Below are 55,696 nucleotides of genomic sequence, written 5' to 3'. Positions count from 1 at the left end.
CGACGGCAGCGATGTGCGAGGCTGCCCGTCGGGCGAAGGCATACCCGCACCACTCGCCGGTTATTCGCCGGCGCTGCGGCGCGGCGACTGGATATTCCTCGCCGGCGAAGTCCCTACTGACTGGCAGGGTGACTACGGCGAGCACCTCTCGATGGGCGAACCCAGCGCGCTCGCCCGCGAAGCGCGCACCAACCCGCATGTCTGGTACGGGTCCGACATCGAGGCGCAAACCGATTACACGCTGTCGAAGCTCGAACGCCATGCCGAGGCCGCCGGTGGCTCGCTGCGCAACGTCGTGAAGGCCGATGTCTATATCGGCGACCCTTCCGATTATGCCGGTATGGACCGCGCCTGGAAGCGCTGGTTCCCCGACAATCCCCCTGCCCGCTGCGTCATCCCCTATATGGGCCTGGGCACGCGCGGCAGCCGGGTCGAGATCGCGCTGACGCTGCTCGCCGACGATGCTTCGCTCAAGATCGAGCGGATCGAGACATCGGATGCGCCCGAACCCTTCAGCCACGAGCCGCAGGCGATCAAGGTCGGCAACTTCCTGTTCCTCAGCCAGCAGATGGCGTGTGATTCCCGCGGCGTTCTGGCTGACGGCATGCTGCGCAACGCAAACTTCCCCTGGTACGGCCTGCCCGGCAAGAACCAGATGCGCTTCATGCTGACCAATGTCGCCGCGATCTGCGAGGCGGCTGGCACCAGCGTCGAGAACATCGTGCGCCGCGCCTGCTTCCATGACGAAGGCACGCATTTCGCCGATTCCATCGAGGAATGGTCGTCGTGGTTCACCGGCGTGAAGCCCGCTTCGACCACGATGAAAATCGGCGGACCACTCGTCGTGCCGGGTGCCAACGCGCTGCTCGATCTCATCGCATTCGTTCCAGACAAATAACAAATCCATTCGGGAGGATGGCTGGAACACAGTTCACCATAACCAAGCCTAAGGGGGTCACATATGACTGACATTTACCGCACACTCAAATCGGCTACGGCGCTCTCGCTTCTTTCCGGGGTCGCGCTGTGTGCCTTCGCGATGCCCGCCGCTGCGCAGGACGCCAACACCGCCGCAGTGGACCAGGCCAGCACCGCCGAGCAGCTCGACATGTCGAGGGTCATCGTCGTGACATCGCGTCGCCGCGAAGAGCGGCTGCAGGACGTGCCGCTGGCGATCACCGCGCTTTCGAACGAGGAACTCGAAGCCCGGGGCATTGAATCGCTCGCCGATCTGGCAGCGTTCACCCCTGGCCTCGCATTTCAGGACGTCAACGGCGCCTATGCCGCACCGGTGCTGCGCGGCATCGCGCAGATCGACCAGACCGGGCCGCAGGGCAATGTCGGCGTGTTCATCGACGGCGTCTATCTCAACAACCGTTCGGCGCTGGCGTTCGACCAATATGACCTCCAGCGCATCGAGGTCGTCAAGGGCCCGCAAAGCGCGCTCTACGGCCGCAACACCTTCGCCGGCGTCATCAACTATGTGACGGCGCCCGCCGACACCGATGGCTTTGGCGGCAACCTGCAGGTGACCGTCGGCAACTACGGCCGCTACGAAGGCAAGGGCGCGATCAACGTGCCGCTCGGCGACAGCGTGGCCGTGCGCGTGTTCGGCGGCTATTCGAAGTTCGACGGCACGATCCGCAACGACCGCTCGGGCAAGCTGCTCGACGGCTGGGACGATCGCTGGAGCGCGGGGGCAAAGCTCACCGCGAAAATCACCGACCGGTTGACGCTCGACCTGTTCGGCGTGCATTCCGAAACCAAGAACGACCAGCCCGCGCTGTTTTCGGTTCCCACCGCGCTCAACAACTGCGGTGCGACCACCATCGGCGGCGGACGTCCGCTCAACACCTTCCTGTGCGGCAAGCTCGACTATCCGACCAACTACAGCCTGGACGACGTCACCGGCTATGGCCTGACCGGCGACAGCAACCTGTATTATGGCCGCGCCAGCTTTGAAGGCGATGTCGTCGATGTGACGGCGCTGGTCAGCTACTCCGAAGCCCAGTACGATCTGCTGATCGATACCGCAGGCGATCCCACAGCCATCACCACTCCGCTGTTCGGCGGGCTGTCGCGCCAGCTGTTCACCAACGCACAGACCGATGAAAGCACCGACTGGAACTACGACCTGCGCTTCTCGTCGAAGCAGGACGGCCCGTTCACCTGGATGGCAGGCGTCAATCATTACAGCTCGCTGGTCTCCGACGTGCTGGCGCTGAATTTCCAGACGCTCGGCGCCACCCCCGGCACGCGTCCGCCGGTGTTTTCGAGCCGTGGCGGCATCTTGCGGACCAAGGGCCACGCGATCTACGGCATGGTCGGGTATGAATTCACCCCGACGCTGAGCGCGCAGGGCGAAATGCGCTACACGATCGACGACCAGTCGTTCGATGGCACCGGCAGTTCTCTGGGAGTGATCGGCAAGCAGACCTTCAAATATGCGACCCCGCGGGTGTCGCTCAACTGGAAGGCCGATCCCAACCTGCTGGTCTATGCCACCGCGGCGCGCGGCGTGAAGACCGGCGGCTTCAACGCCAATGCCGCCAATTCCCAATTCTTCGCCTTTGGCGAGGAAACCAACTGGACCTATGAATTCGGCTTCAAATCCACGCTGCTGGATGGTGCGCTGACCGCCAATGCCAACGTGTTCTATGTCGACTGGCAGAACATCCAGGCGCAGACCCAGATCCCCGGCGGCACGCTTTCGGTGGTCGACAACAACGGCGACGCCGAGGTCAAGGGCATCGAGGCGCAGCTCGTCTATAACCTGACCCCGACGCTCCAGTTCTCGGCGAGCGGCGCATTGCTCGACCCCAAGTACAAGGGCGGCGTGCTCGATGGCGAGGTCGCCTATATCTGCGGCGAGATTGCCGGGAGCACGGTGCTGACCAGCAGCTGCACGGCCTCGGTCGACGGCAACCAGATCGCGCGCACCACCAACAAGCAGTTCGCGCTCGCCGGCAGCTGGACCATTCCCGACATCGCCAACGGCGTAGATGGCTATATCCGCGCGGACTACAGCTGGCAGGCGGGCAAATACTCAACCAGCCTCAACCTGCAGGACCAAGGCGAGATTTCGCTGCTCAACGCCCGTGCCGGCCTGAAGTTCGGCCAGCTCGAGGCCGCAATCTGGGCGAAGAACCTGCTGCAGGACGAATATATCGCGCGCGCCACGGTGGTCGCATCGACCGCCGATGCCGGCCCTGCCTCGGGGGTCAGCTATACGCGCATCTATCCCGGCCAGCGCCGGACCTTCGGGGTCGACCTGACCGCACGGTTCTGACCTGACCGACCAATTGGAGTAAGCCAACGTGACCTTCCTGACCCGTCTCGACGATACCGGCCTGGCTGCAGGCTCTGTCCCTTCGTTTTCGCTCTCGCAGCGTGGACGAGCGGGACTAGAACTGCTCGGTTCGATCCAGATCTTTTCGTCCGGAACGCTCCGCCCGATCGCGGCGGAGCGTTTCGAGAAGGACAGCGAAGGTCACGCGCTTGCCCAGGACCATGCCGCGCAGTCCCCCGCTCTCACCACCCGCGAGCGGATCCAGCGGGCAAAGACCTTGTGCGAACGTGACAACGTCTATCGGCTTGAGCGCTTCTTCCAGCGCTATGTCGCCGAAGAGAATTTCAACCGCGGCATCCCCGCAATCGAGGAGCGCCGCGCCCAGTTCGAAGCGTTCGACGCAAAGCAGGGCGACGCCGAGGCGCTCGGATCGCTCGAGCTTGCCGACGCCATCGATATCCCCAAATATTACGATCGCATCGAATGGCATCTCGAGCCCGGTGGCTGGGATGGCTATGATCTGTACGGCGCGCTGTTCGCCTTTGGCGTCGGGCCGATGGTGTTCCGCCATGGCGGTTATGCCGCGGTCGGCATCGGCGACGATATCACCCAGCAGCGGCTCAAGACCGTCGCGCAGTTTCCCAAGAGCGAATATGCGCGGATCTACGAACCCGGCTGCGGCGGCGTCTCCACGCTCAAGGCACTGCACACCGTGTTCCCCGATGCCGAACTGCATGGCTCCGATCTGTCGCCATTGCTGCTCAAGAATGGCCGCAAGATGGCCTCGCGTCAGGGTTTTGCGGTCCACCTGCGCCAAGCCGACGCGGCGAGCGACACCCGCGAAGCCGACGCAAGCTACGACGGCGTCATCACCTATGCACTCCACCACGAACTCCCGCCCAAGGCCAATCGCAAGCTGCTCGCCGAGATGTTCCGCATCATGAAGCCGGGCGCCGACATCGTGATCTCCGATCCGCCACCGTTCCGCGCGGTCGATCTGTTCCACGCGGTCATCCTCGACTGGGATACCGACCACCGCGAAGAGCCGTTCTTCTCGGCCGTGCTGCACGACAGCATCGACGACATGCTCGCCGAAGCCGGCTTCGAGGCCATCGAATCCTACGGCCTGGGTCAGGGCCAGTATCCCTGGATCACCCGCGCCCGCAAACCCCTGGAGGCAGCACAATGAACAGCACCGGACACGATTACCTCGGCCCGCAAAGCGTGACCGACGTGGCGCGGATGCTGATGGCGCTGACCTCCGAAGTCTGGATCATGCGCGATCGCCAGATCGTCACCGAATATCTGCTGGCGACCAAGGGATCGATCACGCGCGAGGATATCGACAATTTCACGCCACCCGCCGAACTGGCGACGGCCATCGCCGCCGAGCGTGACCGCTTCGCCAGCCTGGTGGCAGGAGCCCCGATCGCAGGCGTCCACCGCAGCGTCGCGGACATCCTCACGCGCGCCGGGCTCCCGGTCCCTGAACCTGTGAGGGCAAAAACTTGACGAGCGCAATGACCGGCGCTTCGTCGGCCGCAACGGCGAAGCTGCCGCTTCGCACATGCCTTGCCTGGGGTGCGGGCACCATTGCCGTTGCGGCACTGTTCAACTCGGTGAACGTGCTGCTGCTGCGCTATGTCGTCGATTATGGCGGCATCAGCGCGGCGCTTGCCGGCACGCTGATCGCCGGATCGAAGGTCTATGACGCGATCATCGATCCCGTCATCGGCGGGGCCAGCGACAAATTGCGCTCCAAACATGGCCGGCGGCGGCCCTTCCTGCTGGCGGGCGGCGTGCTGCTCGCGCTGGCGGCGCTGATGCTGTTCAACCTGCCGGTGTTCGACAACCCGTTGCTGACGGTGACCTTCTTCACCGCATCCTTGCTGCTCTACGCCACCGGCTATGCGACCTTTTCGGTGCCCTATATGGCGATGCCGGCCGAGATGACCTCGTCCTACCACGAGCGCTCACGGCTGATCTCGTTCCGCGTCGCCGCCGTCGCCATCGCCTCGATGCTGGCGGTGTTCGTCGGCCCGGTGCTGATGGAGGCCGCAGGGGGCGGACAGGCGGGGCACACCGCGCTCTCGATGTTCCTCGCGGTGGTTGTCATCCTGGCGACCCTGTACAGCTTCTACGGCACGCGCGATGCACCTTTCCATTCGGCCGACGGCACGCCGCAGCTGAGCTGGGCGGTCAAGCTCCGCTCGATGGCGAGCAACCGGCCCTTCGTCATCCTGATCATCGTCAAGCTGCTCCAGTTGCTGGCGCTCGCTGTCACCCAGGCGTCGATGCCGTTCCTGTTCCGCCGCGTATTGCAGCTCGACGATAGTGCCATGGGCCTGTATTTCCTCGTCTTCTATGGTGTGATGATCGCGGTGCAGCCTTTGTGGGTCCGCGTGGCGCGGTCACGCGGCAAGCGCGACAGCTTCATCGCCGCGACGCTGATCTATGGCCTGATCTACATGAGCTGGTTCTTCGTCACCGAGGCCGAGCCGCTGGCGCTCGTCTATCTGCGCGCAGCCGCGCTGGGTGCCTTTGGCGGCGCGGTGCTGCTGCTCGGCCAATCGCTGCTGCCCGACACGATGGAATGGGACTATCGTTGCACCGGCCTGCGCCGCGAAGGCATGCTGTCGGCGGTCTATACCATCGTCGAAAAGGTCGCCTTCGCGCTCGGCGCGGCGCTGACCGGGGTGCTGCTCGGCTGGTCGGGCTATATCCAGGGCGCAGGCGGCGCGGCGATCGAGCAGCCTGCCTCGGCGATCACGGCGATCTACTGGCTGGCCTCGTTCATTCCGCTGGGGCTTTTGGCCGTCAGCGTGGTCGCGCTGTTCTTCTATGACCTGACCCCCGACAAACTGGGAGAAGGCGACGCATGACCGCGTCGCCGCCCATCGTCGATACATTGGTCTGCAACGCCTATGTCGTGACGATGGACGCGGCGCGCACGGTGTTCACCAACGGCTATGTGGCGATCGACAAGGGTTGCATCGCCGCCGTTGGCCCGATGGAGGAACTGGCGGTCGCCGCGCGCAAGACAATCGATGCGCGCGGGGCGGTCGTGATGCCGGGAATGGCCAATGGCCACAACCACCTCATCCAGAACATCTTTCGCGGCTACAACGATCAGCGCTGGCCGGTGCTCGATATTCCGGTCGCGGTGCGCAGCCTGATCACCGAACTGTTCGCGATCAGCGCGGTGATGGATGACGAGCGCAGCTATGCGATCGTCCGGCTGCACGCGCTCGACATGCTCAAGTCGGGCTATACCGCCACGCACGACGAGCATTTCACCAACGTCCGCACCGACAGCGTCGACGGCAGCTGGCGCGCGATCGCCGACAGCGGGATGCGCGGCTTTGTGTGCCGCTGCATCGTCAATTCGGACAAGGTGCCGCAGGCCGGGCACGAGACCGTCGATGCGGGGCTGGCCGAGGTCGAGCGGCTGATGGCGTTCGACAGCGATCGCATCCGGGTCGCTGCGGGCTTCGTCAACTACAGCTTCGTCGAGGACCCCGAGGACATGCGCCGAATTTGCGAGGGCGCACGGACGATGGGTGCAGCGTTCGGCGTCGACATGACCGACAACAGCCGGGGAGCAGGCCTAGCCGCGCGGGGCTTCCACGATGGCCAGGTTGCCTATTATGCCGAGCATGGCCTGCTCGATGCGCCGATCTACGCGGGCAAGGGCGTGCACCTGCAGCTGCACGAGATCGATCTGCTCGCGCAGGCCGACGCGCGGCTGGCGCTGGTCCCGATGCTGCGGTTCTTCGATGGCGCAGGGTTGCCGCTGCACGACTATTTCGCGCGCGGAATCATCCCCGGGCTCGGCACCGATGCGCCGCTGGTCACCGACTGCCAGGACCCGTTCGAGGTCATGCGGATGACGATCCTCGCGCAGAACATCGCGGTCAAGGCGCAGGTCGCGCAGGGCGGCGATAAGCCCCCGCGCGACCATTGGGCGACCGCCGAACGCGTGCTCGAGATGGCAACGCTGGGGAGCGCAGCAGCGCTGTTCATCGACGACGTGTCGGGCTCTATCGCTCCCGGCAAGGCCGCCGACATCCTCGTGGTCGATACCGGAATGGCCGAATTCGCGCATGCTCCCGAACGCCGGATCGGCGCTTTGGTCTGGGCGGGCCGCGCCAATCAGGTGCGGCACGTGTTTGTCGGCGGTGACCATGTGATCGCCGACGGCGAATCGACGCGGTGGAACGAGGCTTTGGTCGTCCGCGAGGGCGAGGCCGCGATCGCCGCGATGATCCGCGATGCCGGGCTGGAAGGATCGCTTCCCGCCCGCCGGCCGGGCGAAACCTTCCGCGGCTGGACCTATCGCTGACCCTACTCTCACAAGCTCGACAGGATGACCATGGCTGAACACGCTCCCCGAACCGCCGTCGTGACCGGCGCAGGCCGCGGCCTGGGCGCCGCGATTGCGCGCTCGCTGGCTGCTGCGAACATCCAGGTGCTCGGCGGAACCCCCGAGGGTGCGGCAGAACCGCAGCCTTTAGCCGAAGGGGGCGACCGCACGGCTTCAGTCCATGTCATGCAGTGCGATATTCGCGATCCTGCCTCGGTCCAGCGCCTGTGGGATGCCGGTGTGGCGCTGATGGGAAGCATAGATTTGTGGATCAACAACGCAGGCCTCGCGCTGACCGGTGCCGATCTCATCGACCTGGCACCCGATGCCTTTGGTACGATGATCGACATCAACCTCATCGGGACGATGAACGCCTGCCGCGTCGCTGCGAAGGAGATGCAACGGCAGGGCTCGGGCGCGATCTGGAACATGCTGGGCGCCGGTTGGGACGGCAAGCCGGTCAAGGGAATGAACGGCTATGCCACCAGCAAGGCCGCCCTAACCTTCCTCACCACCGCGCTGGCGAGCGAGGCAGAGGGCCAGCCCTACAGCGTCGGCGCGATCAGTCCCGGGCTGGTGATGACCGAAGGCTTCTTCCGCGAACACGCCGGCGTTCCGGCCGATCAGCGCGCCGCGCGCGACGCGGTGGTCAACGTGATCGGCGACCATCCTGAAACCATCGCCGACTGGATCGCCGGCGAAGTGACGCGTGCGCCGATCAACGGCGAGACTCTGGTATGGCTCACGCCGGAAAAGATCGCCGCGCGGCAGGCCGAAGACCCCCCGCGCGACATCCTGTCGCGCTATCACTAAAGCTGAGCGACATCCTGTCACGCTATCATTTCGTCTGACGGCTCACTCGATCGCGGCGGCCTGGTCGAGGCTTTCGTACATCGCCTGGCGCAGCAGATAGGCGCGGCGCAGCGCGGGATCGGCGGCAACATTGCGCAGCGCATCGCGGCGACGCTCGTGCGCATCGCTCTGCCCGCCGCGCATCAGTTCCATGTTCTCGATCGTCTGGCTCTGGGTGAAGTCATAGGTCACCTTGCGCCGTTGGCGATCGTAGCGTGAAAGCTGTTCTTCGGCATCGGCCCCCTGGCCGCCGAGCACGCTGGTCAGTTTCTGGCACAGGTTGACCGCATCGTGGATGCCGCTGTTCATCCCGAACCCGCCCAGCGGATTGTTGAGATGCGCGGCATCGCCGACCAGCATGACCCGCCCTTCGCGGAACTTCTTGGCGACGCGCTGGTGCACGCGATAGATCGTCCGGTGCTCGGTCTTGACCTGCGCGCCGTCGCCCATGATCCGGTCGAATACGGCGTTCTTGGTGGCATCGGACAGCAAGGTCTGCGGGTCGCTCTCCTGCGCCGGCACCAGCACCCGCCACAATTTGGGGACCCGCAGCAGCACCAGCCATTCGTCGGGATCGGAGACGTAGTTGACATACGCCACGCCCTTCATCGCCTGCTCGATCGGATAATCGGTGCTGAGCGTGAGGAAGCGTTCGGGATAGGTGAAGCCATCGAACTCGATGCCCAGCCACTTGCGCGCGATCGAACTCGCGCCGTCGGCGCCGATCAGATATTCGGCACGAACCTTTTCGATGCCCATCGGGTTTTCGAGGAACACGTCGACGCCGGTCTCGTCCTGCTCGAAATAGGCGAGACGGTGGTCGAACAGCACCTTGCCGGGGCCCATTTCCGCCAGCCCGTCTGACAGCATCCGCGCGAGATGATATTGCTCGCACTGCAGCCGATAGGGAAACTGCGTCATGTCCGAAAGCTCGCTGAGATCGAACGCGATCGTCTCGCCGCTGGCGCGGTCGCGCCAGTGATAGACCGGCGCCTTGAGGCCGATCTCGACCAGACGGTCGGTGATGCCCAGTTCGCTCAGCATCTCGAGCGTCGGCGGATGGAAGGTCGAGGCGCGCAGATCCTGCGCCGCATCCGCGCCTGCCTCGGCCAGGATCACGTCGATCCCCTGCTTGGCCAGCCATGTCGCGGCGACTGCGCCGACCGGTCCGGCGCCCGCCACCACGACCTGCGTTTTGCGTGTAGTCTCAACCATCGATCTGCCCCGAAATATGTATGAACGCCGACAACGCGACGTGAATGAATGTCAAAAGTCTGAAAGCAGGCGGCCGAAGCCGGTCATGCGGTTGTCGATCCCGTTGGCGCGCAGCGCGTGCCAGTAGGTCGCGGTGTTGATCGCAATCACCGGCTTGCCGAGCCAAAGCTCTGCTGCTGCGGCAAAGCGCACCGCCGACAGATTGGTGCCGACCTGAATGATCGCATCGACATCGTCGCCATCGAGCGTGTGGAAGGCCTCGCGCAGCCGCGCCTCGGTCACCTGGGCAATCGCGGTCCAGCTTGCGCACTGCAGCGGAATGTCGCGCACCGTCTCATAACCATGATCGGCGAGATAGCGGATCACTTCGGCATTGGCGGCGGGCCAGTACGGCGACACCACTGCGACCCGGCGGACGTTGCCATAAGCCTTGAGTGCCGCGACCACCGCCTCCGCGCCGGTCGAAACCCCGACCCCTGCGAGAGCTTCGATCCCCTCGCGCCAGCGCTTGCCGCCCTCGGCGCCGCCGTAGAAGGTGACCGCCGACATGCCCATGACCAGATAGTGCGGACGGCAGGTCATCACCCCGCGCACCGCATCGGCGGTGTTGCGGCTGATTTCCATCGTGCCCGCCATGAAGCTTTCGTTTGACACCGCCTGCGCATCGTCGACGACGATACGGCTGTAATGGTTGGTGACGCCCATCGGGCGCATGTCGTCGAAGTCGGGCTGGACGATCGTGTTGGTCGATGGCCCGAGCACGCCGAACAGCCTGCGATAGCCCAGATTGTCTTTGCCTCGGGGCTGATTTGGGTTCGGGATCATCTTCAATCCTATCGGTGATCGTTGCTTGGGGATTAGCTTTGCCTGGCATCGCGAAGCGAGGTGCTTGCCCACCGGTTTTCGCCAGGCGATAAACCGGCTAGAGCTTGGCGTTGATCAGCATCGCGCGCGAATGTTCGGCGACGCCGAAATGCGCATAGTCCATGCCGATCCCCGACTGGCCGGCAAACGGCATCGGAAGTGCTGCAGAGAACGCGCCGTGCTGGTTGACCCAGGCGGTGCCGCAGCGCATCTTTTCGGCGATCGCAATGGCGCGCTCGACATCGCTGCTCCACACCGATCCGCCCAGGCCGTATTGGTTGGCGTTGGCAGCAGCCAGCACCTCGGCCTCGTCGGTGAACGCCATGATCGGCAGCGCAGGTCCGAACTGCTCCTCGGCCACGATCGCAAAATCGGCTTGGCAGCCCTCGACCAGCACCGGCGGCAGGAAGAAGCCTTCGCCGCCCCCTTCCAACGCCGGGCCGATCACGCTCGCCCCACGCCCGACGGCATCGTCAACAAAGCCCTGCACCCGGGCGCGCTGCGCGGCGCTCTGCAGCGGGGCCAGCGTGCTCGCCGGATCGAATGCCGACCCTGCCACCGCTGTCTGCGCCATCGCGCACACCCGGTCGCGGACTTCGTCATAGAGGCTCTCATGGACATACAACCGCTTGATCGCCGCGCAGAACTGGCCCGCGTTCTCGAGCGATATACGGTAGACTGCATTTGCAACCGCCTCGGGGTCGGCATCTGCCAGCACGATCGCGGCATCGTTGCCGCCCAGTTCGAGCGTCAGCCGCTTGAGTCCGGGCGCTGCGGCAGCGGCGATCTTGCGGCCCGTGTCGGTCGAACCGGTGAACGAGATCTTGGCGACATCGGGATGCTCGACCAGAGCGGCGCCGACAGCAGCATCGCCGGTGACGACGTTGAGCACCCCGGCCGGGAAGATATCGCGCCCCAGCATGCCGAGATACAGCGCCGACAGCGGCGTCTGCGGCGCGGGTCGCAGCACCAATGTGTCGCCTGCGAGCAGCGCATTGGCGAGCTTCGCCACCGCCAGGATCACCGGGCCGTTCCAAGGCGCGATCGCCACCGCGACACCCAGCGGACGATGGACCAGCCGCGCGCGGATCCCTGCCCTGCTGTAATCAACCTCGGCGAGATGCTGCGCGGCGATGGTGCGGACATAATCGACCGAAAAGAAGATCTCGCTGAACGCGCGGCGGAGCGGACGGCCTGTCTCTGCCGCGACGAGATATGTCAGCGTCTGGCGGTGCTCCCACAGCGCATCGGCGAAGCGCTCGAGCAATACGCGGCGTTCGTCCCAGCTAGTGCTCGACCAATCCGGAAATGCGCCTGCAGCCGCAGCCACCGCGTCATGCACGTGCCGAAGATCGGCATCGGGATAAGCGAGCAGCGTCTGGCCATCGGCGGGATGCACGATCATCGCAGGACCGGCATGCGCATCCGCGCCGGCTATCGTCTGCGCAAGTCCTAGCCCCGCCAGCCAAGGGGTCAGCTCCTGTGGCGCGCTGGCATAGAATGTCTCGGCTTCTTCCAACACGTGCGTGCTCCTGCAATTAGGCTGAAGCATCACGATAACAGCGCTTGCGGCGAGCGCGCTGGCTGCGGGCAAGGTTTATCGCGGTGCGATCAATCGGAATGGCTGTCCGCGTACGCGATGACCGGCGGGTTAGGGTGCATAGATGACCCAGGCATTCGTTCTCACCCTCGCCGCCATCCGCGACGCCGATGCCTTTGCGCGTTACCGCGAAGCAGTCGCCGAGGTGAATGCCGCGATCGGTGGCGAGACGATCATGCGAGGGCGGACGCTGGCGGTGCTCGAGGGCCAGGGTGCCGCGAGCGATCCGACGACCGAAACGGCCATCGTCATCGCCTTTCCCGACGCCGACGCCGCGCGCGCCTATATCGAATCGGACCGGTATCGCGCGCTTGCACCACTGCGTGCGCTGGCCGGCGAGTTCACCATCCGGATCATCGGCTGAGCCGGTCAGCCGCGTCCGGGCCAGGCCAGAGAGGCACAGTCGCCCGGCATAGGACTGTCTGCCAGCACGGCATCGGCAAAATCCGGCCCTGATCGGCCAAGCTCGGCGCGCGCATCGGCATGGCTGCCGCGCTCGACATAGCGCACGGTAATGGCGCTATCACGGGCACAGGCGGCACGCGCCATGTTGAACGACAGCTCGGGCGCGGTGAGCGCATCATGGCGGGCGATCACCAGCAGCACCGGCATCGAGAAATGTGGGGCAGGATAGCGCCGGAAGCGCGCAGCGCCGCGCTCGATGTCCGAAAGATCGCGTTTCATCAGGTCGGAGGCGGGTCGGCGGGAGGCCATGAACGCGGCCAGCGTTGGCGACGCGCACGCCTTTGAAAGCTCATCGGCGATCTTCAGGCCATCGGCGGTAAGCCAATGCTCGGCGCGGAAACCCGGGAACGCCAGCGCGTAGGACGAGACATAATTGAGATACACCGCGATCCACGGATCGAACCCCTCGGCGCGCAGGCTGCGCACCGAATCGCGCGGGGTCTGCGGATCGAGCGGTACGGCCAAGGGCGATGCCGACCGGCTGGACGCTGCATCTTCGTGGGCGAACCCCGCTTCGCCGGGAAGCCCTGCCACCAGCACCGCGCGCAGGTGAACATCGGGCGCGTAATGCGGCTGGATCAGCCCCGCGCCAAACGCGGCATGCGCGCCTTGAGAGTGGCCGGCAATCACCAGTTCGTCGGCCAACCGCTGGTCATCGGCCAGCGCGCGCGCTGCATCGAGCGTGGTTCGCGCTGCAGATCCCAGCCCCATATACGGGTGGGGGCCCGGCGTGCCCAGGCCTTCGTAATCCGGCGCAACCACCGCGTACCCGCGCTTCAGCCAGCGGTCGACAAAGCCCGATTCTGCAGTATCGAGCCCGGCAAATGAAGGCGCGCAGACATCGGCCACGCCCTTGGTGCCATGGGCCCAGACCATCACCCGCCAGCCGCCGCGCGGCGGCTTGCCCTTGGGAAAATAGACCGCCCCCGATGCGGCGATGGCGCGTTCGGTGCCGAAATCGCTGCTCGAACTGTAGAGCATGCGCTGGCCGGACCCGGCCCTGGACGGCAACTGCGCGCGCCCGATCGGTTCGGAGCGCAGCAACCTGCCGGGGGACGGAATGTCGGCCTGCCAGCGATAGAAGGGGGAAGCGCCGGAATCGTCTGGCAACGGCTGGCCATTCGATGTTGCCGGTAACGCAAGCGCGACCGCCAGCAGTGCGAGGGCACCGAACCTCACTTGATTGCCGACATCACCGCCCACGAGCGGAAAACGCCCTTGGATGCGGCGCCGAAGCCCGCGTTGCCGCGTTCGGCACGGTCGGTGGCGTCCTGATACCCGGTCATGACATCGCGGAAGCCTGCCGCGCGCAGCAGGGTGTCATAGTCCGCGCTGGTGGCTGCAACCCAGTTGGGCTCGTTGTTGTAGCGCGCCTCGATCTCGGCGCGGATCTTGGTCCACATCCCCAATTCGTCATAGCGCTGCGGCACCTCGAGATGCAGCACGACCCCGCCGGGACGCAGCAGCCGGTGGCATTCGGCCAGCATCGCCGGAATCGATCCGGGCGCCAGTTCGTGAATCACGACGCACGAGAACACCAGGTCGAAGCTTTCGTGCGGATACGAGGTCGCCACAGCGTCATCGCAGCGCAGGTCGAGCGCGACGCCCAGGCTGGCCGCGCGGGCGCGGGCATATTCGAGCACCCCGGGCCCGACATCGATGCCGTGCGCCTCGGCGTCCGGGAAATAGCCCGCCATCGGAACGAGGCTCGAGCCGATGCCGCAGCCCAGTTCGAGCAGTCTGGCAGGCGCGAAATCGGGAAACCGGTGCAGCAAATGCGCAGCGGCGGTGTGCCCGCGCCGGTCGTTGAGAAATCCGCCGTTGCGCCCGAGCATGTACACCGCGCCGCCGCGGTCCATCAGCGCGCCCTGCCGCACGCTGCCGTCGTCTTCGTCATAGCCGCCGGGCATCAGATGAACATCGGTTTCGGCCAGATGAGGCGGCGCGCGATAACCCGCGCCAGTCTCCACCGATCCGGTGCCGGACAGCTGTTCGGCCTTCTCGGACAGTTCGGGCAGCTGCCGATCAACGCAGGCGCCGACCACGTCCCACAGCAGGTTCTGCGCTTGCCGCCGCGCGGACAGCCAATGCCGGAAACCAGGCACGCGGCCAAGCCCGGCGAGCGCTTCGGCGGCCGCGTCATTGGTGCCGGGTGACGGATCGACCGACTCGGTTGCATCAGCGATCATCCGCTCGCAGTCGCCCGAAATATACCCTTTGAGATCGCGCACGAAGAGCTGTTCGGCCTGCTCGTCATGATTGGCCTGCGCCATCATGCCATGTCCCTGGATCGTCATTGCCGCGATGGCTCCTTGCCTGCAAAGCCGCTCTCGACCGACTGATGCAGCGGATTGAAAACGCGCGCGATCAGCCGCTGGCGGAGCGCATCGCGCGACCGATCGGCGTCGTCATCGGGCGTGAACGCCTCGATGGCGTCCGCACCGGGCAGGCCGTTTTGCGCCAGCACCCGCTCGAGCGTGTCGAGCCGCTCGCGCGTTGCGGCAAGCTGGGCGGTCAACGCCATGACCATGCCCAGCAGCATGTCCTCGCCCGCGCTCATCCCCTCGATCGGACGGTGCGGAAATGGCGTGCGCGCACTCATGCCAGGCGGTCCAGAAATGCCAGCATGGCAGCGGCGGTTTCGGCGGGTTTTTCCTGATGGACGAACGATCCGGCCTCGGCCAGCTCGACGATCGTCGCATCGGGCCGGGCCTCGCGGCCGATCGCGATGTACTTGGTGTAATAGCCGCGATCGGCATAGATCAGCTGCACCGGCTGTTTGGTCGCCTTGAGCGTCGATGCGGTATCGGTGAGCGCGACGCCGCGTTCGGATGGCCGCACCCAGCGGTCGGCGCGCGCGCGGCTGGCGTTCTGCTCGGTCTCGATGGCGGGGTTGACCGTCCCGAACCGGGCGACCTGCTCCATCGTCCGGGGCAAGGGCCGCCAGTCCTCGGTCCACACCTGCGGATCGCGGTCCTGCTCGACCATGTCGAGTTCGGCGCGGGTCTGGCCCTCGTAAAGGCTGACGCTGGCGAGGATCAGCGCGCGCACGCGTTCGGGCCAGCGCGCGGCCATCTGCACTCCTATCACCCCGCCCAATGAATTGCCCGCCACCACGAAACGTTCGACCTGAAGTTCGGACAGCACCGCGAGCACGATCGCGGCGGATTCCGATATCGTCTGCACATGCGGCGGCGGTCCGCACATCACCGATTCGCCATGGCCCGGCAGATCGATCGCGACCACCCGGTAGCGGGCCGCCAGCAGCGGCGCGACCTCGCGCCAGTCGGCGAGCCACGCGCCAACCTTGTGCAGCAAGACGACAGGCTCGGCGGTGTCGGGGCCGATGGTGCGATACGAAATGACGCCGCCCGCACGCACGACGGTGCCACCGCCGGTCCATGGCGGCTCGAACGCCGTCGGCGCAGCCATGGCGAGCCCTGGGCCCGAATAGGCGGCAGCCAGCGCAGAGCCGGCGAGAAACGTGCGCCGGGCGATCGTGGGAGTGTTGGTCATTTGCGGGTCCTCATCCACGCCGCAACCCGAAGCGATGCGTTGTTTGAAATGTCGCGCCAGAACATCGCGATATCCGCCATATGCAGCACGCCGCCGGGCAGCCGGTCGATCTTGAGTGATGGGTCGGCGTTCACCATCAGGACCCCGCCTTGGCATTCGGCGGCCACCTTGCCCGGCTCCAGCGCGGGCACAGGGCCCGGCTGCGGCGATCCCGGCCGCGCGCCTTGCGAAGCCTGCATCTCCGCGTCAGGGCGGCTGACGTCGAACGTCAGCGGATTGGTGCAGATCACCCGCTCGTCACGCCCGGGGGTGCCGTAATCCTGCACCGAGCGCGCAATATAGGCCGCAGCATCGGTGCCCTCGGCAAAACTGTTCCAGCTGGCCACACACCCAGTGCTGTCCGGGCGCACGCACACCTTGATGCCGGGTGGCAGGCTGCCTGCGGGAATCCCAAGGCCAGGCAGATAGGCCGCGACGAGGAGACTCTCTGCCGACGTGCCCGCGATCTCCTCGCGCAGCAGCTGCAGGCCGTGCAGCGCGCCCTGGCTGTGCCCGGCGAGAATGAACGGACGGCCGTGATTGTCGTGTTCGAGATAGTGCCTGAACGCGCGGCGGACGTCGGCATAGGCAAAAGCATAGGCTTTCGCGCCGTCACCGTTGCGCTCGGCAAAGGCGCGGCTCGACGCCTGCCGGTAATAGGGCATGAACCGGGCGCAGCACGATGCGAACGCATCGAGCTGGCGGTCGCGCACGCTCAGATCGGTCCAGGCGCGCGCTGTGTCGTCGGCCATCTGCTGGTTCCACTCATGCGACCTGAACGTGGTCGGGTGGATGTAGAACACATCGGCGGGCTTTGCCGAACCGCTGTCGCGCGCGGCCCAGGTCGCGGCTTCGGCATAATCGGGGGCCGGCGACACCGGTGCCGGGTCCACCGCTGCACAGGCCAGCGCCCAGAAGGACAGCAGCAAGGTGGCAGCCCCTGTCTTCATGCAGGCTTGCCCTGCTCGTCGATATTCGCCTTGCCGAGCGGATAGAACAGCATGATCAGAAAGCTCACGGCGAGCAGCAGTGCCGGTGCGATTGCATTGCCGAAATACAGCGCATCGATCGCCGACTGGCTCTGCTGGACCAGCGCGCCGCCGGTCGTCGCCTGATAACCGGCGAGCGAAAGATAGGTGCCGATCAACGCCGCCCCGAGCGCGAAGCCGGTCTTTTCGAACACCGCATAGACGCTCGAATAGACGCCGTCGCGGCGAACGCCGTTGACCTTCATGTCGTGCTGCATCACGTCGGGCAGCATCGCGAGGCTCATCAGGATCATCCCGCCCGCGCCAATTCCCTGCAGCACACCGCGCGACAGCAGACCGAACATGGTGATGCTGTTGTCCTCGAGCAGCCAGCTCAGCATGACGATGCCATAGAGCGCGATCGACGCGAGATAGCAGTTCTTCTTGCCGAAGCGCTTGCCCGCCATCAGCCACAAGGGCGTACACACGCCCATCGCGATATTCTGCGCGATCGACAGCTGGGCCTGGCCTTCATAGCCGATCTGCAGGACGTTGAGCTTGAACAGCAGGCCAGAGCTGATGTTCACCGCGAGCGAGATGTACTGCAGCAGCTTCGCGCTGAGCAGCATCACGGCGGGGCGATTGCGCAGCAGCTGCCGCGCGGTGGCCATGAAGCCGATCCGCTCGGACGGCGGATGCGGAACGGGCTCGGGAACGACCCGCGTTCCCGCCCAGGCCGAAAGCTGGGTGGCGAAGATCACCACCGCGAGCACGGCCCCCATCAGCCGGTAGCCTTCGAGCCCGCCATTGCCCATCTCGACCAGCCAAGCAGCGCCCGCCAGCGCGCCCATCTGGCCGATCGCGCTGAAGAAGGTGCGAAACGCCATGAGCCGGGTACGGCCGTCATAACTGCGCGCGATATCCGGCCCCATCGCGACATAGGGCACCGCGAACAGCGAATAGCCGGTCGAATAGAGCAGCAGCATTGCCGACAGGACGATGATCAACCAGGGGCCATCGATGTCCGGCGGGCTGAACAGCAGGAAGAAGCTGACCGCGCCCAGCACCGAACCTGCGAGCATCGTCCGGCGACGCGTTTTCATGCGGGCCTCGGTGCGGTCGATCCGGTTGCCGACGAACAGGTCGACCACGATGTCGTAGAGTTTGGACAGCGTCAGCAGCAGCCCGGCAAGCGCCGGAGATTGTCCCAGCACCGTGGTCATCAGCGCAGGAAAGTAAGTCGTCACCGTATGGAGCAGCACCGCGATCGCTATGGTGCCGAAACCATAGGTCAAGCACAGGCCGAAGCCCGGGGTGTGCGGATCGTATGCGGTCGTCTTGCTGTCTGCTGCGATCGCCGTGCTGCCCATGTGTTCTATGACCCTGTCAAGAATGGCTGTGCCGCCGCGACATGCGGCGACACCAAGCCTTTAGTGCAATCAGTAACGGCCCTCTAGGCTGATACCGATGATCCGTCCGTTGCCGACAAAGCCGGTCGTGAACGTCGTCGAGGGGAAGAATTCCGGCTCGTTGATCGACGAGAGGATATACTGCTTGTCGAACAGGTTGCGCGCAAAGAGCGAGACTTCGAACTTTTCGCTAAGCCATCCGATCCGCGCGTTGACCAGTGTCTGGACCGGCACCTCCTGCAACGCGATGGCGTTGGTGGGCTGTTCCGACCGGTAGGAGACATCGGCGCGCAGATAGATCGACGTGTCGTCCTGCAGCGGGATAGTATAGGTGGTCGATCCGGCGAACTGATGACGCGAGGTGCGCGGGATCTGGAACCCGCCGATATCGATGCCGCCGTTCAACCCACTCAGGTTGCAAGCTGCCGCCGTCGGGCAGATGCGCGACGCGCTGAAGTCGACGGTGCCCTCGTCCCATTTGGGATCGGTGTAGCTATAGCCGAAATCGATGTCCCAGACCGAAGACGGCTTGAGCGCCATCGACACTTCGAAGCCCTTGACCGAAGCCGACCCGATGTTGGTGACGGGGTTGGTCTGGCCCGCAACCGAGGACGGCACGGACAGCTGAAGTTCGGTCCAGTCGATGTAATAGGCGCTGGCGTTGATCGATACCCGGCCATCGAGAAACGCGTTCTTGCTGCCGATTTCGAAGGTCGTGTTCTTTTCGGGTCCGAACGCCTGCTCGGTCACAACCGAGGTGTTGTTGAACCCGCCCGACTTGGTGCCGCTGGCGATCACGCCGTACAGCAGCTTGTCGCTCGCCCATTTCCAGTTCGCGGTGACCCGGTAGGTGCCGTAGGAAAACTTCGCTTCCGGGGCGAGGACCAACCCGGTGAGATTGTTGACGAGAATCGAATCCTTGTCTTCCCAGGTATAACGCCCCTGGCCTTCGATCTCGAGTTCGGGGGTGAGCTTGACGGTCGCCAGCGCGAACACCGACTTCATCACCGTGTTTTCGTTGTTGTCGAGATCGAGCGAGCGCGCGGTCTGCGTCGGGCCGAGGCCCACAACCGTGATCTGGCTGGCGTCACGATCATAATAATAGCCGCCGAACGCCCAGTCGAACACGCTGTTGCCATAGGATTCCAGCCGCAGTTCGCCCGACCATTCGCGGACCGGACCGACGAAGGGACGCGTGAAGCGCCGCGCGGAGGTCGCGACAGCGCCGCCCAGGCTGTTGAGCACCTGATCCTGCAACACGAAGGTATCGTACTTGGCATAGGATCCCGTGGCGCGCAGCGTGACATTGCCCAGTTCGAGCGCCATCTTGCCGATCGCGATGTCAGACTGGCGCTCGGAGAACGACGCCGCATCGACGTTTACCGCGTCGGGGGATTGGAGGGTGCCGCAGGCGAACCGCCGGTTGCTGCCGCCCCGGTTGACGGGAATGATCGGTGCGATCGTGCCGCCGCAGTTGTTGGTGAACATGAAGTTCGCTCCGCCATCGAGCTTGTCTTCATAGTGATAATAGAACAGCGACGCGCTGAAGGCGCCCTCGGGGTGGAAGTCGACCATGCCCGATCCCGACCATTTGTGGTCCCAGCCGCCCAGCTTCGGTCCGCTCACGTTCTTGATCGTTCCGCCAAAGTGCGAATAGGTGCCCACCGCCATCACGCTCAGCGAGTCGCTGATCGGCAGCGAGATCTTGCCCGAAATCTCGCGCAGCCCATCGGTGCCGACGGTCGCCCGCGCGCGGCCGCTCAGATAGTTGGTCGGGGTGTCGAGAACGTAGTTCACCGCCCCTGCAAAGGCGTTGTTGCCATAGAGCGCGCTCTGCGGCCCCTTGATCACCTCGACCCGCGCCAGATTGAACAGGTCGATATCGAGGTTCGACTTGGCCGAAAGATACACGCCATCAAGGAACACGCCGACGTTGTTGTCGAAGGTGGTGATCGTGATGTTGGTCACGCCGCGCAAGGTCGGTGCGGCCAGACCGCCGCCGTTGCCAGCGTTGAACGTGAGCCCAGGCGTAAGGCGCGCGACGTCCGCCAGGTCGCTTGCGCCTGCGCGCGTCAGCGTTTCCTGCGTCACGGCGCTGACAGCCGCCGGAATCGACTGCAGCGATTCAGAGCGCCGGCGCGCGGTCACGATGATTTCGTTGCCGCCGGGCGCAGTGGCCGTCGCGTCGCTCTGGATATCATCTCCAGGCGCTGCGTCCATGGCCTGCGCCTGAGCCGGCGCTGCAAGGATGACGCCGCTCGCCAACGCCGTTGTAAACAGAAATGTCTTCATCGATCGATCCGCCCTATATCTTCGCATCGGCATTTTGCCGACATCGCTCCCTTGACCCTCGCCCTCGGTCGATCGCAAAACTGTCACAGTGGCGCGCCACACAGAACGCCAATGCAACGTCATGATCGCAGTGCGAGAAATTTCGCTGCGGAGATTTGTGCTATAGCCGATAGGGAGCATCCTTGCGGCTCGAAAGGACGATCAATTATGCAGTTCGAACTCAAGCAGCGCGGCAGGTCTCTGATGGATTTCGAGGTCGCGGCCCGCCAGACGGCAACCCGCTTGCAGCAGCGGATCGAGCTCGACCTGGCGGCGGCAGGGATCAACAGCGACACTTTGCCTGACGATATGGACGAGCGCCACCGCGTGATCGACACGGCGCTCACCGGTTCTCCCGTGTATCAGGCGCGCGCGCTGCTGGGCGAATGGTGTGCCAAGCAGCATGGTCGTGCCGCAGAGCAAGCGTTCGAGGAGGTCCGCGCCGAGCTTGCGCCGCAGCTCGAGCAATTGGCTGAGGGCGGCACGACGCTGACCCGGCACAGCTTCGATGCGCCGAAATACTGGTCTGAAATCTGGTTCCACCGCACGCGCGGCGGCTGGGACGCGAGCGACTATAACGGCTTCATCCATGGCGAGCTGGTCCACAAGAAATACGTATCGCAGATATTTCCCGGCGATATCTATGGCAACCGCAGGCTGATCCTGCGCGAACTGCCGCGCGATAATTATGCGCGCATCCTCGATATCGGCGCATCGTCGGGTCATCACACGGTCGCGATCGCCGAAGTGTTTCCCGCAGCAAAGATCACCGGCATCGATCCGTCGGTGCGCATGCTCGAACAGGCACAGCGCGTGGGCAACGAGAACGGCCATGCCTGGGACCTGCATGTCGGCATCGGCGAGGACCTGCCGATGTTCGCCGATGGCAGCTTCGATCTGGTCACCGCTTATGCCATCCATCACGAGATGCCGCCCAAGGCCATCGCGGCCATTTTCGCCGAAGCTTTCCGGGTGCTCGAGCCGGGCGGCGATATGGTGATGGCCGATATCGCGCGCACCGACAGCCTCGACAGGCTGACCGCATGGCGCTTCGACTGGACCGCCAAATGGGGTGGCGAACCGTTCTGGCGCGCCACTGCCAAGCTCGACCTCCAGCCGCTGGCGCGCGCGGCGGGCTTTGTCGATGTGCGTGGCTATCAGCCCCATCCGGGGCGCGACCCCTACATCATCTATGGCAGGAAGCCCGCATGACCGGCGGACGCGACACCACGGCCGAGCGCCGGATCCTGACCGACGACCGGATCGATGACCTCGGTGAGGCAATCCTGGCGCTGACGCGCGAGATATGGGTACTCACCGACCGGCAGGCGGTGCTTGAGGCGGTGCTGGCCGAGCAGGGCATCGATGTCGCGCGGATCGACGCTTACGCGCCCGATGACGCGATGCGCGAGCGGTTGGCAGGGCGGCGCCAGCTGCTGATCGACAACGTCCTGACCGCGCTGCGCGCCGGCTGACCGGCACTGCAACCTATTTGCACTCGAGATCGTCGCCTTGTGGCTTGAAGTCCGCTCCGCGCGCAGGCGACAATGCCGCATCGAGAAAGGCGGTCACCACGCCGAACACCCGCGTGCGGCGCTCGACAGTGGCATCGCCCTGCGGCGCGCGCAGGAAGCTGTCGATCCCGCCCAGATAATGGCCTGCCCCCGCCACCGTCATCAGGCACATCACGCGCCCGCGCGGCGCCTGTTTCCAGACATCGTCATGCCAGGCAGCGCCCTGGTCGGTCAGCGGGGTCATGTCGGCGCTTCCGTTCACCGTCAGGACAGGCCCGCGCATCGTGCTCCAGTCCATCGCCAGATACGGCGCGCGCTGCTTCCAGGCATCGGTGAGGCCATCGAAATTGCCAGGCGGCGCCAGCAGGATCGCCGCGCGATAGGCAGGCACATCGAACCGCTGGCGCTGCGCCCCGGACCCCGCCCCCATCACCAGCGCAGCGCTGTGGCCGCCAAAGCTGTGACCGATGACCGCCATGCGCGTCACATCGATCCGCCCCTCGAGCAGCGGCGTCGCATCGACGATGGCACCGATGTTCTGTGCGAGCCACGCCAGTTGGCGGACGCGGATCAGCCATGTGTCGGCAGGCTGTTCGCCGGGTGGCATCAGGCCATCGACCGACGCGTCCGGGTGATCGGGCTGGACCACGACATAGCCGTGCGCGGCCAGATGCCGCACCAGCGGCGCGTAGTCGGTCCGCGACAGCTGGTTGCCATGCGACAGCACGACCACGCTCAGATGCTCGCCCTGGATCGGCGCGGTGATGCGGATATCCATCGGCTGGCCGCTGTCCTTCCCGACGCGGACTGGATCGATACTGACCAGCGTCGCGGCTGGATCGGGCACCTGCCCGGCATCCGCCGCGGTCGTTATCGGCTGGGTGCCGACTACGGCTACGGGAACGGCCAGCGCGACGCTGGCGATCACCGCCGGAAGCCATCGATATTGTATCAACATTGAACCCATTCCCGCATGCGCTATTGTGCACCGTACAGCTTCAAGGAATCGCAAATGGCCGCAACCACCATCATACCGTTGACCGACAGGCGATTGAAAAACGGCTCCGACAGGTCTGGCGCGGCCGTAATTCCGGCCGACGACGAGGATGCTTCCAGCAGCGCCGACGCGCTCGATCGCGGCATCCCGATACGATCGATCAGCCGAGCAATCGCGGTGCTGCAGGCGATCAACCGCGGCGGATCGCTCAACATGATGGAGATCGCCCAGGCTTCCAAGGTGCCCTATCCCACCGCCTGCCGGATCGTGCAGACACTGGTATACGAACAGCTCGTCGAACGCGAACGCGGCCGCAAGCGCTACCGGCCCACCGCGATGGTGCAGAGCCTCTCGCACGGCTTTACCGGCCATAGCGTTCTGCTCCAGCTCGCGCGGCCGCATATCGCCCAGCTCACCCGCGACATCGGCTGGCCCGTCACGATCTCGACCCATGTCGGAAGCACGATGGTGCTGCGCGATTCGACCCATTCGCTGACCTCGCTGACCTTCAACGAATACCATCCCGGCTTTGCCATGCCGATCCTCGAGTGCGCCTCGGGCATCGCCTATCTCGCTTTTTGCGACGAGGGCGAGCGCAACACCATCCTGGGCCACATATCGCCGGATGCCGATGATGATACGCGCCATATGCTGCAGCTGCTGACCCATGGCGGCCTGCTGGCGACGGTCAGAAAGAACGGTTATTCTGCACGCAGCTACAACCAGTTCACCCGCAATCCTGGCAAGACCTCCTCGATCGCCGTACCGCTGATGCGCGGCGGCAAGATCGAAGCGACATTGAGCGTGGCGTTTTTCGCTGCGGCCGTGGCCGTCGCCAACGCGACCAAGGATCTGCTGCCGCCACTGCAGAAGTGCGCAAAGAGCATCGAGGCGGACCTCGACGCGCGGACCGACATGTAACCGCCTGGCGAACAAACGCCGTGTTGAGGTTTGCCCCGCGCGCTGCTTCAGGGGGACATGCCCCCAAATCCGCATCACCGGAGACGATCGATGGAATATAATTATGTGCCGCTGCCCCACCGCAAGCCGCTGCGCTGGCCCAATGGCGCGCGCGTCGCGCTGATCCTGACGTTCAACCTGGAGACCTGGGACCTCACCAAGGACACCGACAAGCCCTATTATGCCGGTGGCCCAGCGATCCTGCCCGATATCCTGCCGGGCAACACGCCCGATTTTCCCAACTACAGCTGGCGCGAGTATGGCCAGCGGGTCGGCATTTGGCGGCTGATGGAGCTGTTCGACCAACTCGGCGTCCCCGCCAGCTGCACCACCAACGCGGTTACCTTCGAGCGGCGCAAGGCGATGACCGATGCGGTGCTCGAGCGCGGCTGGGAGCTGCTGGCGCACAACTGGGAACAGGGCGAGCTGCTCAGCAACTTCGCGCACGAGCCCGCCAGGGAGCGCGACGTGATCCTGCGCTCGCTAGAGCAGTTCGAAAAGTTCACCGGGCGCAAGGCCAAGGGATGGCTCAGCTCCTCGCTGCGCGGCACGCTGCAGACCGCCGACATCCTCGCCGAATATGGCTGCACCTTCTACTGCGACATCATGAACGACGATCAGCCATATCTGCTCAAGACCCCGCACGGCCCGATCGTATCGACCCCTTACTCGAACGAAATCAACGACTTCACCTTCATCACCCGCAAGAATTTCACCACTGACCAGTTCCGCGACGCGCTGATCGAAGAGCTCGACGTGCTGTACGAGGAAGGCGCGGTGACCGGACGGATCATGAATGTCGGGCTGCATCCGCACGTCTCGGGCCGCGCGCACCGGGTGCGGGCGCTGCGCGAGTTCATCACCCACGCCAAGTCGCTCCCGGGCGTCTGGTGGGCGACGCGCGAGGAGATCGCCGACTGGTACCTCGCCAACCACGAATCGCATATCCCCGGCCAGTTGGGATGACCGCAGGCCATGTCAGCGCTCTGTCGGCGTTGCTCTCGCCGGGGGCGGACGGCACGAGGACGCTGGTCAGCGTTCCGGGCTGCTGGGACGGGCTGAGCGCGCTGCTGATCGAGCAGGCGGGCTTCGATGCCGCCTTCCTGACCGGCGGCGGGCTGTCGATGGCCAGGCTGGGGCGCCCCGACATGGGGCTGATCACCGCCAGCGAGACGACCGATACGGTGATGCAGATCCGCGACCGCATCGCACTGCCGCTGATCGTCGATGGCGACACGGGCTATGGCAACGCCATCAACCTGCAGCGCACGGTGCGCGGCTTCGAGCGCGCCGGGGCCAGCGCGATCCAGATCGAGGACCAGGGCTTTCCCAAGCGCTGCGGCCATATGGCGGGCAAGACCGTGGTCCCGCTCGCCGAGGCGGTCGGCCGGGTGAAGGCGGCGCTCGATGCGCGGCACGACATGCTCGTGTTCGCGCGCACCGATGCGGTGGCGTGCGAAGGGATCGAGGCTGCGCTCGATCGCGCCGAGGCGTTTCTCGAAGCCGGCGCCGATGCAATCTTCGTCGAAGGCCCGCGCAGCTCCGACGAGCTTGCCCGCGTCGCGAACCGGTTTGCGGCGCGCGTGCCGCTGATCCACAATCTGGTCGAGGGCGGGGTCAGCCCCACCGATGACGGCGCCGAGCTCGAGCGGCTGGGCTTTGCAATCGCGCTGCATCCGCTGCTGCTGATGCACGGCTTCGTCCGTCAGGCGCCGGGCTGGCTGGCGACTCTGCGCGCAGAGCGCTCGACCCGCGCGATGTCCGACACGCTGGCGACGCTGGCCGACATGAACCGCCTGACCGGCGCTGCCGCGCTGGCCGAACTGGGAACGCACTATGATGGCTGAACAAAGCCGCGACGATGACTATTCGGCTGCCGGTTTCGGCGGTTCGCTGGCCTTCGGGTCGCGCCCTGCCCTGCTGATCGTCGATGTCGTGATGGCCTATCTCGCCAAGGATTCGCCGCTGTACGCGGGCGTCGAGGCCGAGCTCGCGGCCAACGAACGGCTGCTCGCCGCTGCCCGCGCCGCGCGCATCCCCGTGATCTTCACCAACGTCGTCTACGAACCCGGCGGCTTCAGCGGCGGCATGTTCTACCGCAAGGTGCCCGCGCTCAAGGCGTTCGAGCGCGGATCGCCGCTGGGCGCATTCCCCGATACGCTGCAGCCGCTGCCCAGCGAAATCGTCGTCTCGAAGCAATATCCCTCGGCGTTTTTCGGCACCCCGCTTGCCGGGATGCTGGTGGCTGCCGGGATCGATACACTGCTGATCACCGGCTATTCGACCTCGGGCTGCGTCCGCGCCACCGCGCTCGACGCGTTGTGCCACGGGTTCGCGCCGTTCGTGGTTAAGGAGGCGAGCGGCGACCGCGATGCCCACGTCCAGCAGGCCAACCTGTTCGATATCCAAGCGAAAATCGGCGAGGTCATCGGTTGCGCAGACGCGCTGGCGCATCTCACCGCCATCCAATCCCAACATGAGGAGACACGCTGATGGCCATCTGGCTCAAGCGCGGCGCGGCCCAGGCCGACAGGGCACAGGGCGACCGCAACGTCCGCAACATCGTCGAGGCGGCGCTGGCCGATATCGAGGCGCGCGGCGATGCCGCAGTGCGCGAGATGTCGATCAAGTTCGACGGCTGGGACCGCGACGACTACCGGCTGAGCCAGGCCGAGATCGAAGCCTGCGTCGACAGCCTCAGCCCGCAGGAGCGCAAGGACATCGAGTTCGCGCAGGCGCAGGTCCGCAATTTTGCCGAGGTCCAGCGCGCCAGCATGACCGATGTCGAGGTGGAAACGATGCCCGGCGTCGTGCTCGGCCACAAGAACATCCCGATCAATTCGGCAGGCTGCTATGTTCCGGGCGGCAAATACCCGCTGCTCGCATCGGCGCATATGTCGGTGATCACCGCCAAGGTGGCCGGTGTCGCGCGGGTCGTCACCTGCGCGCCGCCGTTCCAGGGCAAGCCGGCGCGCGCGATCGTCGCGGCGCAGGCGATGGCGGGCGCCGATGCGATCTATGCGCTGGGCGGCATCCAGGCGATCGGCGCGATGGCGATCGGCACGCAGACGATCGATCCGGTCGACATGCTCGTCGGACCTGGCAACGCCTTTGTCGCCGAAGCCAAGCGCCAGCTTTTCGGCCGGGTCGGGATCGACCTGTTCGCTGGCCCCACCGAGACGCTGATCATCGCCGACGAACATGGCTGCGACCCCGAGATGGCCGCCACCGACATCCTGGGTCAGGTCGAACACGGCCCCGACAGCCCGGGTGTATTGCTGACCAACAGCAATGCCTTCGCGCAGGCGACGATCGCCGAGATCGAACGGCTGCTGAAGATCCTGCCCACCGCCGAGGTGGCCCGCAAAGCGTGGGAAGATTATGGCGAGGTGATCGTCGCCGACAGCTATGACGAGATGGTGGCCATCGCCGACGACATCGCATCCGAGCACGTCCAGGTGATGACCGCCGATCCGGAGTATTTCCTCAAGCACATGACCAACTACGGCGCGCTGTTCCTGGGCGCGCGCACCAATGTCAGCTTCGGCGACAAGGTGATCGGCACCAACCACACGCTGCCCACGCGCAAGGCGGCGCGCTATACCGGCGGGCTTTGGGTGGGCAAGTTCCTCAAGACCTGCACCTATCAGCGCGTGACAAGCGATGCGGCCTCGGCGCTGATCGGCGAATATTGCAGCCGGCTGTGCGCGCTGGAGGGCTTTGCCGGGCATGGCGAGCAGGCGAACCTGCGCGTGCGCCGCTATGGCCAGCGCGAGGTCGCCTATGCCGGCCAGGCCGAGCCCACGCCCGAGACCGCCGCTTGAGCGCCCCCCTGCCCGAGCCGCTGCCCCAGCCCCTGCCGGTCACGCCGAGCCTGCGCCTCGACGGACGCCGCGCGATCGTCACCGGCGCCGGGCGCGGAATCGGGCTGGGCTGCGCGGCGGCGTTTGCCGCAGCGGGCGCCGAGGTGACGCTGGTGGCGCGATCGAGCGCAGAGATCGAGGCGGCAGCCGCGCAGATCGGGCCGAACGCACGTGCGGTCACGCTCGACGTCTCCGATATCGCCAGCGTCCGCGCCTTCTTCGCTAGCCACGAACCGTTCCACATCCTCGTCAACAACGCCGGGACCAACCGTCCGATGGCGATGTGGGATGTCGAGGAAGCGGAATTTGACGCGGTGCTCGACCTCAACCTCAAGGCAGCGTTCTTCGTCGCCCAGGCCTGCGCGCGGCGGATGATCGAGACGCAGACGTCCGGCAGCCTGATCCACATATCGAGCCAGATGGGACATGTCGGCGGGCCGGAGCGATCTTTGTACTGCGCCTCGAAATGGGGGCTCGAAGGAATGAGCAAGGCGATGGCGCTCGATCTGGCGCGGCACGGCATCCGATCGAACACCTTGTGCCCGACGTTCATCGAGACCGCGCTCACCAGGCCCTATTTCGAGGACGAGGCGTTTCTGGCGAGTGTGCTGGCCAAGATCCAGCTCGGCCGGCTGGGCCAGGTCAGCGATCTGATGGGCGCGGCCTTGTTCCTGGCGTCCGATGCGTCGGCGTTGATGACCGGCACGCACATGATCATCGACGGCGGCTGGACCGCGGCATGACGCACGGCGAGGATCTGTCCTTCCATCATCATGCTGTTTCGGTTCCCGATATCGAGGCTGCGGCGACGTGGTATGCCGATCTGCTGGGCTTCGGAATCGAAAGCCGCTTCGCGCTACCCGGTGATATCCAGGCAATGTTCCTGGTGCGCGGTCCGTTGCGCATCGAACTGTTCGAAGTGCCGTCACCGCAGCCGATGGCCGATGATCGACGAGACCCCCGGCGCGACCTGCAGACCCTGGGCCACAAGCACATATGCTTCCGGTCGGAAGACTACGACCGGATACGCAGCCGGCTTAAGCTCGCCGGAATAGCCATCATCCTGGAAGTCGGCAGCGGCAAGGCTCAGGGATTTTTCTTCAACGATATCGCCGGCAACGTGATCGAAATTCTCCGCTGACTGCCTTGCCTGTCGCGCTGGGGGGCAGGCAATCCGGCATCAATCGATCGTGGGAAGGCACACCTCGAACGTGCTGCCCTGCCCCGGCGCGCTATGTTTCAGGCGGATGGTGCCGCCGTGCAGCTCGACCAGCTGCTTGACGAGCGCCAGCCCGATCCCCAGACCATCCTGCTTCACAGTGCCGTTGACTTCGGCCTGCTCGAAAATGCCGAAAATCCGGTCCTGCTGATCGGGCGCGATGCCGATGCCGTTGTCACTGACCTCGATCCACGCGGTGCCGTCTTCGACCCGCGCCGACACCCGGATCTCGCCTGCGGCCGGGGTGTATTTGGCAGCATTGCTCACCAGATTGCCGATGATCTGCGCCATGCGGGCGTGATCGGCGTCGAGCAGCACCGGTCCCGGCGGAAGATCGACATGCAGCCTATGCCCTGCCTCGTCGATCGCCGGGCGCGATGTCTCGACAGCGAATGCCAGCACCTCGTTGAGGTCGAGCCGTTCGAGCTGGAGTGAAATCTTGCCTTGCTCGATCCGCGAGATATCGAGCAGATCCTCGACCAGCCGGGTCATGTGCGTCAGATAGCGGCGCATAGAGGTGCGGATCTCGCCTTCGACCGGCTCCCCCTTGCGGCGCTCGAGCATCACCAGGCCCGCATTCAGCGCCATGATCGGGTTTCGCAGTTCATGCCCCAGCACCGCGAGGAAGCGGTTCTTCTGGATGTCGGCCTGCTTCAGCGACTCGGTCAGCGCGGCAAGCTCGTCGCGCTGCGCCGCCAGCTGCCGCCGCTGGTTGTAGAGCTCGAGAAACACGCGCGCCTTGGACCGCAGGATGTCGGCCTCGATCGGCTTCTGGATGAAGTCCACCGCGCCGGCCTCATAGCCCTTGAACCGCCGCGTGCCGTCGCCTGCGCCTGCTGTCACGAAGATGATCGGGATGTGCCGCGATCGTTCGCTGTTGCGCATGAACTCGGCCAGCTCGAAGCCGTCCATGCCGGGCATCTGGACATCGAGAAACGCCAGCGCATAGTCCTTGACCAGCAGCAGTTCGAGCGCCTCCTCGCCGCTGCGCGCGGTATCGCAGCTCAGCCCCTCGCGCCGCAGCAGCGCGTTCAGGGCGATCAGATTTTCCTCAAGGTCATCGACCAGCAGGATACGGACGGGTTCGTCAGCGATCGACATCACGCCGCCTCCTGCCGCAGGTGCAGGACAATCTCGTCGATGCTCAGCGCCCTGGCCTCCGGGCAGGCCGCCAGCGCGGCAAGCGGCATGGTGGGCACTTCGGCGGTCTGCGGGTCCTGGACGATGGCGGTCCCGCCCGCCGCGCCGATCGCACGCAGCCCCTGGGCGCCATCATGATTGGCGCCGGTCAGGATGATGCCGGTCACATCGTGCTCCAACGCGTCAGCGGCGGTTTCGAAAAGCACGTCGATCGCCGGCCGCGAGTAGTTGACGGGTTCATCAGAGGACAAGGTAATCGACATGTTTTTCTCAAGCAGCAGATGATAGCCGGGAGGAGCAAAATAGACCGTTCCTTGCTGAAGCATTTCCTTATCCTCTGCCTCTTTAACCTCCAAAACGCATCTTGATTGCAACAATTCGACAAGAAGGCTGTCGTTGCGTTGCGGCACGTGGAGGACGATCAGGATCGGACATCCGAATTGCGACGGCAGACCGGTGAGAATCGCAGACAGCGCCTGCACCCCGCCGGCCGACGCGCCGATGACGATCGCCCGGGTCATGAACCGGTCCGCTGATAGATTTTCTCTTCGCGCACGAAATCGCAGAAGGCATCGGCGTGCGACGAAAACCGCAGGCTCTCCTTCGACCCCAGCCCCAGAAAGCCCCGACGTGCAAGCGAATCGCGAAACAGGCCGACGGCGCGGTCCTGCAGTTCGCGGTCGAAATAGATCAGCACGTTGCGGCAGGAGATCAGGTGCATCTCTCCGAATGCGGCATCGGTGACCAGGCTGTGGTCGGAAAAGACGACCTGGCTGCACAACGCCTTGTCGAACACCGCACGCCCGTAATTGGCGGTGTAATAATCGGACAGCGAAGACCTCCCGCCCGACTGCTGGTGATTTTCGGTGAACAGCCGGATGCGGTCGAGCGGATACACCCCGGCCTGCGCCGCCTTGAGCGCGGTCGGGTTGATATCGGTGGCATAGAACATCGTCTTCCTGGCCAGCCCCTCCTCGTGGAACAGGATCGCCAGAGAGTACAGCTCCTCGCCATTGCTGCACCCTGCGACCCAGACCTTGAGCGAAGGATAGGTCTGCAGGTGCGGGATGACCTTCTCGCGCAGCGCCCGGAAGTAGGACGGATCACGAAACATCTCGCTGACCTGCACCGTCAGGAAATCGAGCAGCCGCGGCAGCAGTGTGGGGTCGCGCAGCACCGCAGACTGAATCTCGGAGATGCTGTCATAGCCCAGCTGGACACGCGCCTGCAGCAGCCGGCGCTTGATAGATGCGCGGGCATAATGCCGGAAATCATAGTGATAATGCTGGTACAGCGCCTCCAGCAGCAACTCGATTTCGATGTCCTCGATCGAGCTGGTCACTAGCGCGGCATCCATACCCGGACCAGCGACAGCAGCTTGTCGACATCGATGGGCTTGGCCATGTAATCGTTGGCGCCCGCATCGAGGCAGTTCTGCTGGTCATCCGGCATCGCCTTGGCGGTCAGCATGATGACCGGCAGCTTGGCCCATTTGGGGTTGCTGCGCAGCGTGCGTACCGCAGTCAGCCCGTCCATGACCGGCATCATCACATCCATCAGCACAAGGTCGATCGGTTTGTCGGCCCCGTCGGCGCTTGCTTCCAGAATATCGAGTGCCTCCTGGCCATTGCGCGCGATCCTGGCGATGACACCGCGCGGCTCCAGAACGCTGGTGAGCGAATACACGTTGCGCACGTCATCCTCGACGATGAGGACCTGTCGTCCTTCCAGCGCCGCATCGCGATGCCGGGCCTTTTCGAGCATCCGGCGCTGTTCGGGCGGCATTTCGGCGACGACCTGGTGGAGGAACAGCGAAACCTCGTCGAGCAGCCGTTCGGGCGACTTGGCGCCCTTGATGATGATCGAGCTCGAATAGCGACGCAGGCGCTGCTCTTCCTCGGCGGTCAGGTCGCGTCCGGTATAGATGATCACCGGCGGATAAGCGCGGTCGCTGTCCTGGCTTAGCTCCTCAAGCAGCGAAAAGCCCGACGCATCGGGAAGCGCCAGATCGAGCACCATGCAGTCGAACGGCTCGCTCCTGAGCAGTTCGAGGCACTTGGCCACCGTTCCCACGCCTACGGTTTCGACGTCCTGCGACTTGAGCAGTTCGGACACTGCATCGCGTTGGACATCGTTGTCCTCGACGATCAGCACCCGGCGCACCGAGGATGCCAGTTTCTGCTGAAGCCCGGCAAGCACCTCGGCCAGCCGTTCGCGCTGCACCGGCTTTTCCAGATAGCCGATCGCCCCAAGCGCCAACGCTGTCTGACTCTGATCGGCACCGGAGATGACGTGGATCGGGATGTGCCTGGTTTCATCCTGATGCTTGAGATGGTCGAGCACGGTCAACCCCGACTGATCGGGCAGGCCGATATCGAGGACGATCGCGCTGGGCTTGTAGTCGCGCGCGACGTCGATCGCCTCTTGCGCGGTCCCGGCGACGATGCACTGGAAGCCCAGCTCGTGCGAGAGGTCGCACACGATCGAGGCGAAGGTCGCGTCGTCCTCGATCACCAGCAGCAGCCGCTTGCCGGTGTCGAGCGCGTTGCGGTCATCCTTTATACCGGCCGGCCGCGGCTTGACAGCCGGACGGCGCCGCGTCGGTGGCGGGCTGGCCACCGCCGGCTGCGGCGCTGCGCGCGCCTGTTCGCGCACTGGCACCTTCGACGGGTCATAGGTTTCAGGGATGGTCAGCGTGAACCGGCTGCCTGCGCCGACCTCGCTCTCCACCGTGATCGCGCCGCCGAGCAGCCGGGCGAGCTCGCGCGAGATCGAAAGACCCAGCCCCGTGCCGCCATATCTGCGGCTGATCGAACCATCGGCCTGCTGGAACGCATCGAAGATGCTGTCCTGCTGTTCTTTGGTGATGCCGATGCCGGTGTCCGCGACCGTCAGCGCGACGCAGTCGTTGTCGGCCGACGCCACGGTCAGCCGCACGCTGCCGCTTTCGGTAAACTTGAGCGCGTTCGACATCAGGTTCTTGAGGATCTGTTCCACGCGCATCCGGTCGGTCTCGATGATGCGGGGGCAGTCTTCGGACTGTTCCAGCGTCAGCGTCAGGCCGCGCTCGTCGGCAATGGGCTGGAAGACCTTCTGCAGATCGTTCAGCAGCCGGTCCAAGGGCACCGAAACCGGCTGGATTTCGATATGCCCCGCCTCGATCTTGGACAGGTCGAGAATGTCGTTGATCAGGTTGAGCAGGTCGTTGCCCGACGACTGGATCGTCTGCGCGAAGCGGACCTGCTCCGGCGACAGATTGCCATCGGGGTTGTCGCCGAGCAGCTTGGAGAGGATCAGCAGCGAATTGAGCGGGGTGCGCAGTTCGTGGCTCATGTTCGCCAGGAAGTCGGTCTTGTACTGGCTCGCCTGTTCAAGCTCGCGCGCCTTGAGCTGCAAGGTGGCGCTGGCGCGTTCGAGTTCGTCGCGCTGGGTTTCGAGCGTCTGCGCCTGCTCCTCGAGCTGGCTGTTGGTCTGCTCGAGCTCGACCTGCTGCAGCTCGAGCCGCGCCTGCGATTCGCGCAGCGCCGACCCCTGTTCCTCGAGTTCCTCGTTCGAGACCCGCAGCTCTTCCGATTGCGCCTGCAGTTCGCCGGCCTGGCGCTGCGTTTCCTCGAGCGCATCCTGCAGCCGCTCGCGGAACCGCGCCGAGCGCAGCGCGATGCCGATGGCGCCGGACGCCTCTTCAAGCAGTTCGAGCACGACATCGTCCACCGGCTCGAAGAACCCGAGCTCGATCACGGCATTGACCGCATCGTCGGCCTTGGCCGGAGCGATCACCAGGTGGCGAGGTTCGGAGCGGCCGAGCGACGATCCGATCGTCAGATACCCCGGCGGCACGTCGCTCAGCACCTTGATGCGGCCATCGACCGCGACCTGGCCCAGCAACCCTTCATTGAGCGCAAACTGCTCGGGAAGATCGGCATCGCCAGGCACACCGAGCATGTTGGCGCGGCGGAAGTTGCCACCCTCCCCCTTGAACAGCGCACCGGCCGGGCTGCCGGTCCGTTCGTGCAGGAAGGACAGGATAGCGGCGGCGAGCTCCGGAATGGTCTTGTCGCCCATCATCGCCTTGGCGAGATCGGCCTGCGCGACCTGAAGCCACTGCTGGCGTTCGCGGGTCCGGGTGTTGCGCACGAACAGGATGAAGATGGCTATGGTCAGCGCGATCCCGCTGAGGCTGGTGATGACGGCACTGACGATCGCCGACCGCGAGGCGGCCGCCATCGCATCGAGCCGGGTTTGGCGGATCCGCTGCTCCTCGCGGGTCATGCGGGCAATCTGCTGGCGAATGTCGTCCATGACATTCTTCCCGCGATCGGTGTTCAGCGCCGCGATCGCCGCCTCGATTCCGCCGGTCTTCCGCAACTCGATGACCTCGGCCATGATCCGCATTCTGGCGGCGACCCGGTTTTCCAGCGCGGACAGATTTTCTCTCTGCTCGGCATTTGCGCGCGTCAGCGTGTCGAGCTTGCGCAGCTCGTCGTCGGCCCGTGCGACGCCATCGGAATAAGGCTCAAGATAGGCCTCCCGCCCTGTCAGCAGATAGCCGCGCTGTCCGGTTTCGGCGTCGAGCATCGCAGCCAGAACATCGTCGAGCGTGGTCAGCACGACATGCGTGCGCCGAATGTCGCGCTCGCTCGCGCGCACATTCTCGATGTTCAGAAAGGCGACGGCGGCGCTGATCGCGAAAAAGGCGATGCCGATAACCAGCCCCACGACCGCCCATCTGTTGGCAACGCTTTGGGCATGCGGCTTGGCGCTGGCTTTTGTCACTCTGTCTCTTCTCACAAACCTAAAGGCCGCCTTGCTTAGCCAAGAGAGGCGACGATGCACAAGGCCACAACGCCTGGCGTCGTTTCGCCCGCCTTGTGCCTGCCATGGTCAAATTGCGATCGAGAGTAAAGTTTCCCCGCACAAATCCGCCCCCCGGCGGGTCAAGCCACCTTGGTCTGTGCCTTGATTGCTTGCAGAATGGAGTGGCCGGGCTTCGCGTACCGCATGTTGGCAATCATCGCGTCGACCTGATCGATGGCCACCGGCCGGCTGAAGAAGTAGCCCTGGATGTTCGAGCAGCCCTGCGACAGCAACGCCTCAAGCTGGTCGTTGTGCTCGACGCCTTCGGCAATCGTTTCCATCCCCAAAGCTGACGCCAACGCCGTGATCGCGCCAATGATCGCGCGCGCGCTGGCGTCGGTGGCCAGATCGTCGACGAAGCTCTTGTCGATCTTGATCTTGTCGAACGGGAACGAGCGCAGATAATTGAGCGAGCTGTAGCCGGTTCCGAAATCGTCGAGCGCGATCCGCACACCGCATTCACGCAGCGCGTTCAGCATCGCCGTGGTGCGATCGACGTTGTCGATGAACAGCGATTCGGTGACTTCCAGCTCCAGCCGGTTCGGCGCCAGCCCGGCTGCGTCCAGCGCCTGCATGACCATCAGCGGCAAGCCGGCGTTCTTGAACAGGACCGGCGAAAGGTTGACCGCGATCCGCACGTCATCCGGCCAGTCGCGCGCGCGCTGGCACGCCTCTTTCATCACCCATTCGCTGATCGGAATGATGAGGCCGGTATCCTCGGCCAGCGGAATGAATTCGACGGGCGAAACCAGCCCTCGCAACGGATGCTGCCAGCGGATCAGGGCCTCGAAGCCGATGACGCGGTTCTTCTCAAGGCTGAACAGCGGCTGGTAATTGAGGTGGAACTGTCCCTCGCGCACCGCCTCGCGCATGTCGATTTCCATCTGGTGGCGCCTGCGCGCTTCCAGGTCCATCGTCTGCTCGAAGAAGCACGAACAGTTCCGCCCCTCGTTCTTGGCACGATAGAGCGCCAGATCGGCATTCTTGATCAGATCGTCGGGGCACTGCCCATCACTGGGCGCCACCGCGATGCCGATGCTGCAGCCGGTCTCCAGCCGATGCCCGGACACATCGAACGGCGCCTGGAAAACTGCGCTGACCCGGTCAGCCAGCAATCCAAGATTGGTGGCGGGGTCGATCTGATCGATCAGGATGGCGAACTCGTCCCCACCCTGGCGGCTGATCAACGCGCCGCCGATGCTGTCACGCAGCCGGTCGGCGACAGCGCGCAGCAGCTCATCGCCCACTGGGTGGCCCAGCGTGTCGTTGACCGCCTTGAAGTTGTCGAGATCGAAATACATCACGACGATGCGTTCGTCGCGGGTCCGCCGTGCCAGCGCGAACTCCAGCTGCTCGGCAAACAGTTTGCGGTTGGGCAGCCCGGTCAGTTCATCGTGCAGCGCAATGTGGGTGATCCTCTCCTCGCGCTCCTTGATCGAATCGACCATGAAATTGAAGCTGTGGGCGAGCCTGCCGACCTCGTCATGCGAGGTGATCGCAACCTTGGCGCGCGATCCGTCGCTGATTGCGCGCGCCGCACGGTCCAGCGCGGCGATTGGCCGCGTGATGCCGCGCGATACGAACGCGCCGATGGCGCTCGAGATCAGCAGCCCGATGCCGCTCAATGCCATCAGCAGATATTTGATCGGCGCGTATTGCTCCAGCGCGGTGCTCAGCGCGTAGCGCAGCACCAGCCGAGGCTTGAGGCCGTTGCCCAGCGCCGGCAGCGGCTTGGACCAATACAGCGTGCGCTCACCCCGGATGCTGGTTTCCACCGGGGCCTCGCCGCTTGCCTGCGCCAGGGTGATGCCGCCTGGCAGCGCGCCGCCGGTGCGGATCCGGGCGGCCATGCCCGCAGGTGCAAGCCGTGCCATATCGCGCATCGCAGCGGCATCGAGCGGCCGCGCAAGCACCAGCCATCCGGCAAGATCGGGGATCAGGATGGGCGCCGCCACGGCATTATAGAAACGCCCTCCGGCCTGGAAAATCCCGCGATCGGTCCCTGAATCCACCGCCTCCCACAGCATATCCTGTTCTGCCGGTGTCAGCGCAGTGCCGGTGCTGACGAAATCGCCCTGCAGCGGCACCATGATGGCGACCGGCGCGTCGGCACGCACGCGCAGGCTATCGAGCGCGCTGGCGATCGTGGGCTGGTCGCTGATTGCGAACGCCTCGCGAAACCCGAAGTCCGCCGCCAGCACATCGGCAGAGGTACGCATCTGGCCGGCCTGCAGTTCGAGGATCTTGTCGAAGGTTGCCGCGCTGGTCGCCATCTCGCTGGTGGCGACACCCTCGGCATAACGCTCGACGCCACCGGTCGCGACGATGATGAATGCGCCGAAGGTCAGCGCGATGACGACCGCGTACCACAGGGTGATACGCGTCGCGAGCGAGCGAAAACGGGCGGGAGAGGACGCGATGGTCAGCGGCATTGCACGGTTACTTGAGCGGCCGCAGGTCAACGGCAACCGCGCGCGTCGTCGCCTGCCCTGCGGCAAGCGTTACAGCTTCCGAATGCTCGCCGGTGCGGCTGCGCAGAGCGGGGTGCCACACGGTGACGGTTGCAGCGCCGCCAGGAAGCTGGGCAATCCTGACCTGGCCGTTGTGATCGGTCTTGGCGGCATAAGGCGTGTCGACCACCTTGATATAGCCGCGCATCTCATCGTGGATCTTGCAGCCCAGCGAGACGCTGCCGGGCACCGCAAAGCTGTGGGTGCGGGTCTCGTCGCGACCATAAAGCTGGATGTCTATCTTGGCCGCCTTGGAAAAGCTGTAGATGCTGTGGCGCACCTTGTCGAGATTGGGGAAACGCACCGTGGCGCCGACAGGCACGATCAGCGTACCGGGACTGAACGCGATGTTCTGCTGCGCCATATCGTTCTTCCAGCCGAAACGGATCGGGCCGGTAGCGCCTCCGGTCTTGGGATAGACCATCACCACCGCATCTTTGACAGGCATGCCATTGGCCTGTTTGACGGACAGCGTCAGCGTGGAGCTAGCGGACGCCTGCGATGACGCTGTGCCAGGTAGCGCAACCGCGGCGAAAACAAGGGCAAGGGCGACAGGAAAACGAAGAGCATGCATCGCGCGGTCATAAGCGCCGACAGGTTAAGAAATACTCGCCGAGCCCATCCGTCAGCACAACGAATCCGTCCGCACCACCACCCCAGCCGATCGGCAGGTTTTCTGCTCCTTGGAGCCTTATTCCGGCTGCCTTGCGCCTGTGAGGCCGTGGTTAACCATTCCTTAGGTCCAGCAAATTAGCGCGAAGGGCATGTCTGCTTTTTCTGCTCTGCGGGTCGCTGCGCTTCTGTCCAGCCTCCCCGCCTTCGCCCTCATTTTTGCCCCGGCTCATGCGCAGGAACTGCGCAATGGCGGCAAGCTGCTGCTCACCAACGGTGTCAGCACCATCGAGGGTTCGGGCGGTGGCGGGCTTGCCACCTGGAGCACGATCGCAGGCAATGCCACGCAGGAAGGCATCGGCGGATCGGTGCATGGCACCGTGATCGAACTGCCCGACTACAACTGGACAAGCTACGGCGTGGCGCTGGGCTTCTTCGACCGGGTAGAGCTCAGCTATGCGCGGCAGAATCTCGACACGATCGATATCGGCACGGCCCTGGGCCTGGGCCGGGGCTATACGCTCAACCAGGACGTGTTCGGCGCCAAGCTCAGGCTGGCCGGCGACGTCGTCTATGGCGACGCGCTGATGCCGCAGATCGCCATCGGCGTGCAGCACAAGCGGTCGAGCGATGCTGCGGTGGTCGCGGCAGTCGGCGGCGGATCGCCCAACGGCACCGATTTCTACATCAGCGCGACCAAGCTGTTCCTTTCGCAAAGCGTGCTCGCCAATGCGACCGTTCGTTTCACCAAGGCCAACCAGAATGGCCTGCTCGGCTTTGGCAGTGCTACCGCCGACGATCACCGACCGCAGTTCGAAGGATCGCTGGCTTATCAGTTCTCGCGGCGGTTTGTCGTCGGCGGCGAATATCGCACCAAGCCCGACAATCTTGCCATCGCCCGCGAGGATGACTGGGTCGACCTGTTTGCCGCTTATGCGCTGACCCGCAATGTCACGGTGACGGCCGCGTATGTCGATCTCGGCAGCATCGCCACGGCCGACAACCAGCGCGGCGCCTTCCTGTCGCTGCAAGCGGCGTTTTGAGTTTCGGGATAGGGATAAGGATATGATCAGCGTTGTTCTCGCCCTCACGCTTGCAGGCGTGCAGGACCAGCCCGTAGCGCCCGAGGCGCCAGAAGCAGCCGAGCCGCAGGCAGAGCCTCAGCGCAACCCCGTGACCGGCGAATTGCCCGTCGATCCCTATGACATGTCGAACGCCCATGCTGGCGCGGCGCCTTTTGCCGGCACCGGCATGCGCGATGCCTTCCATGGACAGGAGGGCATCCGCCGCATCGTGAAAACCATGGTTGATCGTGCGACATCCGACCCGCGGATTTCTGAAATCTTCGTCTCGCACGATCTCGTCCGCCTGCGCCGCACGCTGTTCGAACAGTTCTGCTACATCCTCAACGCCGGGTGCGACTATTCCGGGCGCGACATGGCCGCTTCGCACCAGGATCTGGGGGTCCAGATCGATGATCTCAATGTGCTGGTCGAGAACCTGCAGGCAGCGATGGCGGAAGAAAAGGTCAGCTTTGCAGCGCAAAACCGCTTCCTCGCCAAACTCGCCCCGATGAAGCGCGATGTCGTAACACGCTAATCTCGCCCCAGCCGCCTGGCGTTCAGCGGCAACCAGCACCCGACACGCCTCCGGCAACCGCAAGCTCGCTGCTCAACAACGAGGGTTGCTGGCAATCCGGCATTATTGAGCATGCCCTCGCGCACAAGGACCGAGATGCCCTCCGCGCGATATATAACCGCACAACCTATTGGTCGGCGCGCGCGGAAATGATGCAGGCGTGGAGTGACCGGCTGGGCGCGCTTAGGAAGGGCGAATTCAAATTGGCCCTGATAGCCTAATTCATACCCACGGCGATGATGATTCGCGAGTTGCGCTACCGACTAAGCTATGGGGCGACAATCATCACCGAAGGCAAAGGTGGGGCCAAAATTCGGCCCCCAAAATGGCCCCACTTTTAGCCCCACATTGGCACCGGATGGCCCCACATTGCGTCGGACTTGTCCGAACTCGGCATTGTAAAAAACGTTGACTTCCCGGGGACTTGGCCCATTCGCGAGGCGCTCAGCGAATGGGTGAATGGTGCCCAGAAGAGGACTCGAACCTCCACGCCCTTGCGAGCGCCAGCACCTGAAGCTGGTGCGTCTACCAATTCCGCCATCTGGGCACGGGGTAGGAGCGGGCCACTAGCCGCTCTGTTTGCACCCGTCAACCGCCCGCGGACGTTCCGCGCAAAAGAAATTGCGCGCAGGGCATGGCGCGGCGTGGCAGATTAGCGCAATTGGGCCGTTGCCTCTGGCGATAGGCTGATGCAAAGGCGAGGCGGATGCCGCAGGGCGCCGATCCTGACGCGGTCGGTGCAGCAGCAAAGCACGCACATCACGGGAATGACACATGCGCGACACGTTGATCACGATCTTTGGCGGCGGCGGGTTTCTGGGCCGCCATATCACCCAGCATCTGACCGCAGCAGGCGCGCGGGTACGCATTGCCCAGCGCAACATCCGCATCGCGCAGGACATCAAGCCGCTCGGCAATCTGGGCCAGACCCAGCTGGTCGCGACCGACATCACCAAACCCGATTCGGTGGCGCGCGCGGTGCACGGCGCCGATGCGGTGATCAATCTGGTGGGGATCTTGAAAGGCGATTTCGACGCAATCCATCATGTCGGCGCCGGCAACGTCGCGCAAGCGGCAGCTGCCGCGGGTTGCGCGGCTCTGGTGCATGTGTCGGCGATCGGTGCCGATGCGCAGTCCAAGAGCGCTTATGGCCGCAGCAAGGCGCATGGTGAGGCCGCGGTGCGTGCTGCGTTCCCCGGTGCCACGATCCTGCGTCCGTCTATCGTGTTCGGCCGCGAGGACCAGTTCGTCAACCGCTTTGCCGGGCTGATCGCGTCGCTGCCGATGGTGCCGGTGATCGGCGGCAAGGCGAAGTTTCAGCCGGTCTATGTCGATGACGTCGCCCAGGCAGTGACGATGAGCATCGCCGATCCCGCACGCTTTGGTGGGCACCTGTTCGAACTGGGCGGACCCGAAGCGATCAGCATGGCCGAACTCAATGCGCGGATCGCCAAGGAGATCGGCGTGGATCGCAGCTTCGTCGCCATGCCCGACGGCATATCGGGCCTGATGGCTGGCCTCACCGGATGGCTGCCCGGCGCACCGATCACCCGTGACCAATGGGCCATGCTGCAGACCGACAACGTCGTTGCGCCCGGTTCGGCGGGGCTCGAGGCGTTCGGCATCAAGTCCACGCCGATGGCCGCGGTGATCGGCGACTATCTCGTGCGTTTCCGCAAGCACGGCCGCTTCGGCGTACGCACCAAGAACAGGCCGGGCTGAACGCGCCGCGACAGGGCGCTGTCAGGCCGGCTGCTCGGCCACCCAAAGCGCCAGCGATGCGCTGAGCTGGCGTTCGGCCTGCACCCGCGCGGTATCGCGGTTCAGACCCAATGCGCCCGACAACTGCGCTCCCATCAGCGCATCGCCCAGCGCCATGGTGCACAGCACCAGCGTATCCTCATGCAGGGTGCGCCCCTCGGGCCCATGTTCGGCGAGTTCATCGACCAATTGGTGGATCGCCTCGACGATGGGGTCGAGCGCATCCTCGTTGCCCGACAGCAGCATCCAGCAAGCCAGCGCCCCTGCCCCTTCCCGGTCGAACGCATCGAACGCCAGATCGACGATCTCGCGCGTGGCCCCCTCGCCGCTGCGCAGCTTGACCACCGCCGCGCCGATCGTCTGGCAGATCGCCTGCGCCAGATATTCCGCCAGTGCCTTTTGCAAGCCCGATGCCGAGCCGAAATGGTGCAGCAGGTTGGCGTGCGTGCGTCCGATGCGCCCGGACACGGCCTTCAACGTCACTGCCTGCGGCCCGGTTTCGATCAGCAGGTCGCGGGCGGCGCCCAGAGCAGCGGAGCGGCTTTCTTCGGGACTCAGCCGTCTTTTCGCTATTGACATCTATGTAAGTAACCTTATTCTCAAATAAGCAACACTCCAGCATTATGGACCCCGCCATGAACGCTCCGCAATCCTTTTCAGCGCCCGCACCGATCGATCGCCAGCACACGCCTGCCGATCTTGAACTGGTGATCCGTGACCGCCGCTTCGGCCGCGATTCGAAGCAGCGGCGCTGGTGGATGGGCGGCGATCCGATCGGCACTGCGTTCTACAATGCGCTGTCTGTCACCTTCCCCAAGGGCGAGGCGTTCTTCATCGAAAGCGTCAAGGCGTTCCGCGATGGCACCCCCGAGCGGCTGGCAAACGAGATCCGCGCGTTCGTGAAGCAGGAAATCAACCACACCCGCGAGCATGTCGCCTTCAACCGCCGGGTGGTCGAGGCCGGCTATGATGTCCGCGCGCTCGAGGCGCATGTCGATCAGGCGCTGGCGCTGACCCAGGGCAAGCCCAAGATCGCCAACCTCGCATCGACCATGGCGCTCGAGCATTTCACCGCGATCATCGCGCAGCAACTGCTCGCCGACCCCCGGCACCTCGAAAACGCCGATACCGAATCGCGTGATCTGTGGCGCTGGCATGCGATGGAAGAGATCGAGCACAAGGGTGTCGCCTTCGACACCTGGAACCACGCAACCAAGGACTGGAGCCGCTGGCAGCGCTGGAAGGTCAAGTCGTTGGTGATGCTGATCGTCACCAAGAACTTCACCGTGCATCGCTGGCGCGGCATGCTCGAACTTCTCCGCCAGGACGGCCTGACCGGCCCCAAGGTGTGGGCAAAGCTGTTCTGGTATGCGCTGGGCAACCCCGGCATGGTGCGCAAGATCATCGTGCCGTGGATCACCTATTTCCTGCCCGGCTTCCACCCGTGGAAGCACGACGACCGCCATCTGATCCAGCTTGCCGAAAGCGATTATCGTGACGCGGTGCTGGACAAGGGCGCGCCCGCACCGACGCTGGTTCCGGCGGAGTAAGGCTTTCCGCCCTTCTCTCATATATCGTCACCCCCGCGAAAGCGCGGGTCCCGCTTCTGCGCTGACGGTTCGGGAAAAAGCGGGATTCCTGCGTTCGCGGGAATGACGAATGAGGGCTGCGGTAGTCGAGGGACGTACGCGCGATGGTTTCCGATGACGTCCCTCGACTTCGCTCGGGACAAACGGGGAGAGGTGTTATCCGCAGCCCCTACACCATCGGCTTCCTCGCCCGCAGCGCCTGCGCTAGCGTGCCTTCATCGAGGTAATCGAGCTCGCCGCCCATCGGCAGGCCCTGCGCCAGCTGGGTAAGCCGCACCGGATAGCCCTCGAGCCGCTCGGCGAGGTAATGCGCCGTCGTCTGTCCCTCAAGCGTCGCGTTCATCGCCAGCACGACCTCGTCGATCCCGCCAGCAGCGACGCGCGCCACCAAGGACGCGACACCCAGATCCTCGGGCCCGATACCGTCGAGCGCTGACAATCGCCCGCCCAGCACATGATAGCGCCCGACGAACAGCCGCGAACGATCGAGCGCCCACAGGTCCGAGACCTCCTCGACGACGCACAGGCTGCGCGGGTCGCGCCGCGGATCGGTGCAGATGCCGCACGGGTTCTGCGTATCGACATTGCCGCACAGATCGCAGGTCGAAAGGTTGGCGCGCACCCGCTCCATTGCATCGACCAAGGGCGTGAACGCGGTCTCGCGCTTCTTGAGCAGGTACAGCACCGCCCGGCGCGCCGATCGCGGCCCCAGCCCGGGTAGCCGGGCGAGCGCGGTTGCCAGATCCTCAATCTCTTGCGATGCCATAGACTGAGCATTAGGGGTGCGCCTCACCGCCTGCAAAAGAAAAGTCACCCGTCATCATGCGCCTCGCCTTTATGGGAACCCCCGACTTCGCCGTGCCGACACTGCAGGCGCTGGTCGATGCCGGGCACGAGATCGCTGCGGTCTACAGCCAGCCGCCGCGCCCGGCCAATCGGGGCAAGAAGCTGACCCCCTCGCCTGTCCAGCACCGCGCCGAGCAACTGGGGATCGAGGTGCGCACGCCGGTTTCATTGAAGGGTGAGGACGAGAAGGCTGCGTTCGCGGCGCTGGGCCTCGATGCATGCGTTGTCGCGGCTTATGGCCTGATCCTGCCGCGCGCGGTGCTCGATGCGCCGCGTCATGGTTGTCTCAACGTCCATGGATCGCTGCTTCCGCGCTGGCGCGGGGCGGCGCCGGTGCAGCGCGCGATCCTCGCCGGTGACGCGATGACCGGCGTCACAATCATGCAGATGGAAGCGGGGCTCGACACCGGGCCGATGCTGCTCAAGGGCGAGACTCCGGTCGAAGGCAAGACGGCGGGCGAGCTGACGGCGGAGATCGCTCAGATCGGCGCGCGGCTGATGGTGCAGGTGCTGGGCGACCTTGCCGGCTATCCGCCCGAGGTGCAGCCGGACGACGGCGTGACCTATGCCGCCAAGATCGACAAGGCCGAGGCGCGGCTGGATTTTGCGCGGACCGCTGCAGAGGTCGAGCGCCAGGTGCGCGCGTTCAACCCGATGCCCGGCGCGTTCTTCGAGCTGAACGGCGAGCGGCTTCGCGTCCACGCGGCGGAAATCCCCCCCCTGCTCCCCTGCGAAGGCAGGAGCCCATCTCCTGACGGTGCGGCAACAAGCCATGGGGAGTCGGATGCCCAGACGCCTTCGTTGCCGACCCCATGGCCGCCCCACAATCCTGACAACAGCGGGAGATGGGCCCCTGCCTTCGCAGGGGACCAGCTTAGGCAAGCGGCCGGCACCATCCTCGACGACCGCCTGACAATCGCGTGTGCCGACGGCGCGATCCGCCCGGTGATCATCCAGCGCGCAGGGCGTCCGGCGATGCCGCTCGGGGACTTTCTGCGCGGCTTTTCCGTCGTCCCCGGCACGGTCATCGCATGACCCGGTTCGCACTGACGCTGGAGTTCGACGGCGCGCCCTATATGGGGCTGCAGCGCCAGCCGCACGGCCCCAGCATCCAGCAGCATGTCGAGGAAGCGGCGCAGGCGATCACCGGCGAGCAGGTGACGCTCCACGCCGCCGGGCGCACCGATGCCGGCGTCCACGCGCTGGCGATGCGCGCGCATCTCGATATCGAAAAAGCCATCGACCCCTTCCGGCTGATGGAGGCGCTCAACGCCAAGCTGCGCCCCGAGCCGATCGCGGTGCTCGCCTGCGAGACCGTGCCCGATGACTGGCACGCGCGCTTTTCGTGCCTGGGCCGGTCGTACATCTACCGCATCACCAACCGCCGCGCGCCGCTGACGCTCGAGCGCGGCAGGGCGTGGCAGGTCTCCGCCCCGCTCGATGCCAATGCGATGCACTATGCTGCGCAGCATCTTGTCGGCCATCACGACTTCACGACGTTCCGGTCGGTCCACTGCCAGGCGGCCAGCGCGGTCAAGACGCTCGATCGCCTGGACGTCGTGCGCGATGGCGACGAGATCGACATCCACGCCGCCGCGCGTTCGTTCCTGCACCATCAGGTCCGCTCGATGGTAGGATGCCTGGTGCTGGTCGGGCGCGGCAAATGGTCCGCCGATGACCTCAAGGCCGCGCTCGATGCCAAGGACCGCGCAGCGCTGGGGTTCAATGCCCCGCCCGATGGACTGTATTTTGCCGGAGCGGTTTACCCCGCGCCCTGAGCGATCAGCCCTGCGCTGTCACGACGCCGTACAGATCGTGCTCGTCGGCATCCTCGACCAGAACATCGACGAACGAACCGGGCACCAGGCCTTGCGGGACATCGCGCAGGTAGACATGCCCATCGATCTCGGGCGCATCGGCCTGCGAGCGTCCGGTCGCGCCGACCGAGCCGTCTTCTTCGTCGGGCTCGCCGACCTCGTCGATGATCACCGGCAACGTGCGGCCGACCTTGGCGGCAAGCTTCGCGGCGCTGATCGCGGCGGTCTTTTCCATCAGCCGCTGGTAGCGCTCTTCCTTGACCGCTTCGGGCACCGGATCGGGCAAGTCGTTGGCGGCAGCACCCTCGACCGGCTCGAAGCGGAAACCGCCGACGCGGTCGAGCTGGGCTTCATCGAGCCAATCGAGCAGATACTGGAAGTCCGCCTCGGTCTCGCCGGGGAAGCCGACGACGAACGACGAGCGGATGGTGATATCGGGCGCAATGGTGCGCCACGCCTTGATCCGGTCGAGCACCTTGGCCTCGTTGGCCGGGCGCTTCATCCGCTTGAGCACCGCAGGGGCAGCGTGCTGGAACGGGATGTCGAGATAGGGGGTGAGCAGCCCTTGCGCCATCAGCGGGATGACGTGATCGACATGCGGGTAAGGATAGACATAATGCAGCCGCACCCAGGGCGCCTTGCCCTCGGGGGTGCGCAATCCGCCCAATTCGCGCGCCAGATCGGTCATATGCGCGCGGACGGGACGGCCCTTCCAGTCGCGCGGTTCGTGCCGGGTGTCGACGCCATAAGCCGAGGTGTCCTGGCTGATCACCAGCAGCTCGCGCGTTCCGGCCGCGACCAGTTTCTCCGCCTCGCGCAGCACTGCATCGATGCGGCGGCTGGCAAGATCGCCACGCAGGCTCGGGATGATGCAGAACGAGCAGCGGTGGTTGCAGCCTTCGGAAATCTTGAGATAGCTGTAGTGCCGCGGGGTCAGCTTGATTCCGCCTTCGGGCACCAGATCGATGAAGGCACCACGCGCCGGCGGAGCGGCATCGTGGACCGCTTGCACCACGTCTTCATACTGATGCGCGCCGGTCACCGCGAGCACATCGGGGAAGCGCGCCCTGATCGCTTCGGCCTCGTTGCCCATGCAGCCGGTGACGATAACGCGGCCGTTCTCGGCCATCGCTTCGCCGATCGCCTCGAGGCTCTCTTCCTTGGCGCTGTCGAGGAACCCGCAGGTGTTGACCAGCACGACATCCGCGCCCGCATAATCGGCCGACATCTGATAGCCCTCTGAGCGCAGCTTGGTGAGGATGCGTTCGGAATCGACCAGCGCTTTCGGGCAGCCGAGCGAGACCATGCCGACTTTCGGCGGGGCGGGGATCGTGATGGGGGTGGACATGATGCCGCGCCAGATAGGCGTTTATCGGGCATTTGTCATGAACGAAGTGAATCTGGCCCGGGGTCCCCGTAAACCGTCGCCTCGCCGTCAGTGAAGAATGCTTCCCAGACAATGCCGTTGGGATCGCGCACCCAGCTCTTTTCAGACCGAGCATAGCAGCAGGTGGTCCTGCCCTCTTCCAGCACTGGCTGACCGGCACCGGCGAGACCTGCGTACACTTGCGCCAGTTCACCGGCGTTCTCTGCCTGAATGCCCAGGTGCTCGATGCCTTCACTGACCCCGCAACCGGCGAGCGAGATCGCGAAATTGACGCGCGGATCATCAAGTTGCCACTTGGCATAATCGCTTTTCAGCACAACCGGCTCTGCACCGAACATGGCCGAATAAAAAGCGACCGATCCTTCAAGGTCGCGGGTCTTGGTGTGGACATGCATGCGCTTCATCGATTTCCTCCTTATCTCACGGGTGGCCGGGCGGCGCGAGGCTCGCATACTCCCCGTCTATTCCATATTTCTAATATTATGGAAATGTAGTGCCGCGTCAAGAGCCGGTTTCGGTAAACACTTTGTTAACCGTTTTGCCGCAATTTGGCCGTGATGTCCCCGCGTCCTGGAAACCTTCCCGCTCTGGCCCTTGCCGCTGCGCTGATTTTCGCGGCCTGCCCCGCAGCCGCGCAGGATGCGATGCTGCAATGCGTGCCGTACGCACGGCAGGTCAGCGGCATCCAGATCTATGGCGATGCGCACAGCTGGTGGCAGCAGGCCGACGGTCGCTATGAACGCGGCAAGCACCCTGCGCCCGGCGCGGTGATGGCGTTCAAACCCTATCGATCGATGCAGCTGGGCCATGTCGCTGCGGTCAGCAAGGTGCTCGATTCGCGGCGCGTGCTGCTCGATCATGCCAACTGGTCACCGATCGACGGCCGCAAGGGACAGATCGAACGCAACGTGCTGGCGGAAGATGTATCGGCTGCCAACGATTGGAGCGAAGTGCGGGTGTGGTACACGCCGATCGGCGGCCTGGGCACCACGCGCTATCCGGTACACGGCTTCATCTATCCGAACGGCCGCGCGCCGCGCCAGCTGCAGACGCAGCCAGTTCAGATCGCCGCCAACGACACGCGCACGACCGAACTGACCCGCGAACAGCGCAAGGCGCAGCGACAGGCCGAAAAGCAGGCGGAAAAGGCTGCGCGCAAGCAGCTCAAGCAGATCGAGAAGCAGCGCCGCGAATACGCCAAGTACATGAAGCAGCAGCAGAAGCAGCGCCGCGAAACCGTGCGGCTGACGCCGCCGCCGCCATCACCGCCGCAGTTGCAGGCCGACCCGATCGGCGATCTGATCGGCAAGATCGGCGGCTAAGCGCCTGGCGCTCAGTCCTTCCTGGCGACAGGAGCGTCGTCACCCAGGTCCTTGTACCAGGCCTCGACCGGTCCGCTCAGCTTCAGCGTCAGCGGCTGGCCCCTGCGGTCCATGGTCTTGCCGGCCTGGACACGGATCCAGCCTTCGGAAATCGAGTACTCCTCGACGTTGTTCTTCTCGACGCCCTTGAAGCGGATGCCGATGCCCCGCGCGAGCAGGTCGCCATCGAAATGCGGGCTGCGCGGACTGATCGCCAGACGATCGGGCGGAACGTCGCCGCCCGCGGCGGGGACTGCAGCGCTGGCCGCTTCGTCAGTTTCGGGCATGTCGGGCGTGTCGGTCATCGGTTAAATCCATTCTGGCGTGGGCCTGCCGCGCCCATAGCCAGCCCTAGCGCACATCGCAATAGACCTGCCGGATGATCCCGTCGCCCAGCAGGACCCGGAAGAGAGCGACCGCACTTGCAGGATTCGCCAGTTGGGCGATCTCGCCCGCCTCGTTGACCGCTGCGCTCGCATCAACCAGCCTCAGGATGGCGCCGGGATCGGTGGTCAGCACCCGGCCACGCCGGGGCGTCGAGGCGGCATTGACGCCGACCACCCTTCCCTGCTGGTCGAACGTGGGTCCGCCGCTGATTCCACCCAGAGGTCCATCCGATGACGGAAGACGCTCGCCCTCGGCCCAGGCCAGCATTGGTTCGGTCGCACCGCCGGGGCCACCGCGCTGCGCATAGGTCTGCCCGATATAGCGCGACAGCACCACCGATGGCACGCCTGCAGGAAAGCCCATATGATAGCCAAGGCTCCCGACTTCGGGAATATCCTGGGTCAATGCGAGCGCGAACCGGGCTTGCGGGCCCTGCCGGATGACCGAGACATCGGCCTCGGCGCTTTCGAGCACATCGACGAGCTGTTCGATTCCTCCGTCCGATACCAGCCCGAGCCTGTCGCAGTTGTTGGTGACATGCTGCGCGGTCAGCCATGTGCCGTCGCGGTCGACGGCAAATGCCGTCCCTTGGCTGTCCTGTTGCGGGCCGGGGTCGGCGATGACGAAGGTTTCGCCGATATCGGGCATCGGGCGACGAGGGCTGCGCGGATCAAAGCGCTCGACGCTCAACGTCGCATCGTTCCACCCGTCGCCCCACCCGTCTTCATTACCGCTGAACCAGACCCCCAGCAGCACGCATCCCAGCACCCAGGGCAGGCATCCGCGGCCGGTGCCGCCGCTCCGCTTGCTCACGAACAGTCCAGTCTTGAGGAACCAACGGCCAACTTGCGCATAACATCAAAGCTAGAGGGTCATGCGACAGAATCAAGCGCTGTCGGCCTGCTTGACAGATGCGATCATGCTGTCGGTGCGTAAGTGAAGCGCGCTATCGATGATGAACAGGTGTTAACATGTATATTAACGCTGCATTCATGTCGCGACAGCCCCCTCGGATTGTGTGACAAAATCGTCACAATCCGAATTCAATGTCGCATATGTTGGAACTTGTTGCCCGGTCTGTAGGTTTGGCCTGCGTCTGAATTAAAAAAGCAAGGACGCGAACACCATGACAACCCCCATCAAGATTTCTGCAGTTTCGGCCATTGCCATCGCAATGCTGGCCACCCCTGCCTTCGCCCAGACCGTGAAAGAAGACACCGATTTTGACGGCGTCTATGTCGGCGGCCATTTCGGCTATTCGGCACAGTCGAACGATCGCGGCGAAGGCGTTGTCTTCGACACCAATGGCGACGGCGAATTCGGCGACGGCGTGTTCACCACAAGCGGTGCCAATGCATTCGCTCCCGGCTTCTGCCGTGGCGCTGCCCAGGGCAACAACGCCGCTGCTGGCTGCCGCCAGGACCAGAACGGAATCGAATACGGTCTGCGTATCGGTGCCGACAAGCGCTATGGCAATTTCGTTGTCGGCGCGCTGATCGAAGGCAGCCGTTCGGAAGCCAAGGATTTCGTGACCGCATTCAGCTCGACGCCTGCAAACTACACGTTCACGCGCGAGCTTGACTATGCGATTTCGGCACGTGCCCGCGCTGGCTACACCCCGGGCGGCGGCGTACTGTTCTACGGTACCGGCGGCGCTAGCTATGGCCGTATCGAAAACAGCTTCCAGACGTCGAACGCTGCCAATGCCTTCACCCCCAACAAGGGCAAGGATTGGGCATGGGGCTGGCAGGCCGGCGGCGGCGTTGAAGCCAAGATCGCACCGAACATGAGCATCGGTCTGGAATATCTGTACAACAAGTATGGCAATGACGATTATGTCGTGAACGTCGGCCCGGGCACGGCGCCTGCGACCAATCCGTTCCTGCTGACGTCGGGCCAGACCGACATGCGTCGCAGCGATCCCAACTTCGACTTCCACTCGATCCGGGTGACCACTGCATTCCGCTTCTGATCGGAACGCTTGCCTAGGCAAACGAAGAATGGCGGGGCGCTCACCAGCGCTCCGCCATTCTTTTGTCAGCCAGCGACCGCTGCCGCGTTCAGCGATGCAAGAGCGATCTTGGTCATCGCCAGAAACGTCGCGGCGGCAACCTCATTGTCCTCGATCCGCTTCGACAGGTTGCCGATCAGCAGATCGACCGCGCGAAACGCGATCAGTTGCAAGATCAGCGTCACGCTGCCCCAGATCAGCACGTCCCAGACGTTCACCGACGCCGCCAGACAGAACGCCAGCGGCAGCGCAAGGCCAATGGCAGCGCCGCCGAACGACACTGCGGCTGCCATGTTGCCCTCACGGATCAGTGCAAACTCGCGGTGCGGGGTGATCCACATGTACAACGCGAGTGCCGCCGCCCAGGCCAGCGTGGCGGACCCCAGATGCAGCAGGAAGATCGGTAGCCCGGCAAACAGGCTCTGGATTACGGGGGCAGGATCGGTCATGGCGCAGACTGTTGACCCGAAACCCCGGGGCAATCAACCCTCAACCCGAGATCGCGTCACCACAGGCCATCCATGCACATCTGTATCCTGATCCCCGATGCGGCTGACCTTGACCGCTATGACGACTGGCGCGACCAGCAGGTGCAGATCGAGCCGCTGCTGGCCCGCCACGGCATTACCCTTGAATGGCGGGCCTGGACCGACACGCGGCCGCTCGACTTCGATCTGGTGCTGCCGCTGATGGCCTGGGGCTATCACCGCGACCTGTCGCACTGGTATGCCCAGCTGGACAGCTGGCAGGGCACGCAATTCCGCAACCCCTTGGACGTGCTGCGCTGGAACACCGACAAGCGCTATCTGCTCGAGCTCGAGCGCAAGGGGATCGCGATCGTTCCGACCCGTTTTCACGAGACATTGGACGAATCAGCACTGGCGCAGGCGCGCGACCACTTCGCCACCGGTGACCTGGTGATCAAACCACCGGTCTCGGCAGGGTCCGATCATACCTGGCTGCTGCGCGAGCACGATGCCTGCCCCGCCGATGCGCTGGGCCGCGCGATGCTGGTGCAGCCGATGATGCCGTGCATCGCCAGCGAAGGCGAGCTGTCGCTGTTCCACCTTGCCGGTGCCCTCGCCCACGCCATCGTCAAGCGTCCGGCGCGGGGCGACTTCAGGGTGCAGGGCCAGTTCGGCGGCCAATCCACCGCAATCGATCCTCCTGCAGCCGCCAAGGAGCTTGCTGCGGCGACCATCGCGGCGATCGGGTCCCATATCCTGTATGCCCGCGTCGATATGGTCGGCGACGGCAAAGGCGGCTATGCGTTGATGGAAATCGAGCTGATCGAACCCTGGCTGTCGCTGGATCGCACCGCCGATGGCGGCGAGGCGTTTGCCGCAGCCATCGCCAAAGCCTGCGTGCAGTCTGCAGCCAGCAGCGGTTAAGGTGCAGCGCGCCATGCGCCGTACCGAACGACACAGGACCTGTGACCCATGACCCTTTACCCCGCGCTGATCATCCTGTCCGCATTGCAGGCCGCACCCGCCGATGGTGCCACAGCCGCTCCGGCAGCCGTTTCGGCCCCGGCAGACATTGCCGCACCCGCCGCGCCGCAGATCGGCCCGGTGTTCACCGCACCGCTCAACGACGAAGCACGGTTCGACGCCTGCATGGACATGGCCACCGATGATCCGCCCAGCGGCATTGTCGCGGCGAACGAATGGCTGATGGCCGGTGGCGGCTATTTCGCCCGGCATTGCCTGGGCTTTGCCTATTCCAAGGACGGTCGCTGGAAAGCGGCGGCGGATGCCTTCGTCGCCGCCGCGCGCGATGCCGAGCGTGCAACCGACCCGCGCGCCGCCAATCTATGGACCCAGGCAGGCAACGCGGCGCTGGCCTTGGGCGATGCAACCGTGGCGCTGACCTATTTCGATGCCGCAATGGCGCAAGGGGTCAGCGCAGGACTGCTGCTGGGCGAACTGCACCTCGATCGCGCGCGTGCGCTGGTGGTGGCAGGCAAGACCGATGAGGCCGAAGCCGCCTTCGCCGAGGCGCACCGGCTGGTGCCCGAAGATCCGCTCGCATGGCTGCTCTCGGCCACGCTGGCGCGCCGCCTGGGCAAGCTCGAACGCGCGCAGGCCGATATCGACGTCGCAGCCCGGCTGGCCCCGCGCGACCCCGAAGTGGCGCTGGAAGCCGGCAACATCGCGGCGACTGCAGGAAAGTACGACATCGCACGCCGCAACTGGACCCAGGCCATAGACATCCGTCCCGATGGGCCGGTGGCCAAGACCGCGCGCGACCATCTGACGCAACTCGACGAAGCCGAGAGCGCAGACAGCACCGCCAAGCCCTGAACCTGAATTCCGCCTGTGCCCCCTCGCGATGGGGCAGAGTGGTATTTCAGGGTGTGAGCAGCTCGATACCGCCCATATAGGGCACCAGCGCATCGGGCACGCGGACCGAACCGTCGGCCTGCTGGTAGTTCTCGACGATCGCCACCAGCGTCCGCCCGATGGCGAGCGCAGAACCGTTAAGCGTGTGGACGAACTCGGTGCCCTTCTCGCCCTCGGGCCGGTAGCGGGTGTTCATCCGCCGCGCCTGATAGTCACCACAGTTGGAGATGCTGGCAATCTCGCGATAGGCGTTCTGTCCCGGCAGCCAGACCTCCAGATCGAAGGTCTTGGTGCTGGCCTGCCCCATGTCGCCGGCGCACAGCAGCATCTTGCGATAGGGCAAGCCCAGCGCCTGCAAAATCGCCTCGGACGCGGCGCACATGCGGGCGTGCTCCATCTGCGAATGTTCGGGCGCGGCGATGGTGACGAGCTCGACCTTCTCGAACTGGTGCTGGCGGATCAGCCCGCGGGTGTCGCGCCCGGCAGAGCCTGCTTCGGAACGGAAGCATGGGGTGAGCGCGGTCAACCGGATCGGCAGCTCGGCAGCGGTCAGAATCTGCTCGCGCACGCTGTTGGTCAGGCTGACCTCGGAGGTCGAGATCAGCCAGCGGCCATCGGTGGTCTGGAACAGGTCTTCGGCGAACTTGGGCAGTTGCCCGACCCCGAACACCGCCTCGTCGCGCACCAGATAGGGCGTCGCGCATTCGTTGTAGCCGCGCTCCACCTGCGCATCGAGCATGAACTGCCCCAGCGCCCGGTTCATCCGCGCGATGCCCTTGCGCAGGAAGGTGAAGCGCGCGCCAGCGATTTTCGCTGCGGTTTCGAAATCCATCCCCAAGGCCGGGCCGATATCGGCGTGCTCCCTGGGTTCGAAATCGAACTGCGGCAGATCGCCCCAGCGGCTGATCTCGACATTGCCTGCCTCGTCGAGGCCATCGGGTACGTCGTCGGCCGGCAGGTTGGGCAGCAATGCCAGGCGCTCGGCCAACGCGGCATCGGCGGCCTTGGCCTGCTCTTCAAGATCGCCCAGCCGGGTCTTGAGCTCTGCCACCTCGGCCTTGAGCGCGTCGGCCTTTGCCGTATCCTTCTGCGCCATCGCCTGGCCGATCAGCTTGGACGCCTCGTTGCGCCGAGCCTGCGCGGTCTGCGCGCCGTTCAGCGCTTCGCGCCGCGCCGCATCGAGCGCGATGATCTCGGCGGAGACGGGGTCGAGCCCCTTGCGCGCGAGACCGGCGTCAAAGGCTTCGGGATTTTCGCGGATGAATTTTATGTCGTGCATGGCGCAAGCCTATGCCCTGCCCCAGCGGGCAGATGCAATCCGCAATCGGCCCGCAACCGGCACAAAAAAGGGGCGGCCCTGGATATGCCGGGCCGCCCCTTGATGTGGTGATCAGACAGCGGTGACGGTCGCTGCCTATAGATCAGGCCGCATCGCGTTCTTTTGCTGCATCCTTGCGCTTGGCAAAGCGGCGGCGGGCCGCAAGCGCGAAAGCGCCGGCGCCGAACAGCAGGATGGCAGGCGGTGCCGGGACATCGGTGCCGCCGGTCGAGCTGGTGCCGCCGCTGGAGCTGGACGAGCTGCTCGACGAAGACGACGAGCTGGAGCTCGAGCTGGACGAGCCAGTGCTGCCGCTCGACCCGGTTGAACCCGACGATCCGCTGCTGGTGCCGCCGAAGCTGGACGAACTGCCGGTCGACGTCGCACCCGAAGAGGTGCTCGACGAGGACGACGACGAGCTCGATGAACTGCTCGACGAAGACGAGGAACCGCTCGACCCTGACGATCCGCTAGAACCTGAAGAGCCGCTCGAGCCCGAAGAGCCGCTGGAACCCGAAGATCCGCTCGAGCCCGAAGAACCGCCCGGCTTGCCGGGATGCCCCGGCTTGCCTGGGTGCCCGGGCTTGTCGGGATAGCCAGGCTTGCCCGGGTCGCCGCCCGATGACGAAGAGCTGGACGACGACGAGGAGCTCGACGAG

54 protein-coding genes and 1 tRNA gene (2 of these 55 running past the window's edge) are annotated in these 55,696 nt (G+C 64.9%); 29 read left to right on the top strand and 26 right to left on the bottom strand.

Annotated features, from left to right (window positions below):
- From ACK4R0_RS02380 to ACK4R0_RS02350, 7 genes are all read left to right on the top strand, one after another.
- A protein-coding gene (locus ACK4R0_RS02380; RefSeq protein ID WP_409669647.1) for a RidA family protein crosses the window boundary here: on the top strand, positions 1-898 show its 3' portion. Its footprint begins 467 nt before the window's first position; 898 of the gene's 1,365 nt are visible here — the last part of the coding sequence; its start codon lies beyond the left edge, outside the window; the stop codon is at positions 896-898.
- A gap of 63 nt (positions 899-961) precedes the next feature.
- Complete coding sequence (locus ACK4R0_RS02375; RefSeq protein ID WP_409669644.1) at positions 962-3,289, top strand: TonB-dependent receptor; 2,328 nt, start codon at positions 962-964, stop codon at positions 3,287-3,289.
- Positions 3,290-3,317: 28 nt separating this feature from the next.
- Positions 3,318-4,478, top strand: coding sequence for a class I SAM-dependent methyltransferase (locus ACK4R0_RS02370; protein WP_409669641.1), 1,161 nt, complete (start codon positions 3,318-3,320; stop codon positions 4,476-4,478).
- Positions 4,475-4,801, top strand: a complete 327-nt coding sequence (locus ACK4R0_RS02365) for a hypothetical protein (protein ID WP_409669638.1) — start codon at positions 4,475-4,477, stop codon at positions 4,799-4,801. Before ACK4R0_RS02370 ends, ACK4R0_RS02365 begins: the two co-directional genes overlap by 4 nt.
- A gap of 8 nt (positions 4,802-4,809) precedes the next feature.
- Entirely contained in the window at positions 4,810-6,171 is a 1,362-nt protein-coding gene (locus ACK4R0_RS02360) for an MFS transporter (protein WP_409669635.1), read from the top strand.
- Positions 6,168-7,631, top strand: coding sequence for an amidohydrolase family protein (locus ACK4R0_RS02355; RefSeq protein WP_409669632.1), 1,464 nt, complete (start codon positions 6,168-6,170; stop codon positions 7,629-7,631). The genes ACK4R0_RS02360 and ACK4R0_RS02355 overlap by 4 nt, the downstream gene beginning before the upstream one ends.
- Positions 7,632-7,661: 30 nt before the next feature.
- Positions 7,662-8,465 (top strand): SDR family oxidoreductase, encoded by an 804-nt coding sequence (locus ACK4R0_RS02350; RefSeq protein ID WP_409669629.1) that lies wholly within the window; start codon positions 7,662-7,664, stop codon positions 8,463-8,465.
- Between the two features lie 42 nt (positions 8,466-8,507).
- Here ACK4R0_RS02350 and ACK4R0_RS02345 read toward each other — a convergent pair whose 3' ends face one another.
- The 3 genes from ACK4R0_RS02345 to ACK4R0_RS02335 all read right to left on the bottom strand — a co-directional run bounded on the left by ACK4R0_RS02345 (position 8,508) and on the right by ACK4R0_RS02335 (position 12,105).
- A complete protein-coding gene (locus ACK4R0_RS02345) occupies positions 8,508-9,719 on the bottom strand; it encodes an FAD-dependent oxidoreductase (protein ID WP_409669626.1) in 1,212 nt (403 codons plus the stop codon).
- 51 nt (positions 9,720-9,770) lie between these two features.
- Complete coding sequence (locus ACK4R0_RS02340) at positions 9,771-10,544, bottom strand: arylmalonate decarboxylase (protein ID WP_409669623.1); 774 nt, start codon at positions 10,542-10,544, stop codon at positions 9,771-9,773.
- A 97-nt stretch (positions 10,545-10,641) separates the two neighbouring features.
- Positions 10,642-12,105 carry an aldehyde dehydrogenase family protein gene (locus ACK4R0_RS02335; protein ID WP_409669620.1) on the bottom strand — a complete coding sequence of 488 codons (1,464 nt, stop codon included), beginning with the start codon at positions 12,103-12,105 and terminating at the stop codon, positions 10,642-10,644.
- 142 nt (positions 12,106-12,247) lie between these two features.
- Between ACK4R0_RS02335 and ACK4R0_RS02330 the strand changes: the two genes are divergently transcribed.
- Entirely contained in the window at positions 12,248-12,547 is a 300-nt protein-coding gene (locus ACK4R0_RS02330) for a DUF1330 domain-containing protein (protein ID WP_409669618.1), read from the top strand.
- Positions 12,548-12,552: 5 nt separating this feature from the next.
- Here the strand turns inward: ACK4R0_RS02330 and ACK4R0_RS02325 are convergent, their stop codons facing one another.
- The 7 genes from ACK4R0_RS02325 to ACK4R0_RS02295 all read right to left on the bottom strand — a co-directional run bounded on the left by ACK4R0_RS02325 (position 12,553) and on the right by ACK4R0_RS02295 (position 20,872).
- On the bottom strand, positions 12,553-13,758 hold the full coding sequence (locus tag ACK4R0_RS02325; RefSeq protein ID WP_409669615.1) for a lipase family protein: 1,206 nt from the start codon (positions 13,756-13,758) through the stop codon (positions 12,553-12,555).
- A 65-nt stretch (positions 13,759-13,823) separates the two neighbouring features.
- Positions 13,824-14,945, bottom strand: coding sequence for a class I SAM-dependent methyltransferase (locus ACK4R0_RS02320; protein WP_409669613.1), 1,122 nt, complete (start codon positions 14,943-14,945; stop codon positions 13,824-13,826).
- A complete protein-coding gene (locus ACK4R0_RS02315; protein WP_409669610.1) occupies positions 14,942-15,250 on the bottom strand; it encodes a hypothetical protein in 309 nt (102 codons plus the stop codon). The genes ACK4R0_RS02320 and ACK4R0_RS02315 overlap by 4 nt, the downstream gene beginning before the upstream one ends.
- Positions 15,247-16,164 (bottom strand): alpha/beta fold hydrolase, encoded by a 918-nt coding sequence (locus tag ACK4R0_RS02310; protein ID WP_409669607.1) that lies wholly within the window; start codon positions 16,162-16,164, stop codon positions 15,247-15,249. Before ACK4R0_RS02310 ends, ACK4R0_RS02315 begins: the two co-directional genes overlap by 4 nt.
- Positions 16,161-17,153 (bottom strand): DUF3089 domain-containing protein, encoded by a 993-nt coding sequence (locus ACK4R0_RS02305; protein ID WP_409669604.1) that lies wholly within the window; start codon positions 17,151-17,153, stop codon positions 16,161-16,163. Before ACK4R0_RS02305 ends, ACK4R0_RS02310 begins: the two co-directional genes overlap by 4 nt.
- Entirely contained in the window at positions 17,150-18,541 is a 1,392-nt protein-coding gene (locus tag ACK4R0_RS02300; RefSeq protein ID WP_409669601.1) for an MFS transporter, read from the bottom strand. Before ACK4R0_RS02300 ends, ACK4R0_RS02305 begins: the two co-directional genes overlap by 4 nt.
- Before the next feature lie 69 nt (positions 18,542-18,610).
- A complete protein-coding gene (locus ACK4R0_RS02295) occupies positions 18,611-20,872 on the bottom strand; it encodes a TonB-dependent receptor (RefSeq protein WP_409669598.1) in 2,262 nt (753 codons plus the stop codon).
- A 207-nt stretch (positions 20,873-21,079) separates the two neighbouring features.
- Between ACK4R0_RS02295 and ACK4R0_RS02290 the strand changes: the two genes are divergently transcribed.
- The gene (locus ACK4R0_RS02290) at positions 21,080-22,123 is read left to right on the top strand and encodes a class I SAM-dependent methyltransferase (protein WP_409669595.1); all 1,044 of its coding nucleotides are present in this window, start codon (positions 21,080-21,082) and stop codon (positions 22,121-22,123) included.
- Positions 22,120-22,386: a hypothetical protein gene (locus ACK4R0_RS02285; RefSeq protein ID WP_409669592.1), complete on the top strand. Its 267-nt coding sequence runs from the start codon at positions 22,120-22,122 to the stop codon at positions 22,384-22,386. The genes ACK4R0_RS02290 and ACK4R0_RS02285 overlap by 4 nt, the downstream gene beginning before the upstream one ends.
- A gap of 13 nt (positions 22,387-22,399) precedes the next feature.
- On the opposite strand, the gene ACK4R0_RS02280 is transcribed toward ACK4R0_RS02285, so the two are convergent.
- Positions 22,400-23,383, bottom strand: a complete 984-nt coding sequence (locus tag ACK4R0_RS02280; protein ID WP_409669589.1) for an alpha/beta hydrolase family protein — start codon at positions 23,381-23,383, stop codon at positions 22,400-22,402.
- A gap of 54 nt (positions 23,384-23,437) precedes the next feature.
- Here ACK4R0_RS02280 and ACK4R0_RS02275 point away from each other — a divergent pair, with 54 nt between their 5' ends.
- From ACK4R0_RS02275 to ACK4R0_RS02245, 7 genes are all read left to right on the top strand, one after another.
- Entirely contained in the window at positions 23,438-24,343 is a 906-nt protein-coding gene (locus ACK4R0_RS02275; protein WP_409669586.1) for a helix-turn-helix domain-containing protein, read from the top strand.
- A gap of 90 nt (positions 24,344-24,433) precedes the next feature.
- Positions 24,434-25,348, top strand: coding sequence for a polysaccharide deacetylase (locus tag ACK4R0_RS02270; protein WP_409669584.1), 915 nt, complete (start codon positions 24,434-24,436; stop codon positions 25,346-25,348).
- Complete coding sequence (locus ACK4R0_RS02265) at positions 25,345-26,229, top strand: oxaloacetate decarboxylase (protein WP_409669581.1); 885 nt, start codon at positions 25,345-25,347, stop codon at positions 26,227-26,229. The genes ACK4R0_RS02270 and ACK4R0_RS02265 overlap by 4 nt, the downstream gene beginning before the upstream one ends.
- Positions 26,219-26,875, top strand: coding sequence for an isochorismatase family protein (locus ACK4R0_RS02260; RefSeq protein WP_409669578.1), 657 nt, complete (start codon positions 26,219-26,221; stop codon positions 26,873-26,875). The genes ACK4R0_RS02265 and ACK4R0_RS02260 overlap by 11 nt, the downstream gene beginning before the upstream one ends.
- Positions 26,875-28,206, top strand: a complete 1,332-nt coding sequence (gene hisD / locus ACK4R0_RS02255) for a histidinol dehydrogenase (protein ID WP_409669575.1) — start codon at positions 26,875-26,877, stop codon at positions 28,204-28,206. The genes ACK4R0_RS02260 and hisD overlap by 1 nt, the downstream gene beginning before the upstream one ends.
- Complete coding sequence (locus tag ACK4R0_RS02250) at positions 28,203-28,988, top strand: SDR family NAD(P)-dependent oxidoreductase (protein WP_409669572.1); 786 nt, start codon at positions 28,203-28,205, stop codon at positions 28,986-28,988. Before hisD ends, ACK4R0_RS02250 begins: the two co-directional genes overlap by 4 nt.
- Entirely contained in the window at positions 28,985-29,386 is a 402-nt protein-coding gene (locus ACK4R0_RS02245) for a VOC family protein (RefSeq protein ID WP_409669569.1), read from the top strand. Before ACK4R0_RS02250 ends, ACK4R0_RS02245 begins: the two co-directional genes overlap by 4 nt.
- 39 nt (positions 29,387-29,425) lie before the next feature.
- Here ACK4R0_RS02245 and ACK4R0_RS02240 read toward each other — a convergent pair whose 3' ends face one another.
- From ACK4R0_RS02240 to ACK4R0_RS02215, 6 genes are all read right to left on the bottom strand, one after another.
- A complete protein-coding gene (locus tag ACK4R0_RS02240; RefSeq protein WP_409669567.1) occupies positions 29,426-30,565 on the bottom strand; it encodes an ATP-binding protein in 1,140 nt (379 codons plus the stop codon).
- Complete coding sequence (locus ACK4R0_RS02235) at positions 30,565-31,125, bottom strand: chemotaxis protein CheB (protein WP_409669564.1); 561 nt, start codon at positions 31,123-31,125, stop codon at positions 30,565-30,567. Before ACK4R0_RS02235 ends, ACK4R0_RS02240 begins: the two co-directional genes overlap by 1 nt.
- Complete coding sequence (locus ACK4R0_RS02230) at positions 31,122-31,961, bottom strand: CheR family methyltransferase (RefSeq protein WP_409669561.1); 840 nt, start codon at positions 31,959-31,961, stop codon at positions 31,122-31,124. The genes ACK4R0_RS02235 and ACK4R0_RS02230 overlap by 4 nt, the downstream gene beginning before the upstream one ends.
- Complete coding sequence (locus ACK4R0_RS02225) at positions 31,946-35,377, bottom strand: response regulator (RefSeq protein ID WP_409669558.1); 3,432 nt, start codon at positions 35,375-35,377, stop codon at positions 31,946-31,948. Before ACK4R0_RS02225 ends, ACK4R0_RS02230 begins: the two co-directional genes overlap by 16 nt.
- Before the next feature lie 161 nt (positions 35,378-35,538).
- A complete protein-coding gene (locus ACK4R0_RS02220; protein WP_409669555.1) occupies positions 35,539-37,890 on the bottom strand; it encodes a putative bifunctional diguanylate cyclase/phosphodiesterase in 2,352 nt (783 codons plus the stop codon).
- Positions 37,891-37,897: 7 nt separating this feature from the next.
- Positions 37,898-38,416, bottom strand: a complete 519-nt coding sequence (locus tag ACK4R0_RS02215) for a methylamine utilization protein (protein WP_409669553.1) — start codon at positions 38,414-38,416, stop codon at positions 37,898-37,900.
- 316 nt (positions 38,417-38,732) lie between these two features.
- On the opposite strand from ACK4R0_RS02215, the gene ACK4R0_RS02210 reads away from it, so the two are divergent.
- Both ACK4R0_RS02210 and ACK4R0_RS02205 read left to right on the top strand, forming a co-directional pair.
- Positions 38,733-39,623, top strand: coding sequence for a DUF3034 family protein (locus ACK4R0_RS02210; protein ID WP_409669550.1), 891 nt, complete (start codon positions 38,733-38,735; stop codon positions 39,621-39,623).
- Between the two features lie 22 nt (positions 39,624-39,645).
- A complete protein-coding gene (locus ACK4R0_RS02205; protein WP_409669547.1) occupies positions 39,646-40,179 on the top strand; it encodes a group I truncated hemoglobin in 534 nt (177 codons plus the stop codon).
- 499 nt (positions 40,180-40,678) lie between these two features.
- On the opposite strand, the gene ACK4R0_RS02200 is transcribed toward ACK4R0_RS02205, so the two are convergent.
- A tRNA-Leu gene (locus ACK4R0_RS02200) sits at positions 40,679-40,765 on the bottom strand.
- 227 nt (positions 40,766-40,992) lie between these two features.
- Here ACK4R0_RS02200 and ACK4R0_RS02195 point away from each other — a divergent pair.
- Complete coding sequence (locus tag ACK4R0_RS02195) at positions 40,993-41,940, top strand: complex I NDUFA9 subunit family protein (protein ID WP_409669544.1); 948 nt, start codon at positions 40,993-40,995, stop codon at positions 41,938-41,940.
- Positions 41,941-41,961: 21 nt separating this feature from the next.
- Here the strand turns inward: ACK4R0_RS02195 and ACK4R0_RS02190 are convergent, their stop codons facing one another.
- Positions 41,962-42,558 carry a TetR/AcrR family transcriptional regulator gene (locus tag ACK4R0_RS02190; protein ID WP_409669542.1) on the bottom strand — a complete coding sequence of 199 codons (597 nt, stop codon included), beginning with the start codon at positions 42,556-42,558 and terminating at the stop codon, positions 41,962-41,964.
- A 56-nt stretch (positions 42,559-42,614) separates the two neighbouring features.
- Between ACK4R0_RS02190 and ACK4R0_RS02185 the strand changes: the two genes are divergently transcribed.
- Entirely contained in the window at positions 42,615-43,529 is a 915-nt protein-coding gene (locus ACK4R0_RS02185) for a metal-dependent hydrolase (RefSeq protein ID WP_409669539.1), read from the top strand.
- Between the two features lie 208 nt (positions 43,530-43,737).
- Here the strand turns inward: ACK4R0_RS02185 and recR are convergent, their stop codons facing one another.
- Positions 43,738-44,334: a recombination mediator RecR gene (recR, locus tag ACK4R0_RS02180; RefSeq protein WP_409669536.1), complete on the bottom strand. Its 597-nt coding sequence runs from the start codon at positions 44,332-44,334 to the stop codon at positions 43,738-43,740.
- 56 nt (positions 44,335-44,390) lie between these two features.
- On the opposite strand from recR, the gene fmt reads away from it, so the two are divergent.
- The gene (fmt, locus tag ACK4R0_RS02175; RefSeq protein ID WP_409669533.1) at positions 44,391-45,449 is read left to right on the top strand and encodes a methionyl-tRNA formyltransferase; all 1,059 of its coding nucleotides are present in this window, start codon (positions 44,391-44,393) and stop codon (positions 45,447-45,449) included.
- Positions 45,446-46,192 (top strand): tRNA pseudouridine(38-40) synthase TruA, encoded by a 747-nt coding sequence (gene truA / locus ACK4R0_RS02170; RefSeq protein ID WP_409669530.1) that lies wholly within the window; start codon positions 45,446-45,448, stop codon positions 46,190-46,192. The genes fmt and truA overlap by 4 nt, the downstream gene beginning before the upstream one ends.
- Positions 46,193-46,196: 4 nt before the next feature.
- Here the strand turns inward: truA and rimO are convergent, their stop codons facing one another.
- Positions 46,197-47,579: a 30S ribosomal protein S12 methylthiotransferase RimO gene (gene rimO / locus ACK4R0_RS02165; RefSeq protein ID WP_409669527.1), complete on the bottom strand. Its 1,383-nt coding sequence runs from the start codon at positions 47,577-47,579 to the stop codon at positions 46,197-46,199.
- Positions 47,580-47,614: 35 nt separating this feature from the next.
- Positions 47,615-48,022 carry a VOC family protein gene (locus ACK4R0_RS02160; RefSeq protein WP_409669524.1) on the bottom strand — a complete coding sequence of 136 codons (408 nt, stop codon included), beginning with the start codon at positions 48,020-48,022 and terminating at the stop codon, positions 47,615-47,617.
- Between the two features lie 153 nt (positions 48,023-48,175).
- Here ACK4R0_RS02160 and ACK4R0_RS02155 point away from each other — a divergent pair, with 153 nt between their 5' ends.
- Positions 48,176-48,940, top strand: coding sequence for a CHAP domain-containing protein (locus tag ACK4R0_RS02155; RefSeq protein WP_409669521.1), 765 nt, complete (start codon positions 48,176-48,178; stop codon positions 48,938-48,940).
- Positions 48,941-48,951: 11 nt separating this feature from the next.
- Here ACK4R0_RS02155 and ACK4R0_RS02150 read toward each other — a convergent pair whose 3' ends face one another.
- Together ACK4R0_RS02150 and ACK4R0_RS02145 are read right to left on the bottom strand one after the other, a co-directional pair.
- Entirely contained in the window at positions 48,952-49,284 is a 333-nt protein-coding gene (locus tag ACK4R0_RS02150) for a DUF3297 family protein (RefSeq protein ID WP_409669518.1), read from the bottom strand.
- Positions 49,285-49,330: 46 nt separating this feature from the next.
- Positions 49,331-50,179: a serine protease gene (locus tag ACK4R0_RS02145; protein ID WP_409669514.1), complete on the bottom strand. Its 849-nt coding sequence runs from the start codon at positions 50,177-50,179 to the stop codon at positions 49,331-49,333.
- A gap of 313 nt (positions 50,180-50,492) precedes the next feature.
- On the opposite strand from ACK4R0_RS02145, the gene ACK4R0_RS02140 reads away from it, so the two are divergent.
- Entirely contained in the window at positions 50,493-51,338 is an 846-nt protein-coding gene (locus ACK4R0_RS02140) for an outer membrane protein (protein ID WP_409669511.1), read from the top strand.
- A gap of 65 nt (positions 51,339-51,403) precedes the next feature.
- Here ACK4R0_RS02140 and ACK4R0_RS02135 read toward each other — a convergent pair whose 3' ends face one another.
- Positions 51,404-51,826 (bottom strand): DUF350 domain-containing protein, encoded by a 423-nt coding sequence (locus tag ACK4R0_RS02135; protein ID WP_409669508.1) that lies wholly within the window; start codon positions 51,824-51,826, stop codon positions 51,404-51,406.
- Between the two features lie 72 nt (positions 51,827-51,898).
- On the opposite strand from ACK4R0_RS02135, the gene ACK4R0_RS02130 reads away from it, so the two are divergent.
- Positions 51,899-52,768 carry a RimK family alpha-L-glutamate ligase gene (locus ACK4R0_RS02130; RefSeq protein WP_409669505.1) on the top strand — a complete coding sequence of 290 codons (870 nt, stop codon included), beginning with the start codon at positions 51,899-51,901 and terminating at the stop codon, positions 52,766-52,768.
- 48 nt (positions 52,769-52,816) lie between these two features.
- Positions 52,817-53,680 carry a tetratricopeptide repeat protein gene (locus tag ACK4R0_RS02125; protein ID WP_409669502.1) on the top strand — a complete coding sequence of 288 codons (864 nt, stop codon included), beginning with the start codon at positions 52,817-52,819 and terminating at the stop codon, positions 53,678-53,680.
- A gap of 46 nt (positions 53,681-53,726) precedes the next feature.
- Here the strand turns inward: ACK4R0_RS02125 and serS are convergent, their stop codons facing one another.
- Positions 53,727-54,998, bottom strand: a complete 1,272-nt coding sequence (gene serS, locus ACK4R0_RS02120; protein ID WP_409669499.1) for a serine--tRNA ligase — start codon at positions 54,996-54,998, stop codon at positions 53,727-53,729.
- A gap of 233 nt (positions 54,999-55,231) precedes the next feature.
- On the opposite strand from serS, the gene ACK4R0_RS02115 reads away from it, so the two are divergent.
- A complete protein-coding gene (locus ACK4R0_RS02115; RefSeq protein ID WP_409669496.1) occupies positions 55,232-55,633 on the top strand; it encodes a hypothetical protein in 402 nt (133 codons plus the stop codon).
- A gap of 6 nt (positions 55,634-55,639) precedes the next feature.
- Positions 55,640-55,696 carry the 5' portion of a hypothetical protein gene (locus tag ACK4R0_RS02110; RefSeq protein WP_409669493.1) on the top strand. The gene runs 444 nt beyond the window's last position, so only the first 57 of its 501 coding nucleotides appear in the window; the start codon lies at positions 55,640-55,642; the stop codon falls past the right edge of the window.

Source organism: Blastomonas sp. (genome assembly GCF_046294995.1).
Classification (GTDB): Bacteria; Pseudomonadota; Alphaproteobacteria; order Sphingomonadales; family Sphingomonadaceae; genus Blastomonas.
Note: the sequence above shows the minus strand (reverse complement) of the source record. Positions and strands in the feature narration are given on the sequence as shown.

What these genes read in the sequence shown, in the direction of transcription:
- ACK4R0_RS02375 (WP_409669644.1), top strand. Translation starts at nt 962, where the DNA reads ATGACTGACATTTACCGCACACTCAAATCGGCTACGGCGCTCTCGCTT.
- ACK4R0_RS02365 (WP_409669638.1), top strand. Translation starts at nt 4,475, where the DNA reads ATGAACAGCACCGGACACGATTACCTCGGCCCGCAAAGCGTGACCGAC.
- ACK4R0_RS02360 (WP_409669635.1), top strand. Translation starts at nt 4,810, where the DNA reads ATGACCGGCGCTTCGTCGGCCGCAACGGCGAAGCTGCCGCTTCGCACA.
- ACK4R0_RS02355 (WP_409669632.1), top strand. Translation starts at nt 6,168, where the DNA reads ATGACCGCGTCGCCGCCCATCGTCGATACATTGGTCTGCAACGCCTAT.
- ACK4R0_RS02350 (WP_409669629.1), top strand. Translation starts at nt 7,662, where the DNA reads ATGGCTGAACACGCTCCCCGAACCGCCGTCGTGACCGGCGCAGGCCGC.
- ACK4R0_RS02345 (WP_409669626.1), bottom strand. Translation starts at nt 9,719, where the DNA reads ATGGTTGAGACTACACGCAAAACGCAGGTCGTGGTGGCGGGCGCCGGA.
- ACK4R0_RS02340 (WP_409669623.1), bottom strand. Translation starts at nt 10,544, where the DNA reads ATGATCCCGAACCCAAATCAGCCCCGAGGCAAAGACAATCTGGGCTAT.
- ACK4R0_RS02330 (WP_409669618.1), top strand. Translation starts at nt 12,248, where the DNA reads ATGACCCAGGCATTCGTTCTCACCCTCGCCGCCATCCGCGACGCCGAT.
- ACK4R0_RS02320 (WP_409669613.1), bottom strand. Translation starts at nt 14,945, where the DNA reads ATGACGATCCAGGGACATGGCATGATGGCGCAGGCCAATCATGACGAG.
- ACK4R0_RS02315 (WP_409669610.1), bottom strand. Translation starts at nt 15,250, where the DNA reads ATGAGTGCGCGCACGCCATTTCCGCACCGTCCGATCGAGGGGATGAGC.
- ACK4R0_RS02310 (WP_409669607.1), bottom strand. Translation starts at nt 16,164, where the DNA reads ATGACCAACACTCCCACGATCGCCCGGCGCACGTTTCTCGCCGGCTCT.
- ACK4R0_RS02305 (WP_409669604.1), bottom strand. Translation starts at nt 17,153, where the DNA reads ATGAAGACAGGGGCTGCCACCTTGCTGCTGTCCTTCTGGGCGCTGGCC.
- ACK4R0_RS02300 (WP_409669601.1), bottom strand. Translation starts at nt 18,541, where the DNA reads ATGGGCAGCACGGCGATCGCAGCAGACAGCAAGACGACCGCATACGAT.
- ACK4R0_RS02295 (WP_409669598.1), bottom strand. Translation starts at nt 20,872, where the DNA reads ATGAAGACATTTCTGTTTACAACGGCGTTGGCGAGCGGCGTCATCCTT.
- ACK4R0_RS02290 (WP_409669595.1), top strand. Translation starts at nt 21,080, where the DNA reads ATGCAGTTCGAACTCAAGCAGCGCGGCAGGTCTCTGATGGATTTCGAG.
- ACK4R0_RS02285 (WP_409669592.1), top strand. Translation starts at nt 22,120, where the DNA reads ATGACCGGCGGACGCGACACCACGGCCGAGCGCCGGATCCTGACCGAC.
- ACK4R0_RS02280 (WP_409669589.1), bottom strand. Translation starts at nt 23,383, where the DNA reads ATGTTGATACAATATCGATGGCTTCCGGCGGTGATCGCCAGCGTCGCG.
- ACK4R0_RS02275 (WP_409669586.1), top strand. Translation starts at nt 23,438, where the DNA reads ATGGCCGCAACCACCATCATACCGTTGACCGACAGGCGATTGAAAAAC.
- ACK4R0_RS02270 (WP_409669584.1), top strand. Translation starts at nt 24,434, where the DNA reads ATGGAATATAATTATGTGCCGCTGCCCCACCGCAAGCCGCTGCGCTGG.
- ACK4R0_RS02265 (WP_409669581.1), top strand. Translation starts at nt 25,345, where the DNA reads ATGACCGCAGGCCATGTCAGCGCTCTGTCGGCGTTGCTCTCGCCGGGG.
- ACK4R0_RS02260 (WP_409669578.1), top strand. Translation starts at nt 26,219, where the DNA reads ATGATGGCTGAACAAAGCCGCGACGATGACTATTCGGCTGCCGGTTTC.
- hisD (WP_409669575.1), top strand. Translation starts at nt 26,875, where the DNA reads ATGGCCATCTGGCTCAAGCGCGGCGCGGCCCAGGCCGACAGGGCACAG.
- ACK4R0_RS02245 (WP_409669569.1), top strand. Translation starts at nt 28,985, where the DNA reads ATGACGCACGGCGAGGATCTGTCCTTCCATCATCATGCTGTTTCGGTT.
- ACK4R0_RS02240 (WP_409669567.1), bottom strand. Translation starts at nt 30,565, where the DNA reads ATGTCGATCGCTGACGAACCCGTCCGTATCCTGCTGGTCGATGACCTT.
- ACK4R0_RS02235 (WP_409669564.1), bottom strand. Translation starts at nt 31,125, where the DNA reads ATGACCCGGGCGATCGTCATCGGCGCGTCGGCCGGCGGGGTGCAGGCG.
- ACK4R0_RS02230 (WP_409669561.1), bottom strand. Translation starts at nt 31,961, where the DNA reads ATGGATGCCGCGCTAGTGACCAGCTCGATCGAGGACATCGAAATCGAG.
- ACK4R0_RS02220 (WP_409669555.1), bottom strand. Translation starts at nt 37,890, where the DNA reads ATGCCGCTGACCATCGCGTCCTCTCCCGCCCGTTTTCGCTCGCTCGCG.
- ACK4R0_RS02215 (WP_409669553.1), bottom strand. Translation starts at nt 38,416, where the DNA reads ATGCCTGTCAAAGATGCGGTGGTGATGGTCTATCCCAAGACCGGAGGC.
- ACK4R0_RS02210 (WP_409669550.1), top strand. Translation starts at nt 38,733, where the DNA reads ATGTCTGCTTTTTCTGCTCTGCGGGTCGCTGCGCTTCTGTCCAGCCTC.
- ACK4R0_RS02205 (WP_409669547.1), top strand. Translation starts at nt 39,646, where the DNA reads ATGATCAGCGTTGTTCTCGCCCTCACGCTTGCAGGCGTGCAGGACCAG.
- ACK4R0_RS02195 (WP_409669544.1), top strand. Translation starts at nt 40,993, where the DNA reads ATGCGCGACACGTTGATCACGATCTTTGGCGGCGGCGGGTTTCTGGGC.
- ACK4R0_RS02190 (WP_409669542.1), bottom strand. Translation starts at nt 42,558, where the DNA reads ATGTCAATAGCGAAAAGACGGCTGAGTCCCGAAGAAAGCCGCTCCGCT.
- ACK4R0_RS02185 (WP_409669539.1), top strand. Translation starts at nt 42,615, where the DNA reads ATGAACGCTCCGCAATCCTTTTCAGCGCCCGCACCGATCGATCGCCAG.
- recR (WP_409669536.1), bottom strand. Translation starts at nt 44,334, where the DNA reads ATGGCATCGCAAGAGATTGAGGATCTGGCAACCGCGCTCGCCCGGCTA.
- fmt (WP_409669533.1), top strand. Translation starts at nt 44,391, where the DNA reads ATGCGCCTCGCCTTTATGGGAACCCCCGACTTCGCCGTGCCGACACTG.
- truA (WP_409669530.1), top strand. Translation starts at nt 45,446, where the DNA reads ATGACCCGGTTCGCACTGACGCTGGAGTTCGACGGCGCGCCCTATATG.
- rimO (WP_409669527.1), bottom strand. Translation starts at nt 47,579, where the DNA reads ATGTCCACCCCCATCACGATCCCCGCCCCGCCGAAAGTCGGCATGGTC.
- ACK4R0_RS02160 (WP_409669524.1), bottom strand. Translation starts at nt 48,022, where the DNA reads ATGAAGCGCATGCATGTCCACACCAAGACCCGCGACCTTGAAGGATCG.
- ACK4R0_RS02155 (WP_409669521.1), top strand. Translation starts at nt 48,176, where the DNA reads ATGTCCCCGCGTCCTGGAAACCTTCCCGCTCTGGCCCTTGCCGCTGCG.
- ACK4R0_RS02150 (WP_409669518.1), bottom strand. Translation starts at nt 49,284, where the DNA reads ATGACCGACACGCCCGACATGCCCGAAACTGACGAAGCGGCCAGCGCT.
- ACK4R0_RS02140 (WP_409669511.1), top strand. Translation starts at nt 50,493, where the DNA reads ATGACAACCCCCATCAAGATTTCTGCAGTTTCGGCCATTGCCATCGCA.
- ACK4R0_RS02135 (WP_409669508.1), bottom strand. Translation starts at nt 51,826, where the DNA reads ATGACCGATCCTGCCCCCGTAATCCAGAGCCTGTTTGCCGGGCTACCG.
- ACK4R0_RS02130 (WP_409669505.1), top strand. Translation starts at nt 51,899, where the DNA reads ATGCACATCTGTATCCTGATCCCCGATGCGGCTGACCTTGACCGCTAT.
- ACK4R0_RS02125 (WP_409669502.1), top strand. Translation starts at nt 52,817, where the DNA reads ATGACCCTTTACCCCGCGCTGATCATCCTGTCCGCATTGCAGGCCGCA.
- serS (WP_409669499.1), bottom strand. Translation starts at nt 54,998, where the DNA reads ATGCACGACATAAAATTCATCCGCGAAAATCCCGAAGCCTTTGACGCC.
- ACK4R0_RS02115 (WP_409669496.1), top strand. Translation starts at nt 55,232, where the DNA reads ATGGCAGGCGGTGCCGGGACATCGGTGCCGCCGGTCGAGCTGGTGCCG.